Below are 57,671 nucleotides of genomic sequence, written 5' to 3' on the forward strand. Positions count from 1 at the left end.
CATTATCTGGGCCAAATAATGCTGTTAATAATTTCTTCGGTTCTCAAATTAATAATGCTGCAGGGAACTTAGATACAACTGGTACATTTGGAACGCGAAACCAGAGTGCCTCTACAAGTACAAATATCTCCGCTGGAAGACAAGGATGGGACATTACTTCCATTGATATTTCTCCTTATTTAACAAATTCCCAAGTATCTGCCTCAATTCGTTTAACTACTAACGGGGATGCATATATGTTAAATACAGTCGGTTTACAAATCAATATAAACTCACCTAATATACAAGCAACTAAAAGCGTGAATAAAAGTGTCGCTACAATTGGAGATATTCTAACCTATACAGTTACTGTTCCTAACACCGGGCTTCTTCCTGCAAATAACGTTACTTTTACAGATGTTCTCCCTAACGGTACTTCCTTTATACCTGGAAGCGTAACGATAGATAACGTACCACAAACAAACGCAAATCCGGTCGCCGGTATATCTCTGGGGACAATTAATAATGGCTCTTCTCGTACAGTAGCTTTCCAAGCGACTGTCGTTTCTCTTCCAAGTCAAAATCCTATCTCTAACACTGCGAATATTACATTTCAATATACACCGATTGCCGGAGGAACGACTTTTAACGGTCTTGCAACAAGCAACTCTGCAGGAACACAAATTAACCTCGCAGATATTAATGGAACAAAATCAGTTAACAAAATCTTTACTGACATTGGTGAAACGTTAACTTACAGTATTGCCTTAGCTAATATAGGAAATATCGCTGCAACGAACGTTATATATACGGATCCAATTCCTAGTGGGACTACTTTCATTCCAGGAAGTGTAACTGTTAACGGAGTTATTCAAGCTGGAGCGAATCCCGCTAATGGTATATCCATTGGAACCATTGCTGCAAATTCTACTACTACTATTTCATTTCAAGTATTCGTTCCTTCTATCCCCCAAACAAATCCAATATTAAATAGTGGTACAACAACATATCAATACATTCCTGTGCCAAATCAGCCTGCAGTAAGCGGGACTGATACGACGAATATCGTATCTACTCAAGTGAATAACGCTACTGTAACTATGGCAAAAGCAGTAGATAAAAATTTTGCAGATATTGGTGATACGCTAACGTACACTGTTTCCTTTACAGGTACAGGTAATACGAATGCGAACAATGTTATTTTTACAGATGTCATTCCTACTGGAACAACTTTTGTTCTAAACAGTTTAACAATAGATGGAACGACACAAGTTGGAGCAAATCCTGCTAACGGTGTGAACATTGGATCTATCCCAACTGGCTCAACAAAAAATGTTTCCTTTCAAGTAGTAGTAAACACAATACCCGCGTCAAATGTCGTATCTAATGGATCAAGCGCTTCTTATCAATATACTGTCAATCCTAGCCAATCACCAATTACAAAAAATATCTCTTCTAATCTTGTTTCCACTCAAATTAACAACGCGAATTTAACATTAACAAAATCAACAAACAAACAATTTGCCACAATTGGCGAAACGATAAGTTATACAATCTTCATTACAAACAGTGGAAATACAGCTGCAACTAACGTGCAACTAACAGATCCACTTCCAAATGGAACGATATTGACTCCTGGTACTGTAACATTAAACGGAGTTTTGCAAAATGTAGATTCTCTCGTTGCTTTACCTATCGGCACAATTCCTGGCGGAGCTACTTTTACACTTTCTTTCCAAGTAACAGTCATCAATATTACCGCCCAAAATCCTATCATTAATAATGCTTTCGTTTCTTATTTATATAGTATAAATCCAAGTCTGCCACCAACTTCAAAAACAGCAAATTCTAATTCTGTTACATCAACAATTAGACTAGCAAATCTTCAAGCTACTAAATCTGTAGATAAAACATTTGCGGAAGTTGGAGATGTATTAACTTATACCTTTTCTCTTACAAACGATGGAAATGTTGCGGCGAACAATGTATTACTATCCGATTCAATTGCGAATGGTACTGCCTTTGTACCAAACAGTGTTACGATTAACAATGTTGCTCAGCCAGGTGCTACACCAGCTAGCATCAATATTGGTAGCATCAATGCAAATACTACAATTACAGCTTCATTCCAAGTATTAATAACTAGCATTCCAAATCCTAATCCTATTTCAAATAGCGCTTCTATTTCCTATAACTTTATCGTGGATCCAAACGCTTCACCTGTAAGTAAGAACACTACTTCAACCACTACATTTACTCAAGTAAACGATGCAAATGTCATTTCAGCAAAAACAGTGGATCGAGCGTTTGCTACTGTTGGGGATGTATTAACTTATACTATTCTTTTAACGAATGCAGGAAGTGTTACTGCTGATAGCCCTACTTTCGTAGATACAAATCCAGTTGGTACTACCTTTATTCCAAACACTTTCCTTATTAATGGTGTACTCCAAAATAACGCTGATCCAAACGTCGGTGTTCCGTTACCTTCCATTCCTGCTAACGGTGAAATTACTGTTTCTTATGAAGTAACCGTCACTGCTTTACCTACACAAAATCCAACAACAAATTCATCTAGTACACAGTATAGCTTTATTCTAAATCCAGGCGATCCACCAACTATAGAAACCTCTTTAAGTAACACTGTAAGCACACAAATTAATTTAGCGAATGTAGTTATTGTCAAACAGGTAGATTTAACTATTGCTGATGTTGGGCAACCAATCACATATACAATTGCTTTAGCTAACCCTGGGAATACTCCAGCGAATAATGTAGTCGTTACCGACATACTCCCTCCTGGTACGACTCTTGTACCAAATAGTATTTTTATAGGCGGCGCTTTACAGCTAGGTGCTGATCCAAGTGTTGGTCTTCAAGTTGGGACAATTCCCACAGGTGGAATTACAACCATTGTTTTTCAAATTAGTGCAAATAGTTTACCTTCACCAAATCCAGTTCAAAATAGTGCTGCACTACAATATAGCTTTATCACAGATCCAAATTTACCTGCTGTTGTTAGAAATGCCACTAGCAATATCGTAACGACACAAATTAACACCGCAAATCTTGTTGCTACGAAACTAACAAGTACAAATTTCGCTGATGTTGGCGATGTCATAACTTATGCAACAATTTTGACGAATAACGGCAATCTCCCTGCCACTAATGTAACGTTTACAGATATCATTCCAGATGGTACCATCTTCCTTCCTAATACTGTAACGATTAACGGTGTCCCTATAGCAAATGCAAATCCTGCTAACGGCATTTTGATCGGTACGATTGGGGCAAATTCATCACGTACCGTTTCATTCCAAGTTTTTGTACCAACTATTCCTGCTGTAAATCCAATTACGAATCAATCAGGCACTACATTCCAATACACGTACGATCCATCCAAACCAACTGTCATGCAGATGGTGGTATCTAACACTGTACAGACAACTATTAATAACGCCTCGATTACCGCCACAAAATCTGCTGATAAACAGTTTGCGAACGTAAATGATATTATTACGTATACGACTACTTTAACGAATAACGGGAACACTCTTGCATCAAACGTGATTTTTACAGATGTAATTCCAAACGGGACATCGTTTATTCCTAATAGTGTAACAGTAAATGGGAATCTACTTCCTAATGTAAATCCAGCGAATGGAATAGCAATTGATCCAATAAATCCGAATGCAAATACGATAATTTCGTTCCAAGTGCAAGTAAATTCCATCCCGAATCCGAACCCAATACCTAATCAAAGTAATACAGCATACCAATATGTCATAAATCCTAACTTACCTCCAACATCCGCCAATGCGTTAAGTAACGTAATAACAACTCAAATTAATAACGCTACAATCATCGCTACGAAATCAGTGAACACACCGACTGCTGCAATTGGAGATATCGTTACCTATACGATTGCAGTTACGAACACAGGAAATATCCCTGCTAGTGCTACAGTTTTAACAGATGGACTTGGACCAGGCGCATCCTTCATCCCAAATTCCGTTACAATAAATAACGTTTCCCAACCTGGATTAGACCCGTCATTAGGTATTCATTTAGACGATATTTCACCAGGAGGCACTACTTTCATTACATTCCAAGTGAAAATCCTCGCTATTCCACCTAGTGGAACTTTAACGAATAATGCTCTTGTAAACTACGAATATGCAGTGAATCCAACTGAAACACCAGCTGTTGGTAGTACCGTAACAAACACGACAGTTACACCGATTGTTGATGCTACTTTAGTAATAAATAAAAATGCTAGTACAATTTTTGCTACAATTGGAGATACAATTGCATTCACTTCAGTTGTTACAAACACCGGAAATACTACTGCTAATAACGTTGTATTTACAGATACAATTCCAAACGGTACCGCTTTTGTCCCAAATAGCTTTAAAATAAATGGTGTAACCATCCCAAATGCAAATCCACAAAACGGTATCACTATTGGTAACTTGAATTCAAATGCATCGGTTACACTTAGTTTTCAAGTAAATATTATAACTCTTCCAAACCCTAATCCAATTCCTAACAAATCCTCGCTTCAATATAGCTTTATTGTTGATATTAATGAGCCGCCTGTTTCACGAACAGTTCAATCCAATAAAACTTTTACACAAGTAAATACCGCTTCCGTTATCGCAACAAAAACTGCAAGCAGTGCATTTGCTGCTGTTGGAGATACAATTACGTATACAACTACCCTCACTAATAGCGGAAATACTACCGCAAACACACCTGTTTTTATCGATATATTACCACCTGAACTTTCATTCGTTCCTGATAGCGTACAAATTAATACGATCCCACAACTTGGATTTAGACCAGAGAGCGGGATTTCTTTAGACCCCATTCCAGTTGGAGGAACGACAACAATTAGTTTTCAAGTTATCGTTGGCTCAATACCAGCTACAAATCCTACGTTGAATCAATCCAGTACGACATATTCTATCATTGTGGATCCTACCCAGCCACCGGTGACAGAAACAGCTACAAGTAATCCAACTTTAGTGCAAATTAACGAAGCATTTATTCAAGCAACGAAAAATGTGGACCGTATCTTTTCTGACGTTGCACCAGGAAATTCATTTTTAACGTATACTATTTTATTAGATAATATAGGGAACACGACTGCTACGAATATCATTTTTACAGATCCAATTCCAAATAATACAGTATTTATAGAAGATAGCGTTCGAGTAGGTGGGGTTTTATTACCTGGAGTAAATCCGGCGAATGGGATACCAATTGGGGATATTATTGCAGGAGATTTTATAAACGTCACCTTCAGTGTGCAAGTAGTTAGTATTCCAAATCCTATTTTTACAATCGGACCTGGAGGGCCAAATTCACCGGTTGTAAACGGTGCTTCTATTAATTATCAATTTATGACAGGACCTAATTTACCACTCGTTTCAAGAAGTACGACATCCAATCCTGTTTCGACACAAATAAATTCTGGGGAAATTGTGGCAATTAAATCTGTAGATAAAACTTTTGCAACAATTGGAGATACAATTTCTTATACAATTTCATTAAGCAATCCTGGAAATGTAACATCACAAAATGTAATATTTACTGATATGTTACCTGACGGAACAACATTTATTTCTGGAACTCTTATAAACGAATTAGGCACTCAACAAATTGGGAATCCAGCTAGTGGGATTCAGATTGGAAATATAAACCCTGGTAGTATGGTTGCTATTACGATAAGCGTACTTGTTACAAACATTCCGAGTATAAATCCAATTTCGAATTTTAGTTCTGTACAATTTGCACATGTGGTCGATCCTAGCCAACCATCCGTATCACAAACGAATGTATCTAATGCAGTTTCAACAACAATTAATAGTGCAATATTAAATACAACCAAAACTGTTGATAAATCTATTATTTCCGTCGGTGATACACTTACGTATACAACTACAATTACGAATACAGGAAATACACCTGCTACAAATATAACTTTTACAAGTACCATTCCTCCTAGCACTACTTTCGTACCAGATTCGGTCACAATAAATGGCATCCAACAGCTTGGTGCACAGCCAGCACTTGGAGTAACTATACCAAATATCGCTCCAGGTGAAACAGTAACTGTTACTTTCCAAGTAAATGTTATTTCTGTTCCACCTTCAAGCTCGATTATGGGTAACGATACGATTTTATACTCTTATACTGTTGATCCAAACGGAACTCCTGCTACTACTTCTACTTCAACGAATATTGTTACAACCCCTGTATTAGATGCTATGATTACGATGATTAAATCAGTCGATCAAACACTTGTAACGCTAGGTGATACCATTACCTATACGACAACCTTAACGAATAGTGGTAATACAAACGCAACTAATATTACTTTCACTGACCTTATACCAGATGGTACAACGTTTATTACTGATAGCGTTACAATAGATGGCATCACGCAAATTGGTCTTAATCCTAATACAGGCATAACAATTGGAGCAATTGCTCCTAACAGCTCAATAGCAATAGCATTTCAAGTTACCGCTACTTCTACTCCTGTTCAAAATCCTATTGCCAATTCCGCTAGTTCTTCTTACACATTTATCACTGACCCTAATGCCCCTATTGTTTCAAGAAATGTTACTTCAAACACAGTGTTCACTACAATTAACACAGCTACCATTCTTTCATTAAAACAAGTCGATAAATCCTTTAGTCGTATTGGAGATACACTCACCTATACTGTTACTTTAACAAACAATGGAAACTCATCCGCACAAAATGTTATTTTCTCAGATACAATACCGAGCGGAACTACATTTATTACAAACTCATTTTCTATTAACGGGGTTCCTCAAAGTGGTGCGGACCCATCGAACGGTGTAAATATTGGGCCTATAACAGCTGGGTCTACAGTAAATGCTTCATTCCAAGTAAACGTGGCGTCATTACCAACCGAAAACCCAATTGTAAATTTCTCATCAACATCGTATCAATTAGTCTCACCGCCTGATGCAGAAACTTCAATTAGCAATCCTGTTTCAACTCAAATTAAAGAAGCTATATTATCCATGACGAAAAACGAGAGTGTATCCTTTATAGACGTCGGGCAAACTGCTTTTTACACTACTTCTATTTCGAATATAGGAAATACAGATGCAGCCAACATTGTATTCACAGATGTATTACCGAGCGGACTCACATTTGTTCCTAACACATTAACTGTTGATGGTGTTTTACAACCTGGCGCGAATCCAAATACAGGTGTATTACTTGCAGCACTTCCGCCTAATGAAATATATAGTATCGTATTTCAAGTTACGGTTAACAGCATCCCACCTATTAATCCTGTACCAAATACAGCATCAACGACGTATGAGTTTACTGTTGATCCTGTTAATCCTCCCGTTTCAAGTACAGCTAATTCTAACACGACGCTTCTTCAAATAAACAATGCAACTATTATTAGTACAAAAACAGCAAATCTTACTTTTGCGGATGTTGGTAATACAATAACATTTACACTTAACCTTCCTAATACCGGGAATGTGGCTGCAACTGATGTTACCGTTATCGATATACTTGATAGCAATTTAAGTTTCGTTCCAAACAGTTTCACAGTTAATGGGCAAACCATTCCAAACGCTGATTTATCTACTGGTGTAAATATCGGTTCAATTAATGGTGGAAACACATCAATCGTCACATTCCAAGCCATCGTTTCAACCCTCCCAATCAACAATCCTATTTCTAATTCGGCTCTTACCACTTACCGTTATATTGTTGATCCAGATCAGCCGCTCATTTCAACTTCTAATCAATCTAATACAACGACGACACAAGTTAATAGCGCTATCCTTACTGCACAAAAAAATTCAAATGTGGAAACAGTAGATATTGGGCAAGATATTGTCTACTCCGTTACGATTACAAATAGCGGAAATGTTAGTGCGACGAATGTTATTTTTACCGACCTAATTCCAGACGGAACTTCCTTTGAACCGAATAGTTTTACACTTAACGGAACTACCATCCAAAATGCAGACCTAATTACAGGCGTTCCAATTGGTGATATTGTGCCAAACGAATCTGTCATTGTAACATTTCATATTAGTGCCGATGAAATTCCGCCTATAAATCCAATTACCAATCAAGCTAGTGTTAGTTTCCAACATATCGTCAATCCAGCTAATCCTCCTGTTTCAAAAAACATTACTTCAAATAGTGTTACAACAACAATTGAAAGTGCTATTTTAACTACTACTAAAATCGGAGATAAAGCTTTTGCAACGATTGGTGATACGATTACGTATACAACTACGATTACGAATACAGGAAATATTCCTGCTAATAACGTTATTTTCTCAGACCCGATTCCATCGTGGACACAATTTGTTACAGGATCAGTTATTGTTGATGGCACACCATTAGCATCTACTTCTATCATTGACGGTATTGGCATAAATACAATCATTCCAAATCAAACTGTAACAATCATGTTCCAAGTTCAAATCACAAGCAACCCAACAACGTTCACACCTGAACTCCAAAACTTAGGATTTGTGAACTTCCAATATAACGTAGGAAATGCATTACAGGCTCAGCCTGGCAATGTGGAAACGAACGTCTTCGTTACTTCTATTAATTCAGCAATACTTTCAGCTGTAAAAACTGCTAATACTGCCTTTGCAAACATCGGCGACACGATCACTTATACAGTTTTAATTCAAAATAGCGGCAATACAAACGCTACGAATGTAAATTTCTCAGATCCGATTCCAACAGGAACAACTTTTGTTGAAAATAGTTTTACTGTAAATGGAAGTACCATTCCAGGTGCAAATCCAAATAACGGAGTGAATATCGGAACCGTGAACACCGATAGTTCCTTAACAGTTACTTTCCAAGTCATAGTTACATCCACTCCACCTTCGAACCCAATTACAAACGTTGCATCTATTCAATACAAATTTATAGTTAATCCAGCCTCTCCTCCTGTTACAGGTACAATAACTTCTAATAGTGCTTCCACACAAATTAATAACGCGACTGTTACAACTGTTTTAGAAGCAAATCGATCAATCGTATCTATCGGAGATATCATTACGTATACAGCAACATTAACGAATACTGGAAACTTCCCTGCAAATTCTGTATTACTCATTAACGGAGTTCCTGAAGGGGCATTATTTGTTCCAAATAGTGTTACGCTTAACGGGATTCCACTTCCAGATGCAAGTCCAACTCTCGGTATTCCAGTTGGTATTATCGCACCAGGTGATTCTGCTACGATTACGTTCCAATTTCTTGCAAATTCTATTCCACCGCAAGGAGCAATTATAAATCAAGCACTTACAAGTTACACTTATATTGTCGATCCAAGTCAACCTCCAGTTACAGCAACATCTTCATCTAATACGGTGAATACAGCTGTCGTTGATGCATCGCTATCTGTAATTAAAAATACAGATTCCCTTGTACAGTCTACTGACGGTACAATCACTTACACAGTAGTCGTTCAAAATAACGGGAATACAACTGCAAATACAGTTACTTTAACAGATTTGGTCCCAGAGGGAACTGCATTTATTCCGGATAGTGTGACCATTAATGGCGTTTCAGCTCCAGGTACTGATCCAAACGTAGGGATCTCATTAAACGCCATTGCACCTTCAGAAATCGTCACCGTCACATTCCAAGTTATCGTTCAATCCATTCCAAGCGCGAATCCAATTTCTAATATAGCCCGTATTGACTATACTTTTATCGCCGATCCAACTGCTCCTATCATCGCTCGAACCATTACGTCTAATCCAGCTTTCACACAAATTTCGGATGCGAATGTTCTTTCTTTAAAAGCTGTCAATGCACAACAAGCAACAACCGGTGACATTTTGACCTATACGATAACGCTAGAAAATACCGGAAATATTCCAGCTACTAATCTCATATTTTCAGATACGCTTCCAGAAGGGACTACATTCGTAGAAAATAGTTTTACACTTAACGGAACAGCTATACTTGGTGCAAATCCAAATGCAGGTGTTACTTTGCCTAACCTAGCAGCAAACGCTACTCACCTTATTTCGTTCCAAATTCTTATTAACGATTCATTCTCACAACAATTGATTACAAATCAATCTAATACAACATATACAATTCAACCAGACCCAGGGCAACCACCTATTACTGAAACATCTACAAGTAATATTGTCATTACAAATTTCGTGCAAGCACAATTGACAGTTACAAAAACGTCCAATCCAATCACTGTAGATATTGGCGGAACTATACTTTATATTTCTGAAGTGAAAAATACCGGAAATGTTGACGCAATAAATATTACTTTTACAGATTCTATTCCAGCTGGGACTACATTCGTTCCAGACAGTGTCACAATTAACGGTGTACTTCAGCCTGATGCAAATCCTGAAAACGGAATACCAATTGGAACGATTCCACCAAATAGTTCCAAAACGATACTATTTCAAGTACAAACAAATAATCCACCTACTGAAACCGAAATTGTAAATCAATCATCTGTAAATTACCAATATGTAAGTATCCCTACAGCTCCACCAGTGAATCGCTCTGCAAATTCTAATATTGTTACAACATCACTTCAAAATGCAAATATTATTTCTGTTAAACAGGCGGATGTTACTTTCGTATCCATCGGGCAACATATTACCTACACAAATACACTACAAAATATAGGAACTGTTCCAGCTAACAATACGGTGTTCATTGACAACATTCCAGAAGGTACTATATTCATTGAAGATAGCTTATCAATAAATAACGTGATTCAGCCTGGTGTGAACCCTGAAAATGGAGTAACCCTCGGCACGATACAACCAAATGAAACAGTCACTATTTCATTCCAAGTACAACTTACAAATATACCCGAGGGCAACACAGTCATTAACATTTCAGACACTTCGTATGAATACCAAATTGACCCTAGTTCTCCGATTATTCAGCGTAGATCATTATCAAATGCAGTAAATACTGAAGTGCGGACGGCAAATGTGAGTGCAATTAAATCCGCTAACAGATCTATTACACGCATAGGTCAAATCATCACATATACAGTCGCAGTTACAAACGCTGGTACAGTACCTATTACAAATACTCTCCTAATTGACGCAATTGCTGCTGGCACCACATTCGTTCCAAATAGCATTCTTGTAGATGGCATACCGAGACCTAACGAAAATCCAATTACCGGAATCACCCTTGATATTATCCTTCCAAACAATACAATTATCGTTACATTCCAAGTAAATGTAGTCTCTGCACCTTCTCAAAATAACATTAATAATATCGCCGTCATCCACTATGAGTATCAGCCAGACCCAAGCTTGCCACCAATTTCAGAAACGACATCTTCCAATACTACAAATATACAATTTATTGATGTGATTCTTATCGCTACAAAATCCGCTAATACAGTATTAGCTAATATTGATGAAACCATTGAATATACAGTACTCATTCAAAATAACGGATCCACTACAACTAACTCCATCTTTTTTACAGATACTATAGAGGATGGAACAGTATTTATTCCGGGAAGTGTAACAGTTAACAACACTGTACTTCCTGCAGCAGATCCAAATATCGGCTTTTCTATTCCTAATATCGCAGCAGATCAATCGACAACAATAACGTTCCAAGTTTCCGTTACGAATTTACCTGCTGTAAACCCAACACCTAATACTGCAAACATCGTCTACGATTTTATTTTCAACCCTGACTTTGCACCTATTCAAAAATCTACTACTTCCAATACTACTTTCGTCCAAATTAATGACGCTGATATCGTTTCACTGAAAACAGTTGATTTGATCTCTGTAGCAATTGGTGACATTTTAACTTATACAACAACTTTAACGAATACAGGAAATACGGATGCTACTTCTGTTGTATTTACAGACAATATCCCTGATGGAACAGCCTTTATAGACGGTAGTGTGTTAGTAAATAATATCCCTCAGCTTAACGCGGATCCAAGTACTGGTATACTTGTAGGAACGATTGCTCCTAACACTTCTATCCCAGTCACGTTTTCCGTTACCGTGGTATCTCTTCCAGCTAGCAGTCGTATCCAAAACCAATCAACTTCTCGTTATACAATTAATGGCGAGGAACAAATATCAACTAGTAATATTACCTTCACTGAAGTTATTTCTGCTAATGTACTCGCTATAAAAACAACACCTATCCAATATGCTGACCTACAAACGATTATCCCTTACACCATTTCCATCACAAACAGTGGGAATATACAAGTAGAAAACATTATCGTTACAGATATCATCCCAGCAAATACGAGCTTTATAGAGAATAGTGTTATTGTGAATGGCACCGCTCGTCCAAATGACAATCCACTTAACGGGATACAACTTGATAACATTCCGTCTAATACGACAGCAACTATTCTATTCCAAGTACGGGTTACTTCAATTCCGCAAACAAATCCAATCTCTAACACGAGTACAATTGAATACCAATACACGTTACCAGATCGACCACCTATTACCGAAACTATTATTTCATCAGCTGCCGTAACAACAATTAATCATGCGACTTTGAATAGTAATAAAACTGTTGACCTAGCATTTGCAACAGTCGGTGACACGTTAACGTATACGATTACACTCAATCAAACTGGTAATGTTGCAGCAAATGATGTAGTCATTCAAGATATTATTCCTCAAGGTACTACGTTTATAGAAAATAGCGTCATTGTAAACGGAGAAACTCTTCCGGGAGTTAATCCAGTAAGTGGTATACCAATTGGTACCATAACTGTTGGCGGAAATGCTATCGCTTCATTCCAAGTGTCTGTGACTTCTATCCCAACACCAAATGAACTCAACAACAACGCAATTACTACCTTTAACTATATAGTCAACCCAAATAACGTACCTGTTACGAATGCAACTACAACCAATACCGTCACAACGACTGTCCAAAATGATAATGTCTTTGCTATTAAGTCTGTTGATGTAACGAATGCATTACCTGGTCAAACTTTAACGTATATAATTACGATTACAAATAGCGGTAATGTTACGATTGAAGACCTTCTTGCCATAGACACCGTACCAGTAGATACAGCCTTCGTTACGGGCAGCGTTACGATTAACGGAATCAATCAACCTAATGCAAATCCTGAAAATGGTATTACATTAGGAAATCTTGTTCCTAATGAAGCTGCTATCATTACTTTCCAAGTAACAATCTCTTCTTCAACTCTTCAATCTGCAATCAATAACGATGCTTCTATTTCCTATACTGTTACCATTGATCCGAATGAACCGCCTATTACAATTACAAAGCAAACAAATACCGTTACAACAACAGTAGTTGATCCGATGGTTCGCATTGAAAAGACAGCTGATAAATCTATCGTAACAACAGGAGAGACCATAACTTTCACATTGGAAGTAATAAATCATTCACCAATTCCTACAATCAGTACTTCTGTCCTAGATATCATTCCAGCTGGTACAACATTTATAGAAAACAGCGTAACAATTAACGGTACTCCGGTTCCAAATGTTCGTCCAGACACTGGTATTAATATCGGCGCTTTACCTGCAGATGGAGTATCAACGATAACATTTAAAGTTCTCGTCACTTCTATTCCTTCAAACAATACAATTGTCAATTCCGCAACAGTTACAGCAGCTTTCCAATTGACACCACAAGACCCGATTATTACTTTCATTGTTAATTCAAACATTGTACGCATACTAGTTCAATTTATAACTGCAACAGTAGTAAAAAACGCTTCCGTCAACTCAGCTTATTTAAACCAATATTTTGATTATACGGTGCGTATTACAAATACTTCTGATATTTCACTTTCAAATGTTTCATTACAAGATACCATTCCACTAGGTTTACAATTCATGAACGGCACTGTCTTTATTAACGGCGAACGCTCTCCACTAGCGAATCCGAATATCGGTTTCCTAGTCGCTACTAATTTGGAACCAAACGAAACAATTAGCGTGTTATTCACAGTACAAGTGATAAGTCCACCTGTTAATAATGAATTTAAAAACACGGCGGATATTTCGTTACAACTTCAAGTCTCACCTACCGACCCACCAATTACAGTAACCGTTACAAGCAACGAAAACACCGTCAACTTTATTCCAAAAAATCCTGATGAAACACTTCCAAATTTCAATTGTTTCTTTGACGGCGAACATTTTATACGCATTACCCCTCGAAATATACGAAATTACTTTTGGACTTGGATTTGGTGGCGTTAATTTAAACAAAAAGAGATTGTAGTTTGGTTGAACCCAAATTACAATCTCTTTTTTATTCCCTTTATCGTACTACCTAATAACTCGTCCAAGCATTTACAACCAATCATCATCTCAAGTTATTTTAGTCGTAATAAGCTGGCCAGCCTCATTAATCGTTACTTTCCATTTCGCTCCACTAGCAGTCTTCATAATGATACCTTTACTTGCTTCTATTTCAATATCTCCAAACATTCTTCCGCCAGTTGTCGCTAACCAAGCATTCCCATTTTCCATCGACGATCTTGCAAACATACGATTAATCCGAAAACGCTTTTGGTCTTGAGAATAACCACTCAATGTAATTCTTACTTTATATAGTTGACTCGCCTTCATATTCGATATAATTGTATCGCCTACATTTAATGGAACATCCGATGCAACAACCCAATTTCCAGTTGCACTTAATGCATATTCGATTTTAATTTTCTTCGGACTCTCTCCCCATCCAAAATACATGCCAAAACAATTCAACATTTTGATTGGATTTTTCGTAAAATCTAGCTCAATCACAACTGGATTACTATCTGGAACATCGATATAGTTTACACTTTGTTCATCTATTAAATTAAAGCAATTTGCGAGATTCCCCCCGTAAGGTAATTTCCCACTTACTTGCTTAACAGTATACTTCTGTGGAGCATTTACTAATATATCATCTTGGTTCCCTATTAAATGTGGTTTATTTAACGTAATCGGCAACTGAATCCGAAGAGATTCTTCATAGGTAGACTTACAAACATTGTATTGTCCTTTATCTACAATAGTTGTGGAAAGTAAATTCGAAAAAAGGTAGTTACGATGCGAATTAGAAGAAAATTCAATGACAATCTGTTCACTACTCATCCGGTACGTATCCCAAATCATACAATCAAATGTATTATAGGCACCCGTACAACGAATGACTTTTTTCGTTTGCTGTCTACATTGTACTTGAATATCATGAAACGTATTTCCTGAACTTTCATTTGGTAAATCACTGTTTCCATCAACTTCTATCCCATACTGACATCCATCAATAAATATAGATTGAAATACATTTGCGTTAATCCAGCAAGGTGTATTTATATCATCTATATATTCTGTCTTCAAATGTATTGCAGTTTGAAAGTTTTTAATTTGAATAAAGTTAACTTGAAAGAAACTAATATAATCCCATGCTTTTTGACAATAAAAGTGTATAGCCTTACCTTTATATGACGACGTTGCATTTACTATATTTATATTTGATATAAGAGAGTGATTAGGAACTTCTATTTGTTGTGAACCGGAAACATAAATAACAGTAGATTGAAACACTGGATTTATAACTTGAACTGTACCACCCGTAATAGATGCATTTTGTTGCAGTTCAAACGCATTAAAATCTCCATCAATTTGCAACGTAACAGTAGGATCTAGCTCTAACCTTACATTTGATTTAATAACAATCGGCTTTACAATTTTGTACGTATTTATCCCTGTAATTCTAACCGTCGAAATTCGGTTCGCTACACAATAATTTATAGCTTGCTGAATTGCTAATGAGCTATCATTCCCTGAATTCGGAACTGCTCCAAAACAATTAATATGAACGCTATTTTCTGGTACACAATCTTCTTGGGAAGAAATATATTCTGACAAAATAAATTCACTCCTCATATTACCTTTTTCATATAATATGTGAGTTTTCTCTTAAAAGTTTCTATAATAAAAAAAACAAACGACTTGCACGGTCATTTGTTTAATTCATATATACTTTTCGTTTCTTCTATCATTTTAGTTAATGAGAAATATCTCTCTGCTTTCTCTCGTGCTTTCAGTCTAATACCATTCACCTTTTTCTCATTTCCTTGTAGTTCCTCAAGCGCACTTGCAAATACTGATTCGCAATATTCAGATAACAAAACACCTGATTCCCCATCTATTACCGCTTCATTTATTCCACCAACATCTATTGAAACAATCGGTGTTCCTGTAGCCATTGCTTCAATTACTACCATTGGAAACACTTCACGAAAAGATAATAAAAGTAGGGCATCCATATTTCCTATAAACCTATGCGGCTCTGAAATATTCCCTAACATCTTTACACTTTGCTGCAATCCATACTTTTCTATTTCTTTCATAATAGATTCTTTCTCTGGTCCATCACCAGCAATATAAAACAAAAAGTCATCTCTTTTTTTCAACACATTTGCAATTTTTACAAATAACTGATGGTTTTTCTCCTTGGATAGTCTAGCTAATATCCCTATTTTATAAATAGATTCTTTCTTTTTCTGCTGGAATAAAAACTTTTCAATATCCACACCGTTATAAATTGTCTTTATTTTCTCTTCTGCTACATGCATTGAAATTAAATTATTCTTTTCAAACTCACTTACTGTAATAATATTATTCACATATTTATTTATAAAATAACGAAAAAAAGTTGGCATTTTCTTTTCTAATATCGTTACATTATGTTTCGTATATACGACTTTTATCTTTTTTTTCATGAACTTTTGAATTAAAAAGGAATATAATACCATTCGAAAACTATTTGCATGAATAAGTTCTATCTTTCGTTTACAAATTTCTTTTCGTAAGTAATGAATATTTCTCAAATGATTCCATCGACTAAGTAACATGAAATTTTCTTTTCTAGTAAGAGACTCATATAGTTCTCCATCACCTGCAGCTGTATAAACCGTAAATTTCTCATCACGCAAATTGCTTTCCAATTTACAAAAATAACTCTCGGCTCCTCCAGTTATCAATTTATCTGTCATCAACAGTATATTCATAATTGCGTCTTCCCAACTACATTGATTTTATTTTTTCTATAGGCATGAAAAGCATACTTACTAAAATAGTAAAAGATTTGCACTGCATTCAGTCGTTTTTGTTCCCTTAATAATTTCCAATATCGAAAAGCCGCTTTAATTTTATTTCTCGAAACAGAATTTGCTACAATTCTATACTTCGCTAACACTTGCTGTATTCCTTTGGCTTCATGTCCTTCATCTAATAAGTTCAGCCATAACGCTGTATCTTCTGGCTGTACACTAGGCATTTCAATATGCGGAATTTTTTCACGATCAATCATTACTGTTAAACAACCGATAATTGTATTTCCTGCCAAACGATGATAGTCAACAAATTTTGGTACGTTCACTTCTCGATTTAGTTCATTACTGTTTTCATCGATTAAGCTATACGATGCATATGAAAAAGCCGCATTCATTTCTTCCATAAATAACAATTGCGTCTTCAATTTATGTGGCAACCATATATCATCGCTATCTAAAAAGGCAATATACCTTCCTCTCGCCTCTTCAATCGCTATATTCCGAGCTTTAGCAGCACCAACATTTTCTTTTAATGATAATAATCTAATACGCGAGTCCCCTTCTATTATCTCTTTAATTTTTGCAAGAGATTGGTCAGTTGAAGCGTCATCAACGATAATCATTTCCCACTCTTCATATGATTGATTCTGTACAGATAAAATCGTCTCACCTATAAATATACTATTATAAGAAGGTGTTATTACAGAAACATGAGGCGCCTTATTATGTGCTGATAGACATTTTACCATCTACCTTTCCCCTTCCTTCATATATTGAAATGTACTTCACAACCATTGCTAAAAATAAAAAGAACGCTTCGTTAATAATGAGTGACAATGACATCATCTGAAATAAAAATGCAATCATAGTCAATAAAAGATACGGTTTTTCACGAAACAAAGTATACTGCGTTAACTTGAACATTAATATGAATAAAAAAGCGCTATATAACAGAAAACCAATTGTACCCGATTCAGACAAAATTTCTAAAAATGTATTGTGTACATATAACTTTTCATTAAATTGAAACTCATAATAATTCGAAAAATTAAATGCACCGATTCCGATATATGGATTGGATAAATAATATTTAAAAGCAGCTTCCCATAATGTAAATCTACCACTTCCATTATCATGCGAAAAATCAGAAATTCGTTTATTCAATATGTCATCCAATTGGCCACCCATTACACTATTCGATAAACTAAAAATCACTACACCAAACAATAGTAAACTCATTATTATTTTTATTTTTTTTGCAAAACTAGATGTACATACATATACAAAAACGACAAGCACAAGTGCCAATATTCCTCCCCTTGAAAAAGTTAATAAACTTGTCGTAACACATAAAATCAATCCTAAAATGTTCGTCATATTATGTAGGTTTGTCATATAATACATAAAAAATATTGTATTATAAAAAATAAAAATGTTAGGATCATCTAGCAAACCAATTAATCTTGGATACCCTCTATCAACTAATAGTCCAGCAAAAATTTCTCTCTCTTCTCCACCGTACAATCCAAAGTGCTGTAAACCGACTATATACAGTATTAGGCTTACAACATTAAATATGAATCCTACATAAACAATAGATGATTCAAGTGTTGCTATTTCAACATTTCCTAATAAATTTCTCATTATAAAATAACACCCTAAAACAAGTAGCACACCAAGAATCATACGAATACTAGCATGTAAATATATAGAAAGAATTCCACTGTAACAATAGATGAAATAAAATAGCAAAAATACAACTTCATGAAAATATAGCTTTTGAATATGAAAGTTTTTAACTGTTAAACAAAAATATATAACTAAAAAAATCATATATATCTTCAGCGAAAATCCAATATATATGTTGTATTTACTTAACATGACAAATAATATTAAGAGCATAATCCATTTCATCGATATCTTTATATTATTTTCCATAGGCTATATCCCCTGTTTCGTAATATAATCCTTTTTGCGTGTTTTTCTTATAAACGAAAGAAGAAGTTTTTTCAACTCGTAATCATATAGGAATATACCAACTACTACGATTAACGTATTCAAAACGAGCGCAATGAAATGATATGTATGCAATATATATTGCACTCCAATAAAAGTTACGCCAAAATAAATTGTATACGGTATTACAATTTGGAATACAATTTTTTTCTTCACTACACTTACCGCTATATACCCAACTAAAGCCACAATTTCAAATAAAACCATAGCGTAAGCCGCTCCTATCACTCCACCAATACTACTAAAGCTATAAAGCATAATCCCACCTATCACTAATGCTATACATTGCACAACCGTTCTTTTATTTTGACGTCCACTCGTTGTTAAGCCGTCAGCTATAGCAATATTTAAACTTTGCAGCACAATGAGAAATGATAATATTTGGAGTGGCTCTACTGCATTTCTCCATTCCTCATGAAAAAATATAGAAATAAAGTATGGCGCTAAATGATATAAACTTATCGTCATACATATTCCCACAATCGCCATTGATTTTATTTGAAGTAAGTTTAATTTCGTATGCTCTTCTAAATTATTCTGATTATAATGCTTAAAGAGCACTGGATAAAATGCCCCTGCAATCACCCCTGGTACTTGATATAAAGCTGCTGGCATCCGATAAGCCACCGCGAAAACACCTACCATACTTAATGGCAATGTATAGTTAAGTAAGATAGGTGCTAATTGTGGCGTACTCATTATTAAAAAACCACTAATAATAAAAGGCGTCACTTGCCAAAACAACGCTTTATGAATTACGACTTTCATATTCATACTCGTCTTTCTTTTCATTACATATATGCTGAATACACCACCAATGATATAACCAAATCCATATAAACGCGCAGTTATATAAACTGGTAACTCTCCAAAAATACAAAAACATGTAATGATAATGACAACTGCTGCTGATACAACTTTAATAAGCGCTATATACTTCATACGCTCCGTCAGCTGAAAGTAGGCAATCCCTATATTTTGCCAAGTTAATCCTATTAACATGAAAAACATTACGTTTATCATCATGTAAATTAAATTTCTATCCGCATACATATAATGAATAGCAATATAGCCGATTATAGAAATAAAAATAAGTAAAATCATCCTTACTTTTATATACGACGATAAAATCGTCTCTAAGTCTACTCCATCTTTTGCGCCTTCTCGAAAAAACGTATTCGTAAGTCCTAAATCTGTAAAAAATAACATAACAAACGTCACTGCTATAGCAACACTAAACATCCCATAATTTTGTACATTAAAAAAATTTGCTAAAGCAATTAAACTCACAGCCTGAAGAAGATTAGCTAAAATCGTGCTATAAAATAGATGGATAATATTATTTAAAATAGATCTACCCATACCTGCTCTCCTTTGCAAGCAACCTACTTACATATATTTATCTTGCACCATTACCGTTCAATACTATTAAAACGGTTTTACATAAAATCCGAATGTCCATCTTAATCGTTTTCATTTCAATATACTCCATATCCAATTTCAACTTTTCTTTCGGATCAAGATTATATCCTCCATTTATTTGTGCCCATCCTGTTAACCCTGGCTTCACTATTAAACGATCCTTGAATTCTGGGATATACGTATCAAATTGTTTATAAAAATACTCTCTCTCTGGTCTTGGTCCGACAAAAGACATATCACCTTTTAAAATATTTAAAAGTTGCGGTAACTCATCAATTCTCGTTTTCCTTATAAACGATCCAACTTTAGTAATTCTTGGATCATTTTCATTTGCCCATTGTGGTCCATTTATTTCAGCATCTTTTACCATCGACCTTAATTTAAATACATTAAATTTCCTTCCATTAATCCCTAAACGTTCTTGAAAATAAATTGGAGCTCCTGCTGTTTCGAAAGCAATCATAATACAAAAGAACAACATAATTGGTAGCGTTAATAGTAACAATATGAGTGAAAATATAATATCAAACAAGCGTTTCATACTTCGATTCAAAATACTGGTCTTTTCTTGAGCCGGAATCGTATACAACTTGGCTTGATTTGTTTCACGAATCATAGATCGTTACCCCCACATTCAAGAATATAAAACTATACCTATTAATTCACATTCTTTCCTCTTTATATTTACTATCACTTTTTGCACCGTACGTAGGGAATCTTTTCTCTTTTTGACTGCTAAGACCACTCCATCGCATTTCCCTGCAATCATGTGCGTAGCAGGAAGCTCAAATACTTCAGAGGAATACAAGAAAATATAATCAAAATCTTCTTTCCACTTCGCAATTACATGATCAAATTCATCCGTAGCAACTAAAGGCGTTCCGGTGTGTACTGTTTTTTGGGCAGGAATACAATATAAGTATTTAGATAAATTACTAGAAAAAGATTCATAACTACAAGGGGAATCGTTTATTATATCGTTCACTGTTTTCGTATAATTGCTTTGTAATAGTAGATGTAGTTTAGGATCAGAAAAATTCACATCGATAAGTAACACCTTTTTTTTCATCTCTGCAAACACTAGCCCTAGATTTACTATAAGCGACGCGACAACACCTCTATCCTTCGTTGAAGTAACTGTGAACACTTGTTTCCCCGATTTTTTCAACTCGTGATACACCGTATAAAACTGCTCTTTCATTAGAGCATCATGCGGATTAAATGGCAGCTTTTTCTTTGTCTTAAACATCGACATGTTCACCTCGATATATAGATGATTGCGCATCAACTTCTGTAGATTTCTTTTTTCTATTCGGTTTCATATTTATGTGACCAATAACAGATACTGTTGTTATTTTCTCTAAATCTTGTTCCACGTATATACGCTCATCAAAATAATCTCGAAATACAGCTAAACCTATCCCAACAAAAAAGCTAACAATTAAAGAGATAGGAATGATAAGTTGCAATTTCGGAAACAACTTTTCAGCTTTTTCCTGTAACTCAGGGTCAGTTAATATTTTTATCCCCTGTACATTCGTATACTGTTGAAAGCTTTTTTGAGATTGTTCTGCCAATGACTTTACAATTTCTTTGACGATTGTAGGATCTGAATCTTTTACTGTAACAGTAACGATTTGAGAGTTGTCCATATTCACCACTGAAATTTTTTGTGCTAATTCATAAATTGATTGCTCTAATTTTAAATTTTTTTTAACCGTTGAAATAATGAGTGGACTTTTTAATATATCAACATACGACGTTACAAGTTGCTTATTTTCCTGTGTTTTATTCACCGCATTTTCCTTATTAAACCCATCTAAATTCCCAACGAGAATTTGCGTTGAATATTGATACGAAGGCTTTAATACATACATAGAAATAAGAATTAAAGAAACTGTTACACAACACATCGTCAAAATAATTGTTACTACTCTTCTTTTCAAGAGCTGCTGAAAATCCTTCATACTAATTTCTTGCTTCAATTATTTCACCGCCTTTGTTTGAATGACATCCTGTAACTCACTTTCTACAGATAGTCTTTTCTTTTCTAAATTCGATTGCTTTGTTATATACCTTCCGATCCTGAATGCGAATTTTTCTACAAACAAATAAGAAATAATTGCTAGTATAAACGAAAGAATGAGCGATAACATTAAAACAATAGGTAACGGAAATATTTCATGAAGCATATACACTAGGGAAAATAAAGATATGATGTGGTATAAATAAAGACTGTAAGAAATCTTCCCCAAATATAACAAGTATTTATTACGTAGCAAGGATGACAAAGTTGCTACTGACAAGCTTAATATGACAAATAAACATGCACTTATCGCTACTACGTAGTCTCGAAATATAAAATTATTAAGCAAATTAATTTCTCCAACAAGCCCTTCATACATATAAAGTAAAACCGCAAATAAAAACCATGCAATTTTCTCATTTTTAGTACGATTACTATAAAAAACTATTAAATTATTTTTATATTTCGCAACTAGTGCTCCTAGTAAAAACAGCACTGTGTAATGCAGAGTTAATGCATAACTAGTTAATGTTAAACTTGAGTGAAATAAAAATAAAATCACGACAGAACATATACTAAAACTAAACAATGACAATAATGAATACCTCAACGTTTTTCGTAAACAAACCATCAAAACTAACGGGAAAATTATTGATATTCGCATTTCATGAACAAGTGACCAAATTACGCCGTTATATGCATCTGTATTATATTTCCCAATCAATAAAATATGTTGCGCTATTAAGCTTAAAGAACTTTCAATCGTCCATGAGCGATTAAACCATTCACTTAAATTAGAAATACCATATTTACTCATTGTAGTCTGGCATAAAATAGCTATAATTATTGCTACGATATATGGAATATAGATTCTAGATATACGCTTTAAAAGGAATGATCCATAGCTATCGTAGTTTTTTTGAATGGATCTATACAAAACAAATCCACTCAAAACAAAAAAAATAATAACAGATTCGTTACCACTACTAAAAATTAGACGAGCAGGTGTTTCTTTTAATAGATAAATAACAAATGGTTTATTATCTTCATAACTGTAATTTTGAAATACTGAAAAAACCATTAAATGATGGCCAATCATTACTATCAATGAAGAAATTCCTCGTATAGAATCCAGTTCTTCATACCTATCCATCGTTTTACATCAACTCCTACTGAAATGATAATAATCATTTCAAAGCGACACCATTATTCATATTCCTCTCCTTTCTTTTCATTCCAATTTTTCATATTAAAATGATTTTATAGCGTAATTTTGAATGTATTGTAACATTTTTTGTAATATTATGAATAGTAAATCTTAAAAATTGATATATACCAATTACAACCTCGAAAAATGAATAATATTGACAGAAAAACACTATAAAAATATCTTGCATAGTTACAAAATTAAAGAAAGGAATAGAGTTTTTTCAATATAAAAAAAGATAGCCTTTAAAGGCTATCTTTTTTATTTTATTTAATTATTGGCACCACTATATGCTACATGTCGTTTCTCAATTCTTTCTTCAATTTCTTTCATATTTTCTTTATTATTTAATAGTGATTGTTTATTTTCAATTAATAATTGTTTAAAAGATTTTCTCACTTTTTTTCTCATTTTCATTGTCCTCCTTGGGGGATGGTTTATATAAAAGATAAGGAATTATCTGTGTGCCCTTATAATAATTGATTGTTGTGAATTCTATTTGAACTTCATATGAAAATTCCGTTTATTTTCTGACAACTTTGTGAACATGCAAAAATGCGATCATCCTAAAACCATTTTGAAATTGCTTCATTTCATTATAAAAGTTGCTATTGTCATCAACTTCTATCCATATATTTTGTCGAAACATTTATATATTTAAATTTGAGTTCGATATAATTTTATTTACTACGATACTGTTCGTAAAAACAAAAAGAGGGATGTTGTATAAGTCAAAGTTTGACTTATATAACATCCTTCTTTCAAAACTATTTATAGCATATTGATTAATATTTCAGGTCTTCCCCAATTCATTTCTTCACAAACGAATCTAAGTTTTTCTTCATCCATTGTGTGTAATCCTTCTTCTAGTGAACATGAAATTGGAACTTCACAGTGAATTTGTGCCAATTGTAATGAAATATTTAAGTTCTCTAAATCACTTTCAATCTTTGTGCGCTGCGCTTTCGTTAATTTTGCTACATTTTCTAGTACGGTTGCTACTGTTCCATGCTCTTGAATAAGTTTATACGCTGTCTTTTCGCCGATACCTTTTACACCTGGATAGTTATCACTCGTATCTCCCATAAACGCTTTCGCATGCACGATTTGCCACGGCTCTACGCCTTTTTCTTCCATGATTTTCTCTGGTGTGTAATATTCGTAATTTCCAATTCCTTTGCGCAAGAGCATAACTGTAACGTTCTTATCAACAAGCTGAAGTAAATCCGTATCACCTGTTAAAATATAAACTTCCGCTTCATTACAGTATTGTTTTGCAAGCGTACCAATACAATCATCCGCTTCATACCCTTTCATACCGATAACTGGAATAGACAATTTCGCAGTCATTTCTTGAACTAAATCAAATTGCGGAATTAATTCTTCAGGTGGTGCTACACGATTCGCTTTATAATTCGAGAACGATTCTGTTCTAAATGTCGTACTACCCATATCCCAGCATGTTACGATATGTGTCGGTTCAATTGCTTGCATAGCTGTTAATAAATGTTTCATATAACCATGAATCCCGTTTGTAGGGGTACCATCTTGTCTTTTCATAAATTGTCCGTAGACACTTGTTGCGTAAAAAGCACGAAATAATAGTGCCATACCATCAACTAATAATACTTTTTTCATAATCCCTCTCCTACCAAAAAAAATAATAACCCCACGTCATCACGTAAGGTTATATAAATAGATTACCATTCTACGTTTTTTCAACTTTGTCTATTATACATTGTTTTTGTATATTTAGCATCATTTACACATTAAGACGTTCTACTACAACAAGTATGAAGAATTCCTGTATACGTATTTTTCCCAGTCGAAACAACTACAGCCTTTGCATTTCCGCCAACAATATGAGTCCCTTTGAAACATACGTTTTCAAGTTCAAGTGGATTATAGTCTTTCATTCGTTTTAAAGGAATAAATCGTTTACGCTCAAGGTGATAGCAACTTTCAAATTTCTCAATACTTGCATCTTTTCCTGTTAGCACGGATTCATTTACTAATAAATCATTCGCGTAAATGATACGTACATCTGCCGGTACTGTATCACCTTCTGAAAGAAAAATCATATCCCCAGGAACAAGCTCTTGTACTGGCACATTCATCATTTTTAATTCACCGTTTAAACCAGTTACACTAGAACATTCTACTCGAGACACAGTAATTTTCTCACATTGTAATCCATCACGCACATGTTGTTTTGAAAAACCTGGAATCATTCCACTTAGCTTCATCATTACTTCCGCAATACGCGCTCTTTTTGAAATTAATTCGTTTCGGCCGTATACTTGAATGCGTTTTTGTGCCTCTTTCATAGATAATCCGTCTCTTGTTGTTTTAAAATACGCAAATACAGATTTTACATCTCTCGTTGCGATTTCAATTAATAAATCTTTATTTTTTTGAAGCATTGTTTGTTCTTTCATTGATTTTTTACTTAATTTATATGACGTGTTACCCACAGTTTTGTTTGCATATAACATATTATCGTCTCCTCCTGTACAACATAGGAAGAAACGCTTTGTTTCTCAATTTATCCACTTTACCGTAACAGTGTCTAGCGCTTAAACATGCATATAAACGCTACATTATGATAAATATAGAGGGAGGAACAAGTCGTTTCCTGCCTACATCATATATTTTTGATTTGAAGTATATGGGTAACGGAACCGAGTCAGAATTTGACATGCTCCTCACCTCCTCGTTTAATTTTATAGTTTATACTATGAATTTACTCATAGCTTTGTAACAAAAAGACCCTTACTCCGAAAAGAGTAAAGGTCATGACATACACAAATAAACGATTCCTAAACAATTAGAAATCTACGGACCTCTCCCTCGCCGAGTTTTAGCACTGTATAGCATAGGTACATTACCAGCTACGTTAAGAAAAACCTTAATTCGATCATTCCTGTTGACCCATTGGCGTCTCTCGACATTTTTGGGCAGTAGCATTTCTCTATACAGGAGCCTCACCTAACAGAGACTTATTTTTATTACATAGAAAATGTTACTCTTATTTAAAATAGATGTCAACAGTAGCCTACAATTTTTTCGAAATGTATGGCGAACTAACGTATATAAAATAAAAAACTTCACGTTTAAACGTAAAGTTTTTAATAAGTTATACAACCAGCAATTACAATCCCAATGGAAAGTGATAAAAACATAAGAAAAAGACCGACTGCTTGGTTATCTTCTTCAAGACTTTTATTTATATTAAAGCGTGGTGTAAGCCACTCAGCTAAATAAAAGACGATAATTTGAGCCAAAATCCCAACAGCTCCCCATGAAACCATATCAAGAAGTGAAATGGAATTAGCTGCTGTCGAATATAAAACAATAGCTAACCCAAGTAATCGTCCTCCAAGTACATAGCTTACCGCCTTATTTCCTTGGGCCATTAACTTAAATTCTTTTACTTTCGTTGTCACTTCCATGAGAAACAGACCAATGCATAAAAGGCCCAGTGTTACTGCTAAATATAATAAAAAATTAATCATATACTTTCCTCCTTTTTTATACCTACCGGTAAATAGTACGATTCATTCCCCGTAATTTTTTCCCCAGCGCGAATACCGATACTACTCGCTTTTCCAGCAATTAAAAACGAACCAAACACATACGACAGTTTCTCCATCCCTTTCTCAGTTTCCAAAGATACGACTGGAAGTTCTGTATACTTTTGAAATATCGGCAGTGACGCTTTATACGTTTGGTGTGCATTTTGAATCATAATATTTTCGTCCTTATCGCGAACGGTAATTGTGTCTCCTTCTCTACCAAATGAAGGTTTTTGAACGAAAGAGCCTTTTCCTAAAAATAAATCTGGTTCTAAATATGTAGGTAACATATATTCTTTAATCCACTGTTGTTCCTCATTTGTATAAAAGGCCTTTTCTTCTGCTAACCCCCAAATAAGACACTGAATTGATTTTGGCTGAAGCAAAAATGCTGACAAAGGATTTATTATAAAAAGCTTTCCGGCTTTTACAAGTTGCAACAGTTCCACACCTACGAAGTCTCCTGTTTCAGGATCTTGATCCTCAATTAAATCTTCTATCGGATATGTTTGGCGATATAAAATATCAATCTGTACTCCATCCCTATCCACTAAAGCATCTTTTGTAATTCTAAGTTCTGACATTGGCACTACTTTATTTTCAACATGGCATAACTGACTCAAATACATAGTCGTATTCCAATCCTCAATATGTTCATGATGTGCTGTAAAAACAACATTTGGGTTATCTATTCCCTTTGTCGCTTCCATTACAGCCTTTGTAACACCAGAAGATAGTAATCGTTCTTGACCCAAGTTTGGATCATCATAGCCTAGTTTTCCACAAACTTTTCCATTCATTTGAAAGCATTCCATAATAAAAGTTGGTGTATCACTATTAAACTCAAGCATTTTAATTTGGTTATCATTTGTTAAAACGAAATCAAATCGTGAAATAACAGATTCAGGATATAATCCTTTCATTCTAATAAACGATAAGCTTGCAGGAGGATACCCAAGTTCAAGAAGCTGTTCGTCACTTAAATTCCGCAAAAGTTTAGCAGTCTTAAAAAATATTTTCCCCATTCGTTCAGTTGCTAATTGCAATTGTTTCATAGTCTGATTTGTTATAAAAAAAACATGAAACAAACTATACTCACATTCATATAAATCCGACCAAAAATTCGGATATTTCGAGTAAAATTCTTTTCGATCCCTTATGTATTGCGACATATGTTAGCCCCCAAATCCTCCCTTTGAACCGCTTCCAATTCCACCTTTAAATTCCGCAGACGATTGATAAGATTTAAACGCCGATGAATTTTTAAAAGTGGATTTATTTTGATAGTAACTCCCACCATAAAAATAATGCCCACGATAACCTGACCTACTATCATCACACTGCCATACCCCAAGTTCATCATCCCAATCCCAATCTGAACAACTATTATCATTCGGTTTTGGGGGAAGATCTTGCTCGCAGCCAAATAAGGTGCCAGTCATTAAAGACGTTACGACACCACCTACTAGCCATTTCGTTTTCGTCACCTTCGCACTCCCCTTTTTAAATTCTATTCCTATTATATAAGATAGCATGATAAAGTAGAAGAAAAAGGAAGAAGAGGGATAAAATGCGCTTAGAATATCGACTTAATGATGAAACGAAAAGGTATCCTGCTTTATGGAACTACGCAAATATTTCTAATTCTGAAATCATCGCACGCATGACGTGTGAATATTTTATAAAAGATAACAAGACATATGTTGTTACTGCAACTTCAGTAGATCCAGACGGAACAGCAGTTATATATATTCAAAAAGAAGAGTTTGCAAATGACCCTTCAGATCCTACATACTCTCACATCGGTTTTGAGGTTAGAGAACTAAGTGAAACGAGTTCTAGCATAATAGATCGGAAAGATGTATGGAACTATGAAGAAATTTTGCCATCTCTTCATTCAGACCTTATATATATTCAGCACGACGGCATGCATATGGAGTTCGCTTTAGATTCAAGAGAGATTGATGAAGATAGAAGGTGCTATATTTATTATGGAAACTTCACAGGTGAATCCAGATAAAACAAATATATTTATGCAACAAAAAAACCTTACGTATAAAACGTAAGGTTTTTATATAGCCCCACATATGCCGTTCTCTCTAGATGTCCATAAACCTGCTCTCACAGGTGGATGCTCTCACAAATGTTTGTAACTTCCTTCTTAAAAAGACGGCTTGTTAGCTACATTTAAATATTGAACTTCCATATTAAACTTATTGGTTTAAGACATGCATAAGCTACGTACACCGTAGGAATTTTATATAATGTTAGTTGAAATAAGACCCCCGCACGTGCCGCTCCTCGTAAATGTCCAAAAACCCGCTACTCGCAGGTGGATGCCCTCACAGTTACCGTACATCTTCCTCCACAAGGAAGGCTTGATGATGGTCGCTAAATATTGAGCTTCCGTATAACTAACATCGGTTTTAGACATAAATAAGTTACGTACACCGCAGGATGTATTATTTACTTGTCGTTATATTATCACATTGTTTCCAATGTGTAAAATACAAAGTTTTTCGAGCAATTTCTTGCTTGTGACCTTATTTTAATACAAATTATTTTTGCATGCAAGTGATTAATCTTCTTCTTTTGCAATTTGATTTTCTGGATAAGAAATCCAATCACTCCAGCTACCTGCATACAATTTAACATTTTGGAATCCAGCTAATTTCAATGCAAGGATATTTGGACATGCTGTAACACCAGAACCACAATATACAATTGTTTCCTTATCTTTCAAAAGATTTCGGAATCGTTCTTGTTGCCCAGCTTCATTCTTAAATTGTCCTGATTGTACAATTCCATCCTTCCAAAAATAGTTTACTGCTGTCGGAATATGTCCTGCTTTTGGATCAACTAGTTCCTCTACACCAGCATAACGTTTTGGCTCTCTAGAATCAATTAACGTAACATCTGCACCTGCATGAATATTCTCTCTCACCGTTTCCATCGTTACAAGCATATGATCTTGTACATTTGCTTTGAATGTTTTTCGTATAGCAACAGGAATTTCCTTTGTTATCGGTAGTCCATTCTCTTTCCAAGCTGGAAATCCACCATCTAATATATATACTTTCTCATGTCCTACATAGTTTAATAACCACCAGAGACGAGAAGCATTTGCACCCGCTTGACTGTCATATGCAATTACTGTCGTATGTTCACCAATACCAGCTTGTGAAAGCTTGTCTGCAAACTCCTCAATATTCGGCAATGGATGGCGACCACCATGTTCTGTTACAGGACTTGATAAATCTAAATTTAAATCAAAATATAACGCATGAAGAATATGTTCTTCCTCATACTTTTCTCTACCCCAATTAGGATTCGCTAAATCAAAACGACAATCGATTATACGGACATTCTCATCCTCTATATGCTCACGTAACCATTCGACTGTAACTATCATCTTTAACGACCTTCTTTCTCTTGCAAACGACTTACATACTCCATAACCATTTCTTCCGTAACAAATTTACGTTGCAGTGTAACACCATTTTTTGCAAGATCATTAATTTGCTTTGTTACAACATTAATGATATCAACCGAAAATTCTTTCCCCTTTGACGCAAGAGATACGGCTGCTTCAATAGCTGCTTCACGCTGCGCATCTAATTGTAAACATGCTTTTACACTTTCATTTTGTTTACGAGAATGTGCTGTAATTGCTTTATGTACTTCCATCTTCTCTTCCCCCTAAATAAGTTATACGTTCTTATTCAATTCCATTGCAAGCCGAATCATATCACGACATACAATCCCATTTTCAATAATCTCTTCTTCATAATGCTTTGAAAAGTAATCAAAATCAATAGAAAAAATACGAAATCCACATTTTTGATATAAAGCAAGTTGTGAAACACTAGAATTGCCTGTACCAACTTCAAGTTTTGACATACCATATCCTTTAGCAGTTTCTACGGCATGACTTAATAGCTGCTTTCCAATCCCTTTTCCTTGCAAATGCTCTACAACTGCAATATTCATAATTTCCATCGTCTTCGGCCTTGTTTCCAAAAGAACATATACACCGACAACTCTCTCCTCTTGCTTAGCTACATATGTTAACCCTCTTTGTACATATGCATCAATTTGCTGCTCACTTGGATCAGCAAGCAATAGTAAAGGTTTCGGTATAGCTTCTTTCGAAATATACTCTATTACTACACACATAAAAAACTCCCCTTTCTCTATTGTTCTAAACCCTCCTTGTCTACCATAAATAATAGAAAGGAGGGATTCACCATGGACAACAATGAGAAAAAATGCAACGTCATCTCTATTGATGGAAAGAAGAAGAAAAGCGACACGTATTCCTACCCAAAATTAGTAGTAGAAAACAAAACATATGAATTTTCTTCATTCGTCTTATGCGGTGAAACACCAGACGGCCGACGCCTCGTTCTTACTCATATGATTTCTACAGATGAATTTGCTGGGTTTGTCAAATCTTTAGATACAGTATTGCAAAAGAAAATCGAACGAATCTTTTTCTCATAACGACTATATCACATAAATTTCTTTTTCAATCTCTACTAACTGCTTTTGCAACTGTTCTTTACTTTGTTCATATAGTGATACATCAATTGTTTCAGCCAATGCAAATAATACACTTTCATAATAATTCATCACATCTTGCTGCATCACTTTTTGGAATAAGTTCCATTTCAAATCCCACTCTTGCTTATAATGATGAACAAATAAATCTTTTTCATCAGCTACATAGTTTGATACGAAGGGCTCTAATACAACTTTAGCCTCTTCTTGCATGAAAGCTTTATCATTCTTTTCAAAAAAGCTTTTTTCATTTTTAAAATGCGCTAGTGCTTTTTTGAAATCTTTTATTTCAACTGAAGGGAAAGGTTCTTTATGTGCAATATCTTTATATTTATAATCCACTGTTCCACTCATAGAAATTGATTCATTTTCTACTTTACAGTTCACCACAATTTCATTCTTTGCACGCTTCATCGCTTCATCTATCCATTTTTCAAGGCGTAATGATGTCGCACGCATTTCTTGTAATAAATCATGCTGAATAAATGCTACTAATTCCATAACGCACTGTTGCAACTGCACTTTCACATTCCCATCCGTTCGCAGCGATGCTGGATTAATAAATTCAGTAAACACATCGTTATAGCGTAGGAATAGACGCTGTTGCACGTAATAAAGCAATTCTTTCACTTCATTTTGCATCGCCTGCTCTTCAGCGAGCACACTATATGATGAAATAATATGAAGTAGCTGATCACGCTCTGCTTCATATTTTTTCGTTTGCTTCTCTTTCTCTTCATTCCCCTGCTTTGCACCGTTTATCATATTTACTAAAAGCTGATCTGCTCCTTGCAATGTACCATATAAAGCATGAACAGATACGAGCATTAAATCTCTCATCATAAAGGATGTAAATGATTCCTCGAACTTAACAATCCCAGAGTTTTGTAAAATACCGTACTTCTCTTTTTCAATATTCTTTCCTTGCTTCTCTTCAAGTGCACATAAACTTGAAATTGCAAATAAACGCGGATTTCTAATACCGTATTGCAGTAGCTGGTCTGCGATATAACCTTTTACCATTTCAAGTTCTTCTTCAGACTCTGCTAAATCGGCCGCATTTATTAAAAAGAACATTTTATCAAGTGCAAAAGTATCCTTTACACGACCAAGCTGGATTAAGAATTCACGGTCAGCACGAGAGAACACATGATTATAATACGTTACAAATAAAATAGCATCTGCGTTTTTAATATACTGGAACGCAACGTCCGTATGGCGGGCGTTAATAGAATCCGCTCCAGGTGTGTCTACAAGCGCTACTCCTTGCCTTGTTAAAGCACAATCATAATAAAGCTCCATGTACTCAACAAAACATGATTTTTCTTCATTCGCTACATAATCAGAAAACTCTTCTAATGTAACTTGTACCTGCTCGCCTAAATGAGCAGAAACCGTATCATACCCTTTTTGTACCGCTCGTAAAAAGCTAAATGTTGTTTTTTGCTTCCCAGTTGGTGAAGGATATTTCATAACTTTATCAATTTGTGCTAACGCTTCATCTAACGTAGTAATCTCATAATGAAACAACTTATAAACAGCTTTCATATCTTCTAATAGAGCTTGCTTTGATTTGAATTGAACCATTACTGTTCCGTGTGGTTTTTCCTCTGTAACCGGCAAAATTTGATTAATCGTTGCCGTCGTCGGATTTGGTGATACAGGAAGTACATTCCCACCAAGCAGTGCATTAGCAAATGATGATTTCCCAGCACTAAAAGCTCCGAATAACGCTACTGTAAATTGTTTCGTTTCCACACGACGCCTTTTTTCTATTACCTCTTGCTGTACATGTTTCAGCGCTGGCAATGGCTCTAATATCGTTTCAGCTTTCTTCACTTTCTCTAATATACGCTGAATATTTAAAGCTGCCGTTCCTTTTATCTCTTCCTCACGAGCCATTACGTGATCGTTTACGCTTTCCTGCTCTTGTAGTGTGAATTTCTCACTAACAATTTGTGTTTTACTTTGCAATATCTCCTCTATTTGCAAGCCTTCTGGTGTAGCAACACGCTCGTGCCAAACATTTTGCAAATAACTTTCATATGTCTCTAAATTGTTACTGTATTGCAATTGCGTTTCTTTTGCCGTTTGCAACATCGTATATTTTTCAATCTCTTCTTCAATGCGTGCAACTGCTTCCTTCACCTTTTGCTTTAAAACGACTGCACTTTTATCAAAAATTTGCTGCGCTTTTGTAAAATAACGTTTCTTCAGTTCATTCGCTACATCCGCTGTATAAAGAAGTAAGTAATCCCCTGTGAAACCTGCACCTTGTTTAATGACTTCAGCTAACATTTCTGGTCCAAAAGCAATTTCTAAAGCATATATGTCTTTCCCAATTTCCTCTGTGAACAATCCTTCTTCTTTTAAGAAGGCAACAATAAATTCTTTCACATGAAAATCAAGTTGCGTTTCAACAGTCTTTTGCAAAGCAGAATAAAAAGCATCTAAACGTCTCTGTTTTTCTTGCTCCGTCTTTCCTTTCGCAAACAGCAAACCGACCTTAAATTTTGTTAATTTCGTTTCTAAATACACATTTGCCAATTCTCTCATTTCAAATGGCATTAAATACGCGTTATCTAATATAGCTTGTAAGCCTTTTATAAATTCGTTTCTCACATGAGATTCTTTACTAGCCTCGCATTGTTTAGTTTCCGTTAGCTCTTCTTTCTTTTCAACTATCTCTGAAATAGAAAGCGGCGATGCTAGCTCTTCCTCATATTTCAAAAGAGCTTTTTCATTTTCTGAAAGAATAAACGAGAAATGTTCCCCCATTAAATATTCTGTTTCTCGCTCCATTCCATCTCTTACATACTGCACTTTTTCTTTCATAATAGAAGTAATTAATGTTTCTAAGCTCCCAATTTCATTATGTGTATGGTTCATCATTCGCAATGAAGTATAATACACTCCATCTACTTCAATATCCCAGTTAGAGAACGATTGTTTTACACTATCTTTATAATCCTCAAACGATAATTCATTTTCTTTATGTTTATCTATTTGATTTACAACTAGATAAACCGTTTTATTACGTTGTTTCAATTCTTTAACAAATTGCAAATTCACTTCCGATTGGACGTGATTATAATCCATCATATAAAAAATTACGTCTGCTAGATGCAGCGTTGATTCTGTCGCTAATTGATGGGCATCATCTGTTGAATCAATCCCTGGTGTATCAACTAACATAACACCCTCAGGAATTGGCGCATCATTCCGATAAATATGAACACCAATTACCTCATCACCGTCTTTACAAATTTGTTTTAATTCTTCCGCTGAATATGCACCATCATATTCGTACTGTTCTCCAGATTTAACTGTTACAACAACACGATCCATTCCTTTTTCAATTTTGACAACGTTAGCGCTTGTCGGAATTGGACTTGTTGGTAACAACTGCGCTTTATATAGATGATTCATCATCGTTGATTTCCCTGCAGAGAAGTGACCGCAGAACGCTATCATAAGCTGTTCTTGTTTATATTTTTGAATCACCTCAAACAACTTTACACTATTCTCTGCATCGCCGTGTTTTTGCCACTCTTCATAAAAACAAACAAGTTTTTTCATACCGTTTGTCTGTACTATGTTTGTCATCCCCTTGTTCCCCTTTATCCAAGATGTATATACTTTTTCCCGCTATTTGCGAGCTCATAATCATCAGGAGATACATCCCCTCATCGATTACAGTTTCACTTTACTATCATACTAAATTTTCAGCATATTCTCATTAAAAATAAAAAATCCCTTTCATTCTTTTTACAGATGAAAGGGATTTTATGTCATATCACTCATTTTGCTGTTCCTACTCCATTTAAAACATACTTTGCAATAACTGCATATACAGCGACTGTACCTGCTACTAATGCGTATACCATACTCATGCACCAACCTTTTTGATAATGATTATCACTTTTGAATACATTTTATCATTAAAGAGAATCATTATCAACACTTTTCATAAAGAAAGCCCCTTATAAGAAGGAGCTTTACTGCCTGTTTTGAAGAAGGTTAAAACTTGTTGTGCACTCTTATTATATCTCATAATACACATCTTAACAGTTTTAAAAATTGGAAATTACCTATATACCCTCCTCTTTACATTTTGTATAATAAAAGGGAATTACTTAACAAGGAGGAAAATAATGACACAAAATATTTCACAAAGCGAGAGGATACACTCCATCGATATTATTAGAGGAATAGCTGTACTAGGTATTTTTCTTGTTAACTGGCCTGTTATAGCTGGGATTGACTCACGTGATCTTTCAGGAATTTATGAGGGGCTAGATAGCTATATCCGTCTGTTTTACGATATGTTTATTCAAACAAAGTTTTATACCATCTTTTCGTTTTTATTCGGCCTAGGCTTTTACATTTTTATGACTCGTGCTGAAGCGAAAACAGATCGACCAAAAACTTTATTTGTTCGTCGCTTACTTATTTTATTATTATTTGGTTTCTTACACTACGTTCTTTTATGGGACGGAGACATTTTACATACTTATGCAATCGCTGGATTTTTCTTATTTTTATTTTATAAGAGAGAACCTCGTACCATTTTAATATGGGCAATCGTTTTATTAAGTATTTTTCAATTTCTTATGCTAATTGCTAGTATTGGTATTGCCTTCATGCCAAAAGATGAACTTGGGTTATCCTTACCAATCATGCCACTTGAAGACTGGGTGTCACAAATACAAAATCGTTTCCATGCATTTTATGCTGATGGAATTGGACTAAACGCATTCATGCTCCCAGAAACAGTTGGGCTATTTTTACTTGGTTTATATGCCGGTAAAAAGGATATTTTCCGCCGTACGAAAGAGTTAGATCCAAAGCTTAAAAAATGGCAAATTATTATGTTCATTTTAACGTTGCCAATGTGGTTCTTCATGGTCCGCTATTTCTTATCAAAACCATCTTATGAACCAATTTATATGCAAGGCTTTACAATGTTTAGCGGAAAAACATTATTCATCTTCTACATTTTCACGCTTATGCGTTTATTACAGAAAGAAAAATGGCAAACATTATTACGACCATTCCAATATGTTGGTCGAATGGCGTTAACAAATTACATCTCGCATACAATTGTTACGTTACTTGTATTCGGACTATTGTTCAAAAATGATTATCTTGCTCCATTATGGGTAGGTCCTCTATTTTGCATTAGTTTCTATACGTTACAAATCTTTATTAGCCGCTGGTGGCTATCACGTTATCAATACGGGCCACTTGAGTACATTTGGCGTCTTGGTACGTACGGGAAAATGATGCCACTTAAAAAGAAAAGCAAGGTCTCATAACGAGACCTTGCTTTTTTTACGCTTCTCTTACTGCACTTTGCATCGGTTGTTCTAGTTGCAACATTTGAAGTAGCACTAAATAAACCATTTTAATTGATGTAAGGGGGCACAATGTAACTGGAGAAATATTAAAAGGGACTAGAGAAAAAATAACATGAGAGAACGTCACTTTATATTCCTATAAGAAATCACAATGTGCGATCCAATCATTTGTTTTACTATTTTTAGCAAAATAAATTCCACCGCCATGAATAATCTTTAAATGGGCTTTGGGATCGTCTGTTATTTGAAAAATAAATTCATAATCCGCAGGCCATTGGATACCTGATTGTGCAAAGCAAGCATAGCCTCCTAATTTGTGTATGTAATGATTTTCTTCAAAAATGTCCTCGTAGTAGTCAATCTCAATTGTGTTTTCAAGTTCAATAATTCTATCTTGCACGTTGTTAGGGAAATCTTCCGTATCCCATTGTGGAAACTCATCAGCTACTAATCTTGGTATTAAGGGAAAAGGTTTTAGATTTGGAAACGTAAGTGACATTTCATTCGGTACTAGTTCCTCTAAAGAATCATATTCTCTAACACAAAAATTTCCTGATAAATTGGACAAATCTTTAGCAAAGTTTGGAGAAAGAAATACTGCAATGACTTTCATATCTTTTACTGCTTCTGGAACAAAAGGTATTTGTGTTAAATTAAGCATCATAATCGCATACATTTTGTCTTGATAACGGTCGATTGGGCAAGTTTCATTTGGGAATGAATAGGGAATCTTTCCAATCCAACTTTCATTTATAGATGAATCAGGTCTTTTTCCGCCTGTTTGAAAGATAGTTGCTCTTTTTCTTAAGATATTCTTTATTTGATCTATTTCCAAAATATTTCTCCTCCTAAATATATATTTTGGTTTCTCCTTATTTTAACGGATAATTATATTCTAACAATAATGTACATTTTTTGTTATAACGCCCCTTTTGAAAGCTGTTGTTAAGCAGCAATTTCAAGGGTCTTTTTCTAGTTTTACTGTCGATTTAAAACAAATTTGTACTGTTTATAAAAAACATACCTTTTTGAATAAAGTTGCACCGTTTTGCATCATCAGGTAAAACTCCTGTAGTAATGGAGCTTTAGAATTAAAAGTAGATCTGGAAATTGAGACATTATAAACTTATTAAACTAGCTCAGTAATAAAAACGATGGGTTCAATTTGATTGGTATTTTAAACATCACTACAAATTAAAAACCTATCTCAAATGAGATAGGCTTAATTACATACAATTCGTATTGTGTCTACTTACTTTTTACGCTTCCCTTACTGCACTTTGCATAGACACTGGCTCTTCTTTTACTTTCACTTTACGCTGCGGCACCATATTAAATACGATATTTAAAAGTACTGCTGACGCACTTCCAAGTACAATTCCGTTATCTGTTAAAATACGAATGTTTTCAGGAAGTTGTGAGAATAATGTAGGAACAACTGTAACCCCAAGCCCAATTCCTACAGAACATGCAACGATTAATAAGTTTTCTTGTTTACCAAAATCAACGCTACTTAACATTTTAATACCATATGCCATTACCATACCGAACATCGCTAACATTGCACCGCCAAGTACTGATTTCGGGATAATAGTTGTAATAGCTGCGATTTTAGGAATGAATCCAAGAACAATTAACATACCACCACAAGTATAAATAATAACGCGATTTCTTACTCCAGTTAATTGAACAAGTCCTACGTTTTGAGAGTATGTTGTATATGGGAACGCGTTGAAAATACCGCCTAACACCATCGCTAATCCTTCTGCACGATACCCTTTTGTTAATTCTTTTTCACCGATCTTTTTATTGCAAATATCAGATAATGCAAAGTAAACACCTGTTGCTTCTACAATTCCTACGCAAGCAACTAAGATCATCGTAATGATTGGCGTCAATTCAAACGTTGGTGTACCGAAGTAAAACGGCTGAATACCATGGAACCAATCCGCTTCTCCAACCGCTTGCAAACTTACTTTCCCCATAAATGCTGCAACAATTGTACCGAACAATAGACCAAGTAAAATAGAGATTGAACGAATAAATCCGTCAAAGAAACGATACATAATGATGATAAATAGTAATACACCAAATGCTAACGCTAAATTTTCAAGACTACCAAAATCCTTACTTCCTACTCCTCCAGCCATATCATTAATTGCTGCTGGAACAAGTGTAACTCCAATTACAGTAACGACAGATCCTGTTACGACAGGTGGAAACAGTTTTACAAGCTTTCCAAATAATTTCGCAAAAATAACAACGAATAACCCGGCAGCAATAATTGCTCCATAAATAGAAGACACGCCGTATTGTTTCCCGATTGCAATCATTGGCCCAACCGCTGTAAATGTACAACCAAGTACAACTGGAAGTCCAATACCGAAAAAGCGATTTGATAATGCTTGTAAAATTGTCGCAACGCCGCACATTAATAAATCAATTGAGACTAAGTATGTTAACTCTTTTTGATTTAAACCAAGTCCGCCGCCCACAATAAGCGGAACAATAATTGCTCCAGCATACATAGCAAGCATATGCTGCATACCAAGCGATGCGATTTTAAATGGATGTTGCTTCATCGTTTATTTCACCTCCGCAGTTTCTTGCTGTACAAATGTAACTGTGCCGTTATCAAGTGATGCAATTTCTGCTAGTGACTCAACACGAACTCCTTGTTCACGAAGCTTCTTTCCTCCATCTTGAAATGCTTTTTCAATAACAATACCAATTCCTGCAATACTTGCTCCAGCTTGCTCTACTAAACTCATTAAACCTAAAGCAGCCTGACCGTTTGCTAAAAAGTCATCAATAATTAAAACACGATCATTTTCATCGATATGATTTCGAGATAATGAAATTTCATTCGTTTCTTGTTTCGTAAATGAATGTACGTTTGCAACGTACATATTATCTTGTAACGTTAACGATTTACGTTTTCTTGCAAAGATTACTTTTACACCAAGCTCTAATGCAGCCATAACCGCTGGTGCAATGCCTGAAGATTCAATCGTCACGATTTTTGTAATGTTCTCTTCTTTAAAACGTTTAGCAAATTCTTTTCCGATCTCTTGCATAAGTACTGGGTCAATTTGATGATTTAAAAAGGCATCTACCTTTAATACGTCACCAGATAAAACCTTTCCTTCGTTCAAAATCTTTTCTTGTAATACTTTCATGTTTGTTCCCCCTCTTATGCAATAAAAAACTCCAAAAGCCGCCACCACTCGTTACAAGTGAGAGACGCGCTTTTGGAGTTTCGCAAAAAAGAATGCTAAACAAGCAAATATATTCGTCCTCACTCATAGTCAAAGTATTTACGGTACTTCGGTAGAAACTTGCAGGCCATATCCCCGCGATTATATGAGTGTAGCTAACTATTTATTTTATAGATGGATTATAACGCACTTTTTATACTTTGAAAAGCATTTCTTAATAAAACACGTACAAATTTTATAAAAACATCATTTTCGTTCGAGTTTTGTAAACTCTTACATATTATTTCAAAGTGTCGTTAAAATGATTGGCCCATCTTTTGTAATCGCAATTGTATGCTCATATTGCGCTGATAATTTCCCGTCCATCGTTCTTGCAGCCCATCCATTTAAATCTACTTTCGAATATCGCATACCTACATTGACAATAGGCTCAATTGTAATTACCATTCCTTCTTGTAGTTCAGGCCCTTGTCCTTGTTTCCCAAAATGAAAAATTGCTGGTTCTTCATGAATCTCTTTACCTATTCCATGTCCCGTAAAGTCTCTTGCGACAGAAAAACCTTTATTTGCTACATAACTTTCAATCGCATAGCCAATATCTCCTACATGATTACCGATTATCGCCTGATCAATTCCTTTATACAATGCATTCTCAGCTACTACCAATAACATTTCTGCTTCTTCAGAAACATTTCCAACTCTATACGTCCAAGCAGAATCTGAAAGACCACCATTTAAGTTTACTACCATGTCAATTGTTACAATATCACCCTCAGTTAAAGGAACATCCGCCGGAAACCCATGACACATTTCATCGTTTACAGATGCGCATATCGCATATGGATACCCGTTGTAACCTTTCTGTTCAGATGTTGCACCGTGCTTTTCTAAATATGCTTCAACAAACGTATCAATTTCTTTTGTCGTAATACCTGGTTTCATCATTTGGGCAATTTCCCTATGACATGAAGCAAGTAATTTCCCAGATTCATGCATCAAATCTATTTCATTTTTCGTTTTAATTGTAATCATTCTATCTCTCCTTGCTAAACCTGCTATTTGCTACTAAAGTTCAATCATACACATCCTCTTCCAAAACTTCCAATTATAAAAGCAAACATCATTTCTTCTATTTTCCGAATATAAATTTTTATTTAATTCGTTTTTTAAAATATTACATCTAGTATTTTTTATTGATGTTTATTTATAAACAAAGTATATTGTTACTATACTATTAAAAGGAGGATTGTTAAAGATGATGCATGCAGGAAGACTACGTCAGCAACCTTTGAACACTAAGTAATTTAATATGTTCAAAGGCTCTGTTTTCATAAAGCAGAGTAAACGGGATTAGTCTGCACATTTTTAATAATCTTCATCGGAAGAGTACACTTTCCACATGAAGAAAGGCAGATATACATCTGTCTTTTTTTCGTATATTTTTTCATACAAAGAGAGACGTTTATTCATTATATCCTCGTTTACTCTTAACCACAGACAGAAGCCCGTCTGTGGTTTTTTTATGATTACATTTTCTTATATCTCGCTACTTTAAGCATATTGATGTAGTTAGAGACAAAAAGTAACAGAAAACGCATGAAAACATTGAAATTAGAATAAACATTTGGAGGAAATAAAAATGAATACACTTAAAGTGAAACAATTAGCAAATACGAAAGGCCTAAATATATTAGAAGATTCAATAGAAATCAATGAATCTGGCGTTGACTTTCAAGTAGCACACGTTAAAGAACAAAACGGGGATAAATGGATACTAAGAATTCCTCGTAGACCAGAATCTATGAGACATGCTCTACGTGAAAAAGAAGCATTAGAAATCATGAAAAAACATGCAGAATTCCAAATTCCTGATTGGTCTATATTTTCTGAGGAACTAATTGCTTATAAACAACTAAGCGGCGTTCCTGCCGCTACTATTGATATAGAACAACAAGGTTATATATGGACCTTTAACGAAAAGAATGTACCAACTGAATACCATACTTCATTAGGAAAAGTTCTAGCGAATTTACACTCATTACCTCAACAAAAATTTAATACTACAGGTGTTGAAATTCTTACTGCTAATGAATTAAGAACTTCTATGAAACAAAGGATGAATCGAGTGAAGGAACAATACCATATTAATCAAGACTTATGGGATCGTTGGCAAGCATGGCTAGCTGAAGATTCTTTTTGGCCATCTCACGTAGGAGTAAAGCACGGGGATATCCATCCAGGTCATATCCTGATTAATAATAAAAATAAAGTAACTGGCTTAATCGATTGGACAGAAGTAGGAATAGGTGATGTATCTATAGATTTCACATCGCATTATCTACTCTTTGGGAAGGATGGACTAACAAAGTTAATTCACTCTTATGACAACGCTGGCGGTAAAACTTGGTCAAAAATGGATGAACATATTATCGAACTTCTAACAACGAGTAGTATTACTGTTGCTGAATACGCTCAAGTTTCAGGTTTGAAAGACATGCATGAAATAGCTGTGCACATGCTAGCAACTGAAAGATAATGAAATTGCAAAAAAAACAGAAGAACCCTCTTCTGTTTTTTTGTTATTTTTTACATATATAATTCATTTTCAAAAACTCAAAACAACTACCATTTGTTTTCTGTATAAACGTTCCAACAACTTCAAATCCTGCTCTTTTATACACTTTAATCGCTCTCTCATTACATGTCGCTACTGATAGTGTTATATACTTGCAACCATATTTTTCTTTACTAAAAGCTAGTCCAGCGTTTACGAACTGTAAACCAAATCCATTTCCAGTTATATCAGGTCTCATTCCAAGACCTATATCAAACGTTCCATCATTTATTTTACAAACAGTAAAAAAACCAATGAGAGTGCCGTTTTCCTTCACAGAAAATGTATGATCTCCTCTACTCTCATCATGTAAAAACTCAGCTAAATCTTCTTCATCTGCACCTATATCGTAAAAGGAATACCTCCCTTCATAATGCCAGTTATATGCAATTTCTTCTGCTTCTTCTTGCGTCATTACTGTATATGTATAAGCCATTCTTCTATCCCCCTTGAAAAAAAGAGCTGCAATTAAGCAGCTCTTTTTTATAACTCATAGATTTCTTTATACTTCGCTTCTAAATAATCTGCTAAGTAGTTTGCATTTAATCCTTCACCTGTCACATCTTCTAAAATTTCAAGTGGCTTTTTCGTTTTACCGTATTGGTGAATATTTTCTGTTAGCCATTCACGAATTGGTGTTACGTTTCCTTCTTCTAATAATGCATCAAAGTTCGGAATGTCTTTTAACATTCTTTGCTTAAATTGCGCTGCATACATATAACCAAGCGCATAAGATGGGAAGTATCCAAATGAACCACCAGCCCAGTGAACATCTTGCAATACACCTTGTGCATTGTTTTCCGGACGAATTCCTAAATATGCTTCCATCTTATCATTCCAAGCCTCCGGCAAATCCTTCACTTGTAATGTACCATCAAATAATTCTTTCTCAAGTTCATAACGAACCATGACGTGAAGCGGATATGTAAGCTCATCTGCTTCTATACGAATGAACGATGGCTTCGATTCGTTAATCGCATCATAAAACTCATCTACTGATATATCATTGAATTGACCATCGCTATACTCTTTTAATAAATCATAATTTTTCTTCCAGAATGATTTATTACGACCGATAAAGTTCTCAAAGAATAATGATTGCGACTCATGAATACCCATAGAAGTTCCACTACATAGCGGTGTACCTTCGAATTTCTCTGCAATATTTTGTTCATATACAGCATGGCCACATTCATGAATTGTTCCAAACACTGCCATACGGAAATCTTTTTCATCATAGCGTGTTGTAATACGAACGTCCCCTCTATTTAATGTAATCTCAAATGGATGTACCGTTTCATCAAGACGACCTGCTTCAAAGTCATAATTCAATTGCTTTAATAACTCTAATGTAAAGTTCTTTTGTTTTTCTTTTGAAAAATGTTCTGATAAAGCACTTGTCTTTAATCTCTTTTGTGACTCCGATATTTCTTTTACGAGCGGAACGATACGCTCACGAAGTTGACCAAATACGTGATCTAACACTTCTACTGTAATACCTGGCTCATACATATCTAATAATGTATTATATTTATATGTTTCGTAACCCCAATATGTAATGAATTTCTTTTTAAATTCAACTATTTGTTCTAAATAAGGACGGAACATTTCGAAATCAGATTTTTCCCGAGCTTCTTCCCACACACTTTCCGCTTTCGCTTCTAATTTCACATACGCCTCGTATTCCGCTTGTGGAATTTTCTTATTTCTATCATATTCTTTACGACACTCTTCAACCATTTTCTTCGTCGTTTCAGAAAGTTTATCTTCACTTATTAAAGCTTCAAGCTCTGTTAAATAATTTCCCATCTCATCTGAAGTCGACATGACAAACACTTCTGATGAAAGCATACCAATTACTTCTGAACGCTGGTCTACACCTTTTTTAGGCGCACCTGTTCTTAAGTCCCAAAACATTAAGCTTAATGCTTCCTCATAATTCTGTATCTTCTTCACATATGTTAAAAATTGTTTTTCTACTTCATATGTAGCTACTGTCATCGTATAAAACCTCCCTTTTCTACCTCAAACTTAATTCGACATGGAACTCTAAATCCCTTTTATAATAGAAAAAAAGCTTGGCAAGTGCCAAGCTTTCTCCTTATAATTCTTTACCTTCTACTGGTAGTACGTTTTTCACCGCTTCTATCACTTTCTCATCTTCTGTATCAGATAAGAAGATTGATATAGCACCTTTATCGTCGCTCGTACGAATTAAACGTCCAATCCCTTGACGAAGACGTAAAATCATATACGGTACATCTACATCCCAGAATGGATCATTTACATGTTTACGCTTCGCTTCAAACACAGGATCGTTTGGAGGGAATGGTAATGACCAAATAATAACATGCGATAATGATGAACCAGGAATATCTAAACCTTCCCATAAATGAACAGCACAAAGTACAGTCTCTTCTTCATTTTGGAAACGAGAAACGAGCTGACTAATTTCTTGATCCCCTTCATATAGGAACGGAACGGACATTTGTTCTTTACTTACATATTCTTTAAACGCTGCAAGTTCTTGTGTTGTACGGAATAATACAAGTGTACGTCCATTTGTTTTCTGTATATTTTCAAGTGTATATTGACACTTTCTTTCCCATTCATTTTCTTTCGTATGCGATAGTAAGTTTACTGCCATTTGCTCCTCATAATCAAACGGTGAGGCAACTGAGAATGATAAGTAATCTTTTACCCCTAGGCTATTTGCTGTAAATGCGAATGAATCGTTGTTAGATAATGTAGCAGAAGAGAAAATATACGGGATTTTCTTCGAGAATACTTTCTCTTGTAATACTTCTTCAACTGCACGTGGCATAATCACTAACGTGAAGGCTCCATCACCTTCTTCACCCCATGTAATTACATTTTTCTCGTGCATGAACAGACGAAGTGAATGTTCTAATACATCTAAATGTTCATCAACGATATTTAAATCATACGTGTTTACTGTATGCATTTCACTTTCAAATACTAATGCATCACCGACTTCACCAATTTTCGCATAAAGTCTATTCGCTTCAGCTGTTACTTTTTCTGTCACAGTAATTTCTAAACGATCAGAACCGGCGATTTCCTTTTTATTTTCTTGTAACACATCAAAGAATCGCTCTGTTTGCCAAATTGTTTCTTCTACTAAATGCGCAAACTCTTCACGAATATCGTTTTGCAACAATCTTGTTAAAAGTTGCTCCATCATCGTTTGCTTTAAACGATATGTTAAAGCTTTTTGAGCTGCATATTCTACAAGATGTCCTTCATCGAATACAACGCAGCTACTTTCAGGTAATAACGGAATTTGCCCTTCACGCTTACGAGCATCGTACGTCCAAATATGATCCATGTAGAAATCTTGAGAACAAATAATTAAATCTGCCGCTTTACGATAATGTTCACGAGAAAGAGTTTGACCACAACGATGACGAGAATCACAAGTGAAGCAATCTTGGAAGTAATCCCAATTTACTTTTGACCATTCCTCATCATTTAAAAGTGGAAATTCTTTTCTGTCACCGTAGTGGGTAAAGTTTTGCATCGTACCATGATCGAATACAAACTGTGGTAATTCGTAGTATACATCTTCAATTACTTCTGGAGCTCGTCCACTCATAACATCTTCAAGTTTACGTAAACATAAATAATTATCCATTGATTTCGCAAGTCTAACATCAACAGATAGTCCTAATGCTTCAGATAACTTAGCAATGTCCCCTTCTTCTTTCACAAGCTGCTCAATTAACGTTTCATCAGCACAAGCGATAATAGCTGGTTTTCCAGTATAACGCGCATAGCAAATTGCATATAGAAGATATACAATTGTTTTCCCTGTTCCTACACCCGCTTCTGCGAACATTACTTTCTTTTCTTGGAAAGCACGCTCTAATTGAAACGCCATAAAAATTTGTTCATCACGCTCTTCAAAGCCTTTTTCCGGAAGGATATCGTAAAACACATCTCCAATCCATTCATTCAACTTATCATAAAAATTATCTTGTTTCCCTACTTCAAATGGTAATCTCTTCTCAGTAAACATCCTTAGCCTCCAACCAAAAAGTTTTTCTATAAAAAGATATAGCAACTGCTACTCATATGTGTGCAGCCACTTTCCCCTGTTGCCATACATAGAAATACACGAAAAAAAATTTTCCTTTCGAAAAAGGAAAATTTTTTTCTATATTAATGACTTTAAATATCGTTTATCAATCGCTGTTTCGTGTGAAAGAGCTGACAAATATTCTTCTTGTGCTTTTTGTATTTCATCTACAATCGCACCTTGGCTATCCACTTCTTTCCCGATCTCATCATACGTACGATGAATAGCTTTTTGAATCATTGATAATTGGAAACTATCCATATCACGTCCTCCTTTACGCATTACATAATAGCCAGTATATGCGCGCTGGAGGAGTTTTATACTATGAATTACGCGGTGGACGTTTTCCGAAGTATTGGTAGTAATCTGTACGGATAAATCCATTAAATAGTTTACGTTTCTTCGATGCATCTTTTCCATAACACTTTTCAAATGCTTCGTAGCTTGTTAATACATACGCTGACCATGTGTCTAATGGGTGGAATACTTGTCCCATTTCTTTGTACAATTGTTCAACGAGTGCTTTTTCACTTAAACGTTCTCCGTATGGAGGATTCGTTACAACATATCCATAATCCTCTTTTGTCGTGAAATCTTTTACTTGCATTTGTTTAAATGTAATTAAATCACCTAAACCTACTTCTTCAGCGTTGTCTTGAGCAACTCGGATCATACGATGATCGATATCTGATCCAATGATTTGTAGTGGTTGATTATAATTCGCTAAATCTTCAGCTTCTTGACGAGCTTCACGCCAGTTTTGTTTACCAACCCAGCCCCACGCATCTGATGCGAAGCCACGGTTAAATCCTGGTGCAATATTTTGTCCAATTAATGCTGCTTCAATCGGAATTGTACCTGATCCACAGAAAGGATCCACGAAAGGACGATCCGGCTTCCAGTTTGTTAACTTAATTAAAGACGCAGCCAATGTTTCTTTTAATGGAGCTTCCCCTTGATCCATACGGTATCCACGTTTATGAAGTCCAACACCACTTGCATCAATTGTTAATGTTGCAATATCCTTGAGCATTGCGATCTCAATACGGAATAACGGACCATCTTCTTCAAACCAAGTTGTACGTTTATATGTTGTTTTTAATTTTTCAACGACAGCTTTTTTAACGATACGTTGGCAATCTGAAACACTGAACAACTCAGATTTTAACGATTTACCAATTACAGGGAACTCTCCGTTCTCTGGAATATAATCTCCCCAGTTTAATGCTTTCGTTTTTTCAAACAGCTCATCAAATGTTGTCGCTTTGAATTCGCCAACTTTAATTTTCACACGGTCCGCAGTACGTAACCATAAGTTCGTGCGACAAATCGCCTTTTCATCTGCTTCAAATGTTACTTTGCTGTTTTCCACTTGGCATTCATAACCAAGATCACGAACTTCTCGGGCAACTAACGATTCAATACCCATTGCCGCTGTTGCAATTAAAGTAACTTTTCCCATTTGCATTCACCTCTTATGTATAGTTAAACAATAATTAATAGCAATTTGTCCTATTAATCATTACATTTTACGAAGAATTTTCTCATTAACCATTTTAACTCATAATTTATAACTTCATACAAATAAAAAGCCCTCCTCTAACAAAGGAGAGCTGAGTTATTTCATAGTTGGTTCATAACGTTCTGTAAGCCATGTTCTGTTCCTTTGTACTGCAAACGGCCCACGCCTCGTACTCCGGTGGCAATCATCTATCTACAGGTTATACAACCTGTCCTTTCCCATCGTTCATTTCCTTGGAAAAGATTCCCCTACCATTATTTGGGTTTCTCGCTCGTGGGGTTTACCTCGTTCCACTCCTATCATTTCTTCAAGGACTTCGTCACTGTGGCACTTTAAAGGTAGTCAAACCATATCCGAAAGGACTTAGGTTTTTTCCCTGCCGTTAAACCAGCCTTACAGCCAGAATACCCTAGCTTATGAATTGGCTAGGCACGAACACTACAGCCATCTCAGGCCGTGCGAGCATGGACTTTCCTCTACAACGTTGGCGTTGCAGCGATTACCCAAACGTTATGACATCCATTAGTATAGTGGAAACAAAAAGATTTTGCAATGTTTTTTTCTATGTAAAATGCTTTAACCTTTTTACCACTAAAAATTATTCGTATAACTTACTTCCAAATACAGCTTTTTCTAAATTAGATAGACGTTTTAAAATGTCCGTATTCGTGTTGTTATATACAGGTTGTGCAACTGGTGTTTGTACAACTGGTTGTTGTGGCACTTGCGTTGCTACTAATTTTTGTTCCTCTAATTCACGCTTTAAACGAGCATTTTGTTGCTTTAATTGATCAAACTCCTTGTGGAAAGCTTCATAGTCTTTAATGATCATGTCAAGAAACTTGTCTACTTCTTCTTGTTGATAGCCTCTCATGCCTGTTTTAAATTCTTTTTCTAAAATATCTTTCGCCGTTAATTTAATTTTATCCGAAATCATTTTCTTCACCTCAAATTTTTGCCAAAACTTTCATTACCTAAATTTTTTCAGAAACAACGCCTTTTGTCAATCATATATACGAGTACTATATTACATATTACTCAGCATTATTCCACTGTTCCTCTTCTATTATATCTTGTAAATCAGAAAAAAGAATGAAATAACTGTGATAATTTTCTATTTCTCCTTTTTTCTTTGCTGCTTCTACAATATATTTGGGACTCCCTGGTTTTTCTTCATCATATACAGCTAAAAGTGCATCACTTTTTTCAATAAAAAATTGATTTTTTAATTTAAATTGTTCCGGGCTTTCGTACTTCCGTTTCGTAATACTATCAATATGGTCTGCTTGAGAGAGAATACATTCGTAATATTCACGGTTATCTTCCTTCCAGCTTTCTTCTTGTTCTAAAAACGGAGTAAATACCGCTAATTTTAGATTTGGATATTCTACTTGAATTTCAAAAACAACTTCAGCAGCCCATAATTCGACTCCTAACTGCCCACTTATTATCACCCATTCCAAACCTTCTTCTACAAAAGTAGTTAATTTTCGGTGCAATGCTTTTTTTATACATTCCACCCCTGGATGATCATTTTTAAATATACCAAGTTCAAATGGCTTATATCCCGTTACAGCAATAACTTTCATATCAACACTCCAATTACAAAAAAAGAACTAGCATTTCGCTAGTTCTAACATATCATTTACTTTTTAAATATTCCACCAACGTTTGGTCCAATATTCGGACCTACTGGTGATACATTGTTTGGTAAAAATGGTGATACATTTGGTCCGAATGGTGATACGTTTGGTCCAAACGGAGATACATTTGGTCCTGGACCAAATGGTGATACGTGATGTCCGTGATGTCCATGATGTCCATGACCACATGGTCCACATCCACCGCCGAATCCTGGATCGATTGGGTCTACAACATTTACATTCGAGTTTGTTTGTGGGAAGAAGTTTTGGTTTTTAATTTGTTGATGATGAACATGTGTTGTATGCGTTGGGAAAATGTGTGGCACCACCGTTGTTGAAAAAGAATGTGTTACACACTGTTTCGTCGGATGAATGACAGGAGCAGTTGTACAGATAGGTCCTACAGGCTTATGCCCTCCAAAACAAGGATGACAATGATGCATAGTTTTTTCTCTCCTCTCTCGTTAAAAAAATCTGACTACACTTTACAATATGAGAAAAGAGGGAAAGCCGTTTGTTATATATACCCATTTATTACAAGGAAATTTGTCTAGCTTTCTGCTTTATACGTAATGCTTTTTATAGACAATCCCCCAAGATTACTTACCAAAAAAACCTCCAACTTGCTTTACAATACCCGTCACTTGGTTCATCGCATTCATCATTTGTCCAGCTGTATTCATCATTTTATTTACATCATAGTTACCATCTGAGTTTTTAAATTGGGAAACAAAACTAGAAAATTGACTCGGTTGCTGTTGTTGTTTTTGTTTATTCTGCGTCGGGTACGGTTGTTTTGGTGGATAAAACATCGCTTGTTGATTTCCATAGGGAGATGGTGGTGGCATATAGTATTGTGAATTCATATAAGATTGCTGTTGTTGATCCATATAGGGCTGCTGCTGCGGTTGATTCATATACGGTTGCTGTTGCTGATCCATATAGGGCTGCTGCTGTTGTTGCGGTTGATTCATAAACGACACTTCAAATGGCTGGTAATAATTTTGATTTCCATAATGAGGCTCGAAAGGATACATATTATACCGTAAATATGTATCCGTATTATATTGGTACATATTTTGCTGTGTATATGGATTAGATTGCTGATATACGTTTGGTTGTTGAAACATGCATTCTCTCCTCCTTCACATAAGTTTCTACATATATAATATGTACCAGTAAAATAATATGTGTGACGGAGTATCTGTCTATTTTTGTCGGAAGTTTAAATTTTTAAAAAATTAAAAAAGAAAGCCCTTCCATGCTATGATAATAAAGAAGAAGATTCTCATGGGGGAGGAATCAACATGGTATTAGGGGATTTAAAACAAGCGTTTTCTCAAAAAAAGGGGTATTACACAGAGAATGTAAATGAATTGTTAGACTTTGCGAGACATTGGTATCTCGAAGGAAAAATATGCATTTCAGATTACCGAACATTAATAAAAGAATTAGAAATAAACGGTGCAACAAAACCTACAACAATGACAGAAGCATAAAAAACAAGAGGGTTTCCCCTCTTGTTACTTACATTGCTCAATTATATTTTGCAAAGTATACGAAATGGCTTGATGTGTTTCAAAGAATCGCTTACCTTTACCTTTATTTACAAAACATTGCAACACATTTGTCTGTAAATTATCGTACACTTGATCAATTTGCTGTACATGTATATACTTCGGTTTTTCTTCCTTAATCCATTTATAAGCTAATTCTTTCCACACTTTTAATTCCTCATCTACCATATCTACAAATGGTTTCATATCCTTATAAAAATCGTACTCAATCATTTCTCTTTTTTTCACATTCGCTTCATTATTATACTGCATGAGTTTTTCTGAAGATTGTATTAATGCTTCATACTTCATTTTATTCCCACCTTATTATGCACTCACTACGACGTTTTGAAATGCCTTCACCCAATTCCCTTTTTCTTCGTGATGCACTAATTTATTTTCCATATGCTCAATATGCATTTCTGTTATTTCTATTTTATTGCATATTTTTTCACTCGTATCCTTCAATGCATGATTCATTCTAATCCCTATATTCATTTCCAGCAAATCGAGAGAACTTAACATTTGATCCATTGTTTTCATTACATCTTCCTTCTGAACCATCGCCATATACAAAACGCCCCCTTCTTTGCTTTTCCTTTGTCATGTAATTTCGCCGAATGACTCTTCACTCCTGCTCACATGACAAAACTAGTTGTTATTCGTCAAAGAAATCATTTTGTATGTCATTTATAGAAATGGTAACAATACAAAAAGGAGGTGTATGAAAATGGCAAAGAACAAAAACGAAAAAAAGAAAAAACAAAACAAACAAAATAAACCCGAGACTGGCAACCCTAAGTTAGATGGTCCAAACTTCCCTGCTACATAAAGTGAAACTTTAGCACTTTTACAAAAAGCTAATTTCTAAAGCATCCTTAATCTCTTAATTAAATTTTTAGCATACAGGGCAGGATTACTTCACATTAAGAAGTCCCGTCTTCATTTATGAAGACGGGACTTCTTTTTTATTATATCACGAACTCATCCATCCTTTTAACAAAACGATTTACGATAGAAGCAACATATATTTGCTCCCTCTTTCTTTTATACCATTCTGTTATATCAACTTCCCCCTTATACTCTTCCAGTAGAAACAACTCATTTATTTCCGTATCTCTACAAAACCAATCTCTCATACTTATTTCCTTATGCGCAACGACAGGATAAACCTCTCTAAGGGCTGGCGTACAAGATTTTCTAGCTTCTCTTACATAATATTCATAATCTGCTCTTGATCCTGTGTGTATAGTTTGCAATGCAAACCTATGGAATGAACTTTTATAATTCGGATGAAACAGTAACTCCGCTAGTTTCTGCCCTAGTTCTATACGCTTTTGTAACGTTTCAAATTGATAAACTGAAAAACCATACATCCTCCCTTCCACAGTCGGAAAAATAACAGCACTAATATGAAGCATTTCTTGCAATTTAAAAAGTGCAGTATGGAATACATGTTTTTTAAAATATGTATTCTCAATAACTGGTTTTTGAATTTTATTTTGCTCATTTATAATAAGCGCTGTCATGAGCCTATTTATATCTTTTTTTTCCCAAAAATAAATCCATTCTTTTTCCATAAAAATTGATACGTTAAAATATTGTAACAAATAGAATAGTGGTACCTGCCTCCTCTTACTTTCTTCGTATAACAATAGCTGAGGAAATGCATCTAAAAAAATAATCCAATTCGCTTCTTCATAAGTCAGAAACAAATGTTTTTTTACTGTTTGAGGTAAAACAGTAGCATAATATATCCCTTTTAAATCAGTCATATTCCATCCCGCATTTCTCGAGACCATACTTGCTAAAAAGGCCCACCTAATTTCACTGTTCCTTACATAATATTCTTGATAAGAGTGTGTTCGAGAAATGTTGTCCATATTAGCCATTTCTATTTTCCCCTTAATGTTATAAACGATTGTTTTTTCTTCGTCTGTACAAACCATATTTTTACGATATTGTTTAATTTTTGCATAATCATTCCATGTAAACATAAATAAGTCATCATACCTTTCTTCAAAAAGGTCACATCTTTTTTCATTTTTTGTTATAATCACCTTTGTAAGTAATTCTTAGCAAGTTGGGAGTGGACACACTATGACCATTCGTTACCCAAACGGAAAACGGTACAATCAAGCTTCACAACCTCATAAAACACCAATTAAAAAACATACTTATAGTAATAGAGGTATGTCCCTTGAAGAGGAATTGAATGAAACAAATGAATATTACTTAACCCATAATATTGCATGTGTACATAAAAAGCCTACACCTCTTCAAATTGTAAAAGTAGATTACCCCGCTCGAAGTGCTGCAGTGGTAAAAGAAGCGTATTTTAAACAACCTTCTACAACAGATTACAACGGTGTATACAAAGGGAAATACATCGATTTTGAAGCGAAAGAAACAAAAAATAAAACCAGCTTTCCACTTCAAAACTTCCACCTTCATCAAATTGAACATATGAAGCAAGTACTCGCTCATGATGGAATTGCATTTGTTATTATTAAATTTACACTTTTTGATGAACTTTATTTACTAGATGCAAAACATATTATTGCATTTTGGAATCGTCAAAATACTGGTGGACGGAAATCGATTACGAAAGAAGAAATAGAAGAGCATGGATCTTTATTATCATGCGGTTATCACCCTCGGATTGATTATATCCGTGTACTAGACACGGTTTATTTTTCGTGATAGAGTCATCACTAAGGCTCTTTTTTCGACTTTTGGGGAGAGAATGAAAGGTAGGAGAAAGTATAATGTCAGATAATTATCGTTCTCGTACAGAACGAAATCATGTAAAAAATCAAAAGCAAGAAACAAATAAAGAGAACAAACCAAAGAAAAAAGGCTCCTTTTTAAAAAAATTCCTTATAGGTTGTCTACTTCTTGGTATCGTTGGTCTTGTAGCTGGCGTTTCCGCTTTCTTTGTTATGGTGAAGGACGCTCCAAAATTAGACAAATCAAAACTTGTCAATCCTTTATCAACAAAGTTTCTTGATAAGAATGGGAACTTTTTCTATGAATACGGTGCTGAAAAACGAACCCACGTTACGTATGATCAAATTCCAAAGGTAGTTGAAAGTGCATTCCTTGCAACTGAGGATTCACGTTTCTATGATCATAATGGAATTGATTTTAAACGAACTACAAAAGCAGTTATGGAAAATGTCACTGGAGGCTTCGGATCTCAAGGTGGTAGTACGATTACACAACAAGTAGTCAAAAACTATTTTCTAACGATGGACAAAACTGCGAAGAGAAAAGTACAAGAATGGTACCTATCTTACAAATTAGAGCAACAATACTCTAAACATGAGATCTTAGAAATGTACTTAAATAAGATTAACTTAGGTAACCGTTCGTACGGTATTGCAACAGCAGCCAAAAAATATTATAACAAAGACTTAAAAGACTTACAGTTACATGAAGCTGCAATGCTTGCAGGTTTACCCCAAGGTCCTAATATTTATGACCCAACAAAACAAGACAACGTTGAACGAGCTACACAACGTCGTAACGTCGTATTATCATTAATGAATCGACATGGTTATATAACAAAAGATGAAATGAATAACGCAATGAAAATCTCTGTAACTGAGGGTCTTCAACCGTCTTCAGAAGTAACTGAGATGAAGTATCAAGCATTTTTAGATGCTGTTGTAAAAGAAGTTGAAAAAGAATATCCCGATATAAATATCGGTTCAGATGGTTTAACGATTCATACAACACTTGACCAAGATGCTCAAGATTACGCTGACAAAATTATGGATGGCAATCTCATTAAGTATCCTAACGATCAATTCCAAGGATCATTCGTATTTATGGATACACAATCTGGAGAAGTTCGAGCAATTGGAGCTGGGCGTAAAGAAAGTAAGTCTACTTTCAAAGGTCATAATATGGCCATTGATCTAAAACGCCAAGTTGGTTCAACAATGAAACCAATTTTCGACTACGGTCCAGCAATTGAGAATTTACAATGGTCTACATACCATCAATTAAATGACTCAGAGTATACGTATTCCAATGGTAAAAAAATACGAAATGCAACAAATAGTTACAAAGGTGACGTTTCACTACGTGAAGCTTTGAAAAAATCATTAAACATCCCGGCTTTAAAAACAGCCCAAGCGGTGGGTCTTCCTAAGTCACAAGCGTTTGCTGAAGGGTTGGGTATGACATTTAAAGACGGCAAAACATATGAATCAACAGCAATTGGTAGTAACGATAGTTCTCCATTAGAACTAGCAGGTGCATATGCCGCATTTGGTAATGACGGTGTATATAATAAGCCTCACTTCGTAAAAGAAGTCATCTTCCCAGACGGGAAAAAGAAAAACTTTAAGCCGAAAGAACAACGTGCAATGCACGACTATACAGCATATATGGTTACTGACGTACTTCGTGACGTAATAAGACCTGGTTCTGGTGGTACAGGTCCAACAGCATACGTTTCCGGTATAGACGTAGCTGGTAAAACAGGAACACAAAACTTTGATGAAGACGTTATAAAAAAATATGGTATCCCAGCTGATGCAAACAGAGATAGCTGGTTTGCTGGATATTCACCGCAATATACAATGGCGGTGTGGACTGGTTACGAAAAAGATAGCTCAGAAAATTACATTGGCGATCGCTCTACTAGAATTGCGCAACAAATGTTCCAAGTAATGATGAGCAAATTCGCTACAGATAAATCTCGTTTCGAACGCCCTTCTTCTGTACAAGAATTATATGGTGAATTGTACGTAAAAGGTGCTAAGAAAGATGCGGTTAAACAAATTAAAGTAGATGCACCTAGTGGTCTTAATGTCGCTTTCGATGGCGCTAGCACAGTTACACTAAACTGGTCTGGACCAGCAGAAGTTGATGCGTATGCAGCAAGCTATAAAGCAACTGACGGTTCAAGTGGTAGCCTATCAATAAGTGGTACGACAGCTACTCTTGGTGGTATTAAACCAGGCGTTACTTACAGCTTCTCTGTAGTAGCGAAAAAAGGTAATGGAACAAGCCCTGCAGTTGGTGCATCCTTCACTGCACCTGGCGGAACTCCAGACCCGAAAAAAGCTGAAGAAGAGGCTAAGAAGAAGGCTGAAGAAGAAGCTAAGAAAAAAGCTGATGAGGAAACTCAGAAAAAAGCTAATGAAGATAAACTAAAACAAGAAGAAGCTAAGAAAAAGGCTGATGAAGAACAGCGTAAACAACAAGAGCAACAGCAACAACAAGAACAACAACGTAAACAACAAGAAGAAGCTCAGAAAAAGGCTGCTGAAGAAGAAGCCGCTAGAAAGAAAGCCGAAGAAGAAGCTGCTAGAAAGAAAGCTGAAGAAGAGGCTGCTAGAAAAAAAGCTGAAGAAGAACAACACAAGCAACAAGAACAACAACAAAATACCGGAGGAGATACACCTCACGCAGACGGAAATGTTGTTACAACAGAATCTTAATACAAAAAAAGAAGTCCTTTCTCTTAACGAGAAAAGGACTTCTTTTTTGTTATCATTTTCTTTACATATAGCTTTTCTATTTCAATATACAACTGCGCTAACTGAATGTAGGAATGATAATTATTCGGTTTCTTTATAATGAACGAATATCGCTCCATAAAATTAACTGGTTGTACTTCCAATTTACTCGTATAAGCTTCCATTTCATTCAAACTATGAACAGGTTGCTCATTTAACCAAAATACAATCGATAACAAATGTGCCGCAAAAAGAATCATTGGACCTTC

Annotated in this window: 45 protein-coding genes, 3 other RNA genes and 2 riboswitches (2 of these 50 running past the window's edge); of the genes, 9 read left to right on the forward strand and 39 right to left on the reverse strand. The window is 35.2% G+C overall.

Annotated features, from left to right (window positions below; translation table 11 throughout):
• On the forward strand, positions 1 to 14,261 hold the 3' portion of the coding sequence (locus tag ILT06_RS08455; protein WP_222655012.1) for a DUF7507 domain-containing protein. Its footprint begins 772 nt before the window's first position; 14,261 of the gene's 15,033 nt are visible here — the last part of the coding sequence; its start codon lies beyond the left edge, outside the window; it ends in the stop codon at positions 14,259 to 14,261.
• Positions 14,262 to 14,372: 111 nt separating this feature from the next.
• On the opposite strand, the gene ILT06_RS08460 is transcribed toward ILT06_RS08455, so the two are convergent.
• The 15 genes from ILT06_RS08460 to ILT06_RS08530 all read right to left on the reverse strand — a co-directional run bounded on the left by ILT06_RS08460 (position 14,373) and on the right by ILT06_RS08530 (position 28,843).
• Complete coding sequence (locus ILT06_RS08460; RefSeq protein WP_222655013.1) at positions 14,373 to 15,920, reverse strand: glycoside hydrolase family protein; 1,548 nt, start codon at positions 15,918 to 15,920, stop codon at positions 14,373 to 14,375.
• 92 nt (positions 15,921 to 16,012) lie between these two features.
• Positions 16,013 to 17,065 (reverse strand): glycosyltransferase family 4 protein, encoded by a 1,053-nt coding sequence (locus tag ILT06_RS08465; RefSeq protein WP_064476578.1) that lies wholly within the window; start codon positions 17,063 to 17,065, stop codon positions 16,013 to 16,015.
• Positions 17,062 to 17,859 carry a glycosyltransferase family 2 protein gene (locus ILT06_RS08470; protein WP_088048417.1) on the reverse strand — a complete coding sequence of 266 codons (798 nt, stop codon included), beginning with the start codon at positions 17,857 to 17,859 and terminating at the stop codon, positions 17,062 to 17,064. The genes ILT06_RS08465 and ILT06_RS08470 overlap by 4 nt, the downstream gene beginning before the upstream one ends.
• Entirely contained in the window at positions 17,834 to 19,048 is a 1,215-nt protein-coding gene (locus tag ILT06_RS08475; protein ID WP_064476580.1) for an O-antigen ligase family protein, read from the reverse strand. Before ILT06_RS08475 ends, ILT06_RS08470 begins: the two co-directional genes overlap by 26 nt.
• 3 nt (positions 19,049 to 19,051) lie before the next feature.
• Positions 19,052 to 20,488, reverse strand: a complete 1,437-nt coding sequence (locus ILT06_RS08480; RefSeq protein ID WP_222655014.1) for an oligosaccharide flippase family protein — start codon at positions 20,486 to 20,488, stop codon at positions 19,052 to 19,054.
• A gap of 37 nt (positions 20,489 to 20,525) precedes the next feature.
• On the reverse strand, positions 20,526 to 21,164 hold the full coding sequence (locus ILT06_RS08485; RefSeq protein ID WP_064476582.1) for a sugar transferase: 639 nt from the start codon (positions 21,162 to 21,164) through the stop codon (positions 20,526 to 20,528).
• 18 nt (positions 21,165 to 21,182) lie between these two features.
• The gene (locus tag ILT06_RS08490; RefSeq protein ID WP_064476583.1) at positions 21,183 to 21,803 is read right to left on the reverse strand and encodes a CpsD/CapB family tyrosine-protein kinase; all 621 of its coding nucleotides are present in this window, start codon (positions 21,801 to 21,803) and stop codon (positions 21,183 to 21,185) included.
• Entirely contained in the window at positions 21,790 to 22,533 is a 744-nt protein-coding gene (locus tag ILT06_RS08495) for a YveK family protein (RefSeq protein WP_064476584.1), read from the reverse strand. Before ILT06_RS08495 ends, ILT06_RS08490 begins: the two co-directional genes overlap by 14 nt.
• Positions 22,534 to 23,727, reverse strand: a complete 1,194-nt coding sequence (locus ILT06_RS08500; protein ID WP_064476585.1) for an acyltransferase family protein — start codon at positions 23,725 to 23,727, stop codon at positions 22,534 to 22,536. It lies immediately after the preceding gene.
• A gap of 324 nt (positions 23,728 to 24,051) precedes the next feature.
• Positions 24,052 to 24,192, reverse strand: coding sequence for an FbpB family small basic protein (locus ILT06_RS08505; RefSeq protein WP_046955196.1), 141 nt, complete (start codon positions 24,190 to 24,192; stop codon positions 24,052 to 24,054).
• 360 nt (positions 24,193 to 24,552) lie between these two features.
• Positions 24,553 to 25,419, reverse strand: a complete 867-nt coding sequence (locus ILT06_RS08510) for a 5'-3' exonuclease (RefSeq protein WP_222655015.1) — start codon at positions 25,417 to 25,419, stop codon at positions 24,553 to 24,555.
• Positions 25,420 to 25,550: 131 nt separating this feature from the next.
• On the reverse strand, positions 25,551 to 26,276 hold the full coding sequence (locus ILT06_RS08515; protein ID WP_000964966.1) for a P-type ATPase actuator domain-containing protein: 726 nt from the start codon (positions 26,274 to 26,276) through the stop codon (positions 25,551 to 25,553).
• A 342-nt stretch (positions 26,277 to 26,618) separates the two neighbouring features.
• A riboswitch (M-box (ykoK) riboswitch) is annotated at positions 26,619 to 26,784 on the reverse strand.
• A gap of 125 nt (positions 26,785 to 26,909) precedes the next feature.
• Positions 26,910 to 27,296 carry a DUF350 domain-containing protein gene (locus ILT06_RS08520; protein WP_000606860.1) on the reverse strand — a complete coding sequence of 129 codons (387 nt, stop codon included), beginning with the start codon at positions 27,294 to 27,296 and terminating at the stop codon, positions 26,910 to 26,912.
• Entirely contained in the window at positions 27,293 to 28,528 is a 1,236-nt protein-coding gene (locus ILT06_RS08525) for a glutathionylspermidine synthase family protein (protein WP_064476588.1), read from the reverse strand. The genes ILT06_RS08520 and ILT06_RS08525 overlap by 4 nt, the downstream gene beginning before the upstream one ends.
• Positions 28,529 to 28,531: 3 nt before the next feature.
• Entirely contained in the window at positions 28,532 to 28,843 is a 312-nt protein-coding gene (locus ILT06_RS08530) for a hypothetical protein (protein ID WP_064476589.1), read from the reverse strand.
• An 83-nt stretch (positions 28,844 to 28,926) separates the two neighbouring features.
• Between ILT06_RS08530 and ILT06_RS08535 the strand changes: the two genes are divergently transcribed.
• On the forward strand, positions 28,927 to 29,376 hold the full coding sequence (locus ILT06_RS08535; protein WP_222655016.1) for a hypothetical protein: 450 nt from the start codon (positions 28,927 to 28,929) through the stop codon (positions 29,374 to 29,376).
• 54 nt (positions 29,377 to 29,430) lie between these two features.
• On the opposite strand, the gene ssrS (ILT06_RS08540) is transcribed toward ILT06_RS08535, so the two are convergent.
• The 5 genes from ssrS (ILT06_RS08540) to ILT06_RS08560 all read right to left on the reverse strand — a co-directional run bounded on the left by ssrS (ILT06_RS08540) (position 29,431) and on the right by ILT06_RS08560 (position 31,532).
• Positions 29,431 to 29,614, reverse strand: a non-coding RNA gene (gene ssrS, locus ILT06_RS08540) — 6S RNA.
• Positions 29,615 to 29,635: 21 nt separating this feature from the next.
• A non-coding RNA gene (gene ssrS / locus ILT06_RS08545) (6S RNA) lies at positions 29,636 to 29,818 on the reverse strand.
• A gap of 116 nt (positions 29,819 to 29,934) precedes the next feature.
• The gene (locus tag ILT06_RS08550; RefSeq protein WP_064476590.1) at positions 29,935 to 30,768 is read right to left on the reverse strand and encodes a sulfurtransferase; all 834 of its coding nucleotides are present in this window, start codon (positions 30,766 to 30,768) and stop codon (positions 29,935 to 29,937) included.
• Between the two features lie 2 nt (positions 30,769 to 30,770).
• Positions 30,771 to 31,043, reverse strand: a complete 273-nt coding sequence (locus ILT06_RS08555; RefSeq protein WP_000451806.1) for a YpbS family protein — start codon at positions 31,041 to 31,043, stop codon at positions 30,771 to 30,773.
• Positions 31,044 to 31,064: 21 nt separating this feature from the next.
• Positions 31,065 to 31,532, reverse strand: coding sequence for a GNAT family N-acetyltransferase (locus ILT06_RS08560; protein WP_048561317.1), 468 nt, complete (start codon positions 31,530 to 31,532; stop codon positions 31,065 to 31,067).
• A gap of 72 nt (positions 31,533 to 31,604) precedes the next feature.
• On the opposite strand from ILT06_RS08560, the gene ILT06_RS08565 reads away from it, so the two are divergent.
• Positions 31,605 to 31,859 (forward strand): DUF3931 domain-containing protein, encoded by a 255-nt coding sequence (locus tag ILT06_RS08565; protein WP_000369740.1) that lies wholly within the window; start codon positions 31,605 to 31,607, stop codon positions 31,857 to 31,859.
• A gap of 3 nt (positions 31,860 to 31,862) precedes the next feature.
• Here the strand turns inward: ILT06_RS08565 and ILT06_RS08570 are convergent, their stop codons facing one another.
• Complete coding sequence (locus tag ILT06_RS08570) at positions 31,863 to 35,522, reverse strand: dynamin family protein (protein ID WP_222655017.1); 3,660 nt, start codon at positions 35,520 to 35,522, stop codon at positions 31,863 to 31,865.
• A gap of 548 nt (positions 35,523 to 36,070) precedes the next feature.
• Here ILT06_RS08570 and ILT06_RS08575 point away from each other — a divergent pair.
• Complete coding sequence (locus tag ILT06_RS08575; protein ID WP_098102172.1) at positions 36,071 to 37,234, forward strand: DUF418 domain-containing protein; 1,164 nt, start codon at positions 36,071 to 36,073, stop codon at positions 37,232 to 37,234.
• Positions 37,235 to 37,412: 178 nt separating this feature from the next.
• Here ILT06_RS08575 and ILT06_RS08580 read toward each other — a convergent pair whose 3' ends face one another.
• The 4 genes from ILT06_RS08580 to ILT06_RS08595 all read right to left on the reverse strand — a co-directional run bounded on the left by ILT06_RS08580 (position 37,413) and on the right by ILT06_RS08595 (position 41,526).
• Positions 37,413 to 38,111, reverse strand: coding sequence for a YwqG family protein (locus ILT06_RS08580; protein ID WP_064476593.1), 699 nt, complete (start codon positions 38,109 to 38,111; stop codon positions 37,413 to 37,415).
• A 424-nt stretch (positions 38,112 to 38,535) separates the two neighbouring features.
• Positions 38,536 to 39,858 (reverse strand): xanthine permease PbuX, encoded by a 1,323-nt coding sequence (gene pbuX, locus ILT06_RS08585; RefSeq protein WP_000809222.1) that lies wholly within the window; start codon positions 39,856 to 39,858, stop codon positions 38,536 to 38,538.
• 3 nt (positions 39,859 to 39,861) lie between these two features.
• Positions 39,862 to 40,455, reverse strand: coding sequence for a xanthine phosphoribosyltransferase (locus ILT06_RS08590; protein ID WP_064476595.1), 594 nt, complete (start codon positions 40,453 to 40,455; stop codon positions 39,862 to 39,864).
• A gap of 106 nt (positions 40,456 to 40,561) precedes the next feature.
• Positions 40,562 to 40,663, reverse strand: a riboswitch (purine riboswitch).
• A gap of 116 nt (positions 40,664 to 40,779) precedes the next feature.
• A complete protein-coding gene (locus ILT06_RS08595; RefSeq protein WP_088048412.1) occupies positions 40,780 to 41,526 on the reverse strand; it encodes a type I methionyl aminopeptidase in 747 nt (248 codons plus the stop codon).
• A 607-nt stretch (positions 41,527 to 42,133) separates the two neighbouring features.
• Here ILT06_RS08595 and mphL point away from each other — a divergent pair.
• Positions 42,134 to 43,030, forward strand: coding sequence for a macrolide 2'-phosphotransferase MphL (gene mphL / locus ILT06_RS08600; RefSeq protein WP_222655018.1), 897 nt, complete (start codon positions 42,134 to 42,136; stop codon positions 43,028 to 43,030).
• A 43-nt stretch (positions 43,031 to 43,073) separates the two neighbouring features.
• On the opposite strand, the gene ILT06_RS08605 is transcribed toward mphL, so the two are convergent.
• The 10 genes from ILT06_RS08605 to ILT06_RS08650 all read right to left on the reverse strand — a co-directional run bounded on the left by ILT06_RS08605 (position 43,074) and on the right by ILT06_RS08650 (position 51,502).
• Positions 43,074 to 43,544: a GNAT family N-acetyltransferase gene (locus ILT06_RS08605; RefSeq protein ID WP_064476598.1), complete on the reverse strand. Its 471-nt coding sequence runs from the start codon at positions 43,542 to 43,544 to the stop codon at positions 43,074 to 43,076.
• A 47-nt stretch (positions 43,545 to 43,591) separates the two neighbouring features.
• Positions 43,592 to 45,109, reverse strand: a complete 1,518-nt coding sequence (ypwA, locus tag ILT06_RS08610; RefSeq protein WP_088048410.1) for a carboxypeptidase — start codon at positions 45,107 to 45,109, stop codon at positions 43,592 to 43,594.
• Between the two features lie 100 nt (positions 45,110 to 45,209).
• A complete protein-coding gene (locus ILT06_RS08615; RefSeq protein WP_000493718.1) occupies positions 45,210 to 47,147 on the reverse strand; it encodes an ATP-dependent DNA helicase in 1,938 nt (645 codons plus the stop codon).
• A gap of 138 nt (positions 47,148 to 47,285) precedes the next feature.
• Positions 47,286 to 47,468, reverse strand: a complete 183-nt coding sequence (locus ILT06_RS08620; protein WP_000376887.1) for a DUF3921 domain-containing protein — start codon at positions 47,466 to 47,468, stop codon at positions 47,286 to 47,288.
• A gap of 61 nt (positions 47,469 to 47,529) precedes the next feature.
• On the reverse strand, positions 47,530 to 48,669 hold the full coding sequence (locus ILT06_RS08625; protein WP_222655019.1) for a THUMP domain-containing class I SAM-dependent RNA methyltransferase: 1,140 nt from the start codon (positions 48,667 to 48,669) through the stop codon (positions 47,530 to 47,532).
• Positions 48,670 to 48,849: 180 nt separating this feature from the next.
• Positions 48,850 to 49,240: RNase P RNA component class B (gene rnpB / locus ILT06_RS08630), an RNA gene on the reverse strand.
• Positions 49,241 to 49,327: 87 nt separating this feature from the next.
• Positions 49,328 to 49,666: a cell division regulator GpsB gene (gene gpsB, locus ILT06_RS08635; protein WP_000622425.1), complete on the reverse strand. Its 339-nt coding sequence runs from the start codon at positions 49,664 to 49,666 to the stop codon at positions 49,328 to 49,330.
• Positions 49,667 to 49,763: 97 nt separating this feature from the next.
• A complete protein-coding gene (locus ILT06_RS08640) occupies positions 49,764 to 50,318 on the reverse strand; it encodes an SLOG family protein (protein ID WP_048543489.1) in 555 nt (184 codons plus the stop codon).
• A 56-nt stretch (positions 50,319 to 50,374) separates the two neighbouring features.
• Positions 50,375 to 50,815 (reverse strand): CotD family spore coat protein, encoded by a 441-nt coding sequence (locus ILT06_RS08645; protein ID WP_000546280.1) that lies wholly within the window; start codon positions 50,813 to 50,815, stop codon positions 50,375 to 50,377.
• A gap of 156 nt (positions 50,816 to 50,971) precedes the next feature.
• Positions 50,972 to 51,502, reverse strand: coding sequence for a YppG family protein (locus tag ILT06_RS08650; RefSeq protein ID WP_222655020.1), 531 nt, complete (start codon positions 51,500 to 51,502; stop codon positions 50,972 to 50,974).
• A gap of 177 nt (positions 51,503 to 51,679) precedes the next feature.
• Between ILT06_RS08650 and ILT06_RS08655 the strand changes: the two genes are divergently transcribed.
• Positions 51,680 to 51,871 (forward strand): YppF family protein, encoded by a 192-nt coding sequence (locus tag ILT06_RS08655; RefSeq protein ID WP_000242661.1) that lies wholly within the window; start codon positions 51,680 to 51,682, stop codon positions 51,869 to 51,871.
• A gap of 24 nt (positions 51,872 to 51,895) precedes the next feature.
• On the opposite strand, the gene ILT06_RS08660 is transcribed toward ILT06_RS08655, so the two are convergent.
• Positions 51,896 to 52,240 carry a YppE family protein gene (locus tag ILT06_RS08660; RefSeq protein ID WP_000872967.1) on the reverse strand — a complete coding sequence of 115 codons (345 nt, stop codon included), beginning with the start codon at positions 52,238 to 52,240 and terminating at the stop codon, positions 51,896 to 51,898.
• Between the two features lie 15 nt (positions 52,241 to 52,255).
• On the reverse strand, positions 52,256 to 52,498 hold the full coding sequence (locus ILT06_RS08665; RefSeq protein WP_001252042.1) for a hypothetical protein: 243 nt from the start codon (positions 52,496 to 52,498) through the stop codon (positions 52,256 to 52,258).
• 85 nt (positions 52,499 to 52,583) lie between these two features.
• Between ILT06_RS08665 and ILT06_RS08670 the strand changes: the two genes are divergently transcribed.
• Positions 52,584 to 52,760: a hypothetical protein gene (locus tag ILT06_RS08670; protein ID WP_001982922.1), complete on the forward strand. Its 177-nt coding sequence runs from the start codon at positions 52,584 to 52,586 to the stop codon at positions 52,758 to 52,760.
• A 139-nt stretch (positions 52,761 to 52,899) separates the two neighbouring features.
• On the opposite strand, the gene ILT06_RS08675 is transcribed toward ILT06_RS08670, so the two are convergent.
• Positions 52,900 to 53,925, reverse strand: coding sequence for a DUF2515 domain-containing protein (locus tag ILT06_RS08675; protein WP_064476689.1), 1,026 nt, complete (start codon positions 53,923 to 53,925; stop codon positions 52,900 to 52,902).
• Between the two features lie 103 nt (positions 53,926 to 54,028).
• Between ILT06_RS08675 and recU the strand changes: the two genes are divergently transcribed.
• Complete coding sequence (gene recU / locus ILT06_RS08680; protein WP_064476602.1) at positions 54,029 to 54,631, forward strand: Holliday junction resolvase RecU; 603 nt, start codon at positions 54,029 to 54,031, stop codon at positions 54,629 to 54,631.
• Positions 54,632 to 54,696: 65 nt separating this feature from the next.
• A complete protein-coding gene (locus ILT06_RS08685) occupies positions 54,697 to 57,384 on the forward strand; it encodes a PBP1A family penicillin-binding protein (RefSeq protein WP_088048409.1) in 2,688 nt (895 codons plus the stop codon).
• Positions 57,385 to 57,407: 23 nt separating this feature from the next.
• Here ILT06_RS08685 and ILT06_RS08690 read toward each other — a convergent pair whose 3' ends face one another.
• Positions 57,408 to 57,671, reverse strand: partial view of a YpoC family protein gene (locus ILT06_RS08690; protein ID WP_064476604.1) — the 3' portion only. 255 nt of this gene lie beyond the right edge of the window; 264 of the gene's 519 nt are visible here — the last part of the coding sequence; its start codon lies off the right edge, out of view — the gene reads right to left on this strand; it ends in the stop codon at positions 57,408 to 57,410.

Source organism: Bacillus sp. 17RED48 (assembly GCF_019837545.1).
Taxonomy (GTDB): domain Bacteria; phylum Bacillota; class Bacilli; order Bacillales; family Bacillaceae_G; genus Bacillus_A; species Bacillus_A wiedmannii.

Bases quoted from the DNA above. Each gene is read 5' to 3' on its own strand.
- ILT06_RS08465 (WP_064476578.1), bottom strand. From the start codon at position 17,065: ATGAATATACTGTTGATGACAGATAAATTGATAACTGGAGGAGCCGAG.
- ILT06_RS08470 (WP_088048417.1), bottom strand. From the start codon at position 17,859: ATGGTAAAATGTCTATCAGCACATAATAAGGCGCCTCATGTTTCTGTA.
- ILT06_RS08475 (WP_064476580.1), bottom strand. From the start codon at position 19,048: ATGGAAAATAATATAAAGATATCGATGAAATGGATTATGCTCTTAATA.
- ILT06_RS08480 (WP_222655014.1), bottom strand. From the start codon at position 20,488: ATGGGTAGATCTATTTTAAATAATATTATCCATCTATTTTATAGCACG.
- ILT06_RS08485 (WP_064476582.1), bottom strand. From the start codon at position 21,164: ATGATTCGTGAAACAAATCAAGCCAAGTTGTATACGATTCCGGCTCAA.
- ILT06_RS08490 (WP_064476583.1), bottom strand. From the start codon at position 21,803: ATGTCGATGTTTAAGACAAAGAAAAAGCTGCCATTTAATCCGCATGAT.
- ILT06_RS08500 (WP_064476585.1), bottom strand. From the start codon at position 23,727: ATGGATAGGTATGAAGAACTGGATTCTATACGAGGAATTTCTTCATTG.
- ILT06_RS08505 (WP_046955196.1), bottom strand. From the start codon at position 24,192: ATGAGAAAAAAAGTGAGAAAATCTTTTAAACAATTATTAATTGAAAAT.
- ILT06_RS08510 (WP_222655015.1), bottom strand. From the start codon at position 25,419: ATGAAAAAAGTATTATTAGTTGATGGTATGGCACTATTATTTCGTGCT.
- ILT06_RS08515 (WP_000964966.1), bottom strand. From the start codon at position 26,276: ATGTTATATGCAAACAAAACTGTGGGTAACACGTCATATAAATTAAGT.
- ILT06_RS08520 (WP_000606860.1), bottom strand. From the start codon at position 27,296: ATGATTAATTTTTTATTATATTTAGCAGTAACACTGGGCCTTTTATGC.
- ILT06_RS08525 (WP_064476588.1), bottom strand. From the start codon at position 28,528: ATGTCGCAATACATAAGGGATCGAAAAGAATTTTACTCGAAATATCCG.
- ILT06_RS08535 (WP_222655016.1), top strand. From the start codon at position 28,927: ATGCGCTTAGAATATCGACTTAATGATGAAACGAAAAGGTATCCTGCT.
- ILT06_RS08550 (WP_064476590.1), bottom strand. From the start codon at position 30,768: ATGATAGTTACAGTCGAATGGTTACGTGAGCATATAGAGGATGAGAAT.
- ILT06_RS08555 (WP_000451806.1), bottom strand. From the start codon at position 31,043: ATGGAAGTACATAAAGCAATTACAGCACATTCTCGTAAACAAAATGAA.
- ILT06_RS08560 (WP_048561317.1), bottom strand. From the start codon at position 31,532: ATGTGTGTAGTAATAGAGTATATTTCGAAAGAAGCTATACCGAAACCT.
- ILT06_RS08565 (WP_000369740.1), top strand. From the start codon at position 31,605: ATGGACAACAATGAGAAAAAATGCAACGTCATCTCTATTGATGGAAAG.
- ILT06_RS08570 (WP_222655017.1), bottom strand. From the start codon at position 35,522: ATGACAAACATAGTACAGACAAACGGTATGAAAAAACTTGTTTGTTTT.
- ILT06_RS08575 (WP_098102172.1), top strand. From the start codon at position 36,071: ATGACACAAAATATTTCACAAAGCGAGAGGATACACTCCATCGATATT.
- pbuX (WP_000809222.1), bottom strand. From the start codon at position 39,858: ATGAAGCAACATCCATTTAAAATCGCATCGCTTGGTATGCAGCATATG.
- ILT06_RS08590 (WP_064476595.1), bottom strand. From the start codon at position 40,455: ATGAAAGTATTACAAGAAAAGATTTTGAACGAAGGAAAGGTTTTATCT.
- ILT06_RS08595 (WP_088048412.1), bottom strand. From the start codon at position 41,526: ATGATTACAATTAAAACGAAAAATGAAATAGATTTGATGCATGAATCT.
- mphL (WP_222655018.1), top strand. From the start codon at position 42,134: ATGAATACACTTAAAGTGAAACAATTAGCAAATACGAAAGGCCTAAAT.
- ILT06_RS08605 (WP_064476598.1), bottom strand. From the start codon at position 43,544: ATGGCTTATACATATACAGTAATGACGCAAGAAGAAGCAGAAGAAATT.
- ypwA (WP_088048410.1), bottom strand. From the start codon at position 45,109: ATGACAGTAGCTACATATGAAGTAGAAAAACAATTTTTAACATATGTG.
- ILT06_RS08615 (WP_000493718.1), bottom strand. From the start codon at position 47,147: ATGTTTACTGAGAAGAGATTACCATTTGAAGTAGGGAAACAAGATAAT.
- ILT06_RS08620 (WP_000376887.1), bottom strand. From the start codon at position 47,468: ATGGATAGTTTCCAATTATCAATGATTCAAAAAGCTATTCATCGTACG.
- ILT06_RS08625 (WP_222655019.1), bottom strand. From the start codon at position 48,669: ATGGGAAAAGTTACTTTAATTGCAACAGCGGCAATGGGTATTGAATCG.
- gpsB (WP_000622425.1), bottom strand. From the start codon at position 49,666: ATGATTTCGGATAAAATTAAATTAACGGCGAAAGATATTTTAGAAAAA.
- ILT06_RS08640 (WP_048543489.1), bottom strand. From the start codon at position 50,318: ATGAAAGTTATTGCTGTAACGGGATATAAGCCATTTGAACTTGGTATA.
- ILT06_RS08645 (WP_000546280.1), bottom strand. From the start codon at position 50,815: ATGCATCATTGTCATCCTTGTTTTGGAGGGCATAAGCCTGTAGGACCT.
- ILT06_RS08650 (WP_222655020.1), bottom strand. From the start codon at position 51,502: ATGTTTCAACAACCAAACGTATATCAGCAATCTAATCCATATACACAG.
- ILT06_RS08655 (WP_000242661.1), top strand. From the start codon at position 51,680: ATGGTATTAGGGGATTTAAAACAAGCGTTTTCTCAAAAAAAGGGGTAT.
- ILT06_RS08660 (WP_000872967.1), bottom strand. From the start codon at position 52,240: ATGAAGTATGAAGCATTAATACAATCTTCAGAAAAACTCATGCAGTAT.
- ILT06_RS08665 (WP_001252042.1), bottom strand. From the start codon at position 52,498: ATGGCGATGGTTCAGAAGGAAGATGTAATGAAAACAATGGATCAAATG.
- ILT06_RS08675 (WP_064476689.1), bottom strand. From the start codon at position 53,925: ATGTTTACATGGAATGATTATGCAAAAATTAAACAATATCGTAAAAAT.
- recU (WP_064476602.1), top strand. From the start codon at position 54,029: ATGACCATTCGTTACCCAAACGGAAAACGGTACAATCAAGCTTCACAA.
- ILT06_RS08685 (WP_088048409.1), top strand. From the start codon at position 54,697: ATGTCAGATAATTATCGTTCTCGTACAGAACGAAATCATGTAAAAAAT.